This window comes from Geodermatophilus sabuli, from assembly GCF_010686765.1.
Lineage (GTDB): Bacteria > Actinomycetota > Actinomycetes > Mycobacteriales > Geodermatophilaceae > Geodermatophilus > Geodermatophilus sabuli_A.
Genome location: NZ_JAAGWF010000008.1, coordinates 56,614 through 113,124, shown reverse-complemented (window position 1 = coordinate 113,124; position 56,511 = coordinate 56,614). Strand labels below are relative to the sequence as shown.

Below are 56,511 nucleotides of genomic sequence, written 5' to 3'. Positions count from 1 at the left end.
CTGGGCGCCGACCAGCGCCGGGATGACCGCGCTGCGGGTGGGCTGGTTGACCGCGGTGAAGCCGGAGACGCACGCGGTGAGCACCCACAGCACCACCAGGTTGCCGCCGCCGGGGAGCAGCGCCTGGCCGGCCAGCAGCGCGCTGGTCACCGCCGACCCCATGCCGGTCACCAGCATCAGCCGACGGCGGTCCATGGAGTCGGCGATCGCACCGCCCAGCAGGCCGAAGACGATCAGCGGCACCAGCGCCACCATCGACGTGACGCCGACCAGCAGCGAGGAGCCGGTGAGCGCGAAGACCTGGTACGGGACGGCGACCAGCGTCATCTGCTGGCCGAGCATCGTCGCCGCGACGCCCCAGAACAGCCGCCGGTAGTGCGGGTTGCGCAGCGGCGTGGTGTCGATCGCCCACGCCCGGCGCGGTCGCTCGAGGCCCTGCTGCAGGGACCCGGGCCGAGCGTGCGAGGTCTGGGGGGCAGCGGGGTCCTCCATCGGCTCCTCGACGGGACCGGCGCCCTCGACCGGGTCGACCGGCGAGGTCACGACGTCCCCGGCCGGCGGCCCGACGGACAGGACCCGGCAGTGCTCGCGCGGGGCGCTCCGCTGCTCGCTCGCCGGCGCTCGCCGCGATGCTCACCCCCCTGCTCGCTCACGGCGCGAGCCGCTGCACGATCCAGCCGCCGCCCTCCTGGTCGTCGCGGAGGAACCGGATGCGGTCGTGCAGCCGGTCGGTGCCGCCCTGCCAGAACTCCACCCGCTCGGGGACGACCCGGTACCCGCCCCACACCGGCGGCCGGGGCAGCCGGCCCTCGGGGGTCTCGGCGTCCAGCCGGCGCAGCCGGTCCTCCAGCTCCTCCCGGGAGTCGACGACGGTCGACTGCACCGAGGCCGCGGCGGCCAGCTGCGCGCCGCGGGGGCGGGGGTCCCACAGCCCGTCGGAGGCGGTGGCGCCGACGCGCTCGACCGTCCCCGCCACCCGCACCTGACGCTGGATGGCCTGCCAGGGGAACACCAGCGCCGCCCGCGGGTTGACCGCGAGCTGCGCGCCCTTCGCCGAGGCGTAGCTGGTGCCGAAGACGAACCCGTACTCGTCGTACCCCTTCACCAGGACGAGGCGGGCGTCCGGAGCGCCGTCGGCGTCGGCGGTGGCCACCACGGCGGCGTTGGGCTCGGGCAGCTCGGCTGCGACGGCGTCCCCGAACCAGCGGTCGAACTGCTCGACCCAGGTGGGCGCCAGGTCGGACTCGCGGAGCCCCGGACGGTCGTAGTCCCTGCGCATGCGGGAGAGGTCGGGCACGGCCTCCATGCTGTCACCGGCGGACGGCGACGGCGCGCGGCCCTCGTGCTCGGCGCCCCGCGCCCCGCCTGTGCTGGCCCGGTACGCACCGCCTAGGGTCGAGCCGCAGTCGTGCGCCGTCTCGGTGACGCACGAGTCCCGCGCGCAGAGGAGCATGCGAGATGGCCGACGACTTCGTACCCGGCCTGGAGGGCGTGATCGCCTTCGAGACGGAGATCGCCGAACCGGACAAGGACGGCGGGGCGCTGCGGTACCGGGGCGTCGACATCGAGGACCTGGTCGGCAAGGTCACCTTCGGCAACGTCTGGGCCCTGCTGGTCGACGGCAAGTTCGGCCCGGGTCTGCCGCCCGCCGAGCCGTTCCCCATCCCGGTGCACACCGGTGACGTCCGGGTCGACGTCCAGGCGGCGCTGGCGATGCTGACCCCGATCTGGGGCTACCGCCCGCTGCTGGACATCGACGCCGAGGAGGCGCGCGAGGAGCTCGCCCGCGCCGCCGTGATGGCGCTGTCCTACGTGGCCCAGTCCGCCCGCGGCATCGGCATCCCCGCGGTGCCGCAGCGGCGGATCGACGAGGCGTCCACGATCGTCGAGCGGTTCATGGTCCGCTGGCGGGGCGAGCCCGACCCCCGCCACGTCGCCGCCGTCGACGCGTACTGGACGTCGGCCGCCGAGCACGGCATGAACGCCTCCACCTTCACCGCCCGCGTCATCGCCTCCACCGGCGCGGACGTCGCGGCCTCCCTCTCCGGCGCCATCGGCGCGATGTCCGGCCCGCTGCACGGTGGCGCGCCCTCCCGCGTGCTGCACATGCTCGACGGCGTCGAGGAGACCGGGGACGCGGAGAAGTACGTCAAGGACCTGCTGGACCGCAAGGAACGGCTGATGGGCTTCGGCCACCGCGTCTACCGGGCGGAGGACCCCCGCGCCCGCGTGCTGCGACGGGCCGCCGAGGAGCTGGGCGCCCCCCGCTTCGAGGCCGCGCTGGCGCTGGAGAACGCCGCACTCGCCGAGCTGCGCGAGCGGCGGCCCGACCGGCCGATCGAGACCAACGTGGAGTTCTGGGCGGCGATCGTCCTCGACTTCGCCGAGGTGCCGAGCCACATGTTCACCTCGATGTTCACCTGTGCGCGCACCGCAGGCTGGTGCGCGCACGTCCTCGAGCAGAAGAACACCGGCCGGCTGGTGCGCCCCTCGGCGCGCTACATCGGCCCGGCGCCCCGCAAGCCGGAAGAGGTCGACGGCTTCGACACGATCACCGTCACGTCGATCACCGACTCGGCGCCGGCTCCGGCCTGAAAGAGGACCCCGTCCTCCCCACCCCTCTGAGAGGCAACGACCCCCGGATGAGCATCACCATCCCCGCCGACCTCCTGCCCGCCGACGGACGCTTCGGCTGCGGCCCGTCGAAGGTCCGCCCCGAGGCGCTCGAGGCGCTGGCCGGCAGCGGCGCCTCCCTCATGGGCACCTCGCACCGCCAGGCCCCCGTCAAGGGACTGGTCCGGCAGGTGCGGGAGGGGCTGACCCAGCTGTTCGACCTGCCCGACGGGTACGAGGTGGTGCTGGGCAACGGGGGGACGACGGCCTTCTGGGACGCCGCGATCCTCGGGCTGATCCGCGATCGCAGCGCCCACGGCACCTACGGCGAGTTCTCCGCGAAGTTCGCCTCCGGGGTGGCCGAGGCACCGTTCCTGGCCGACCCCGTGGTCACCACGGCGGAGCCCGGTGGCCTCGCCCTGCCCAAGGCCCAGGACGGCGTCGACGTCTACGCGTGGGCGCACAACGAGACCTCGACCGGCGTGATGGCGCCGGTGGCGCGACCGGCGGGCACCGACGACGCACTGGTGCTCATCGACGCGACCAGTGGCGCGGGCGGGCTGCCGGTGGACGTCTCGCAGACCGACGTCTACTACTTCGCGCCGCAGAAGTCCTTCGCCGCCGACGGCGGACTGTGGGTGGCGCTCATGTCGGCCGACGCGCTGCAGCGGGTGGCCGAGATCAAGGCCTCGGACCGCTGGATCCCCGGCTTCCTGGACCTGTCGATCGCCGTCGACAACTCCGCGAAGGACCAGACGTACAACACCCCGGCCGTCGCGACGCTGTTCCTGCTGGCCGACCAGATCCGCTGGCTGCTCTCCCTCGGTGGGCTCTCCGGCGCGGTCCAGCGGACCGAGACCTCATCCACCCGGCTGTACTCGTGGGCGGAGGAGTCGCCGTTCGCGACGCCGTTCGTCGCCGACCCGGACCAGCGCTCCTACGTCGTCGGCACCGTCGACTTCGACCCGTCGGTGGACGCCGCCGAGGTGGCCACGGTGCTGCGGGCGAACGGGGTGGTCGACGTGGAGCCCTACCGCAAGCTGGGGCGCAACCAGTTGCGCGTGGGCATGTTCCCGGCCGTCGACCCGGACGACGTGAGCGCCCTGACCGCCTGCATCGACTTCGTCGTCGAGAAGCTCTAGAAGGACCCCCGTGCCCCCCACCGCTCGCACGCTCGCGGCGGGACCCCGACGAGGGCCACCCACGTTCGCAGACTGCGGCGGGACCCTCTCGGGTAGGGCCCAGGCCGGGCGCGCCACGCCGGGCGTGCCTGCCACCCCGCTCCCGGCGACGCGGATAACCTCGGGCACCGGCTGTCTCTCCCGAGCCGGCCGTGCAGCACGGACGCGTGCAGTTCACAGGAGGTCGCCCATGCGCACTCTGCGCCTCGTGGCGCTCTCCGACGACGGGAGCAGCCTCATCCTCGCCCTCGACGGCGCCGAGCCGGGCGAGGAGGGCGAGCGCTTCGAGCTGCCCGTCGACGACCGCCTCCGCGCCGCCGCCCGCGGGGACACCCGCCGGCTGGGTCAGATCGACGTCGAGATCGGCACGACGCTGCCACCCCGGGTCATCCAGGCGCGCATCCGGGCCGGGGAGACCCCCGAGCAGGTGGCCTCCTCCTCCGGCATCCCGGTCGAGCGGATCCTGCGGTTCGCCCACCCGGTGCTGCAGGAACGGGAACGGGTCGCCGAGCAGGCCCGCGAGGCCCGGGTCCGACTCTCCGAGGGCCCGCCCGCCGTCCCGCTGCAGCAGTTCATGTCCGAGCGGCTGCGGCTGCTCGGGGCCGACCTCGACGCCGTCCGCTGGGACGCCCACCGTTCCGCCGACGGCACCTGGCAGGTCACGGCCGCGTGGCAGGCCGGCGCCAAGTCCGGTGTCACGCGCTGGGTCTACGACATCCCGGCCCGCACCGTGAGCCCGGTGGACGCCGCCACCACCGACTTCGCGGAGGGCACCCGGCTGGTCCGGGTGGTCCCCCACGTGCCCAGCGGCCTGCCCGCGCCGCCGCTGCACCGCGGCCGGCCGGTCGCCGTGGTCCCCGACGACGACGGGGTCGCGGCCCCGGCCTCCTCCCGGCTGGCGGCCGACGAGGACGGCGCCGCGGGAAGCGAACTGGACGGCCGCTCCGGCGCCCCGTCCGCCGGGTCGACCGGTGAGCGCCGGACCGACCCGGACTTCGACGACGACATCGCCGAGCACGACACCGTCGTGCTCGGCCGCCCCGGCGGCGACGGGGACGGCGACGACGAGGACCCCCGCGCCCGCATCCCGGCCTGGGAGGACATCGTCTTCGGGGTCCGCCGGCACCGCTGAGCTGCCCCTGTGACGGGGGCGACGTGTCCGGCAGGATGGTCCGGGTAGGGGGTGCTCATGTCAGCGTCGGTGTCCATGCCGCTCGGCGGCGTGCAGGTCGGGTCCTACGACAGCTACGCGCAGGCCCAGGCCGCCGTCGACTACCTGTCGGACGAGCGGTTCCCGGTCGAGAACGTCACGATCATCGGCTCGGACCTCAAGCAGGTGGAGCGGGTGACCGGGCGGCTCAGCTGGGGCCGGGCGATCGCCGCAGGTGCGGCCGGCGGCGCCTGGTGGGGCCTGTTCGTGGGGCTGCTGCTGGGCATCTTCGCCGGCGACGGCGGCAGCTGGCTCGGCTCGGTGCTCACCGGCCTGCTCGTCGGACTGCTCTTCGGTGCCCTGTTCGGCGCCATGGGGTACGCGGCCACCCGCGGCAAGCGGGACTTCACCAGCACCAGCGCGATCATCGCCGGTCGCTACGACGTCATGTGCAACCCGGCACGCGCCGAGGACGCCCGCACCCTGCTCGCCCGCTTCTCGCTGCGCGGCTGACTCCGGCGTCCCCCAAACGGTGGGGGAAGACCGGATCGCGCGGCACTGACCCTGTTGTGGGTACGGCGCGTACCGATATCTTCCCGTCCCACCTTTCTGGGAGGCGAGATGGACGACGTCGAGTCCGAGCACCGTGCGACCGCGGCCCCGACGCGCCCGCGCCCCCGGTGGTCGGCGCCCGGGCCGGGGTCGTGGGTGCTCGACTCCAGTCACGTCCCCCGGCCGCTGTGCCACTTCACCGCCGCTGTGTACCCCGACGCGTTCATGCGTGGCCTCCGCGAGAGCCACGAGCGGTACGGCAGCCTGATCGAGAGCAACGACGTCGCCCTCGTCGGCGGCTTCCTCTACCAGCGGCTCCGGACCGTCGGTCAGGGCCCCGAGGACGGCGGCCCGCCGCCGGAGCAGGAGTTCCGCCGGCTGCTCGCCGAGGACCCGGCCCTGCGGGAGCGGATGGCCACCGCCGAGACCGCCCTCGCCGAGCGCCGCTGGCGGGCCGACCTGGCGGAGTGGGACACCGTCGTCGCCCCGGCACTGCGGGCGCTGCACCGCGCGCTCGCCGAGGTGAACGTGCGGACGGTCGACGACCCGGGGCTCGCCGCCCACCTGGACCGGTGCGCGCAGGCGCTGACCGAGGGCTTCTTCCAGCACCACCGCTACGACGCCGCCGCGTTGCTGCCGGTCGGTGACCTCGTCGTGCACGCGGTGCGCTGGACGGGCCTGTCCCCGGCCGAGGTGCTCGCCTGCCTGGCCGGGAGCAGCCCGGTGACCGAGGGCGCCCCCGACGAGCTGGCCGACCTGGTCGCCGCCCTCCAGGACGACGCCGACTCGCTGGCGCCCGTCCTCGACGAGTGGCTGCCGCCCGAGGAGACGCTGAGCCGCCTGCTCGGCTCGCCGGAGCCGGTGGGGACCCACGCCGGCCGCTACCTGACGGCCCTGGCGGCCCTGCCCGTGGACGGGCAGGACGTCGTCGCCGAGCCCGGCTCGCTCGAGGCACCCGGGCTGGTGCTGGCGCGGCTGCGTGCGGCGCTGCGATCCGGGGACGCAGGCGCCACCGACGCCGCCGACGCCGCGGCGGCGGCGACCGCGCGGGTCCGGGCGGCCGTGCCCCCGGGGGCGCGAGCCGAGTTCGACGACCTGCTGGCCGAGGCCCGGCTGGTCTACCGGCTGCGGGAGGAGCGCAGCGTCCACGCCGACCGGCTGCTGGGCAGCGTCACGCGGACGGCGGTCCTGGAGGCCGGCCACCGGCTGCACCAGCACGGCGTGCTCGAGGACCCGGAGGACGCGGTCGACCTCGCGCCGGACGAACTGCGGCTGCTGCTCCTGGACGCCGAGGGCCCCACGCGGGACGAAGTCGCCCGGCGGGCCCACTGGCGGCGGACGGCGACCTACCGGGACATGCCGGCCGCGTTCGGGGCGCCGTCCCACCACACGCCCGCCAGCTGGCTCCCGCCCGCGGCGGCGCGGGTCCACGAGGCCATGGGGTTCGCGATCACCGCGATGCTGCGGGACGCCGGCCGGCCCCCGGGAGACCGGACCCTGCACGGCCTGGGTGTCAGCGCGGGCAGCTACGAGGGGACCGCCCGCGTGCTGGCCGGCAGCTCGGAGCTCGGCCGCGTCCAGCCCGGCGACGTCCTGGTCACCACGGTCACCGGCCCGGCGTTCAACCTGGTGCTCCCCCGCCTCGGCGCGATCGTGACCGACCGCGGGGGGCTGCTCTCCCACGCCGCCATCGTGGCCCGGGAGTTCGGCGTCCCCGCGGTCGTCGGGTGCCAGGACGCGACCCTGCTCGTCCCCGACGGCGCGTGGGTGCGCGTCGACGGGGCCACCGGCGCCGTCACGCTGCTGTGAGCCGGGGCCCGTGCCCCCTCGCCGACGTGCACGACGCGGAGGAGTACGGCGGCAAGGCGGTGGCACTCGGCATCGCGGCCCGCCACTCCCTCCCCGTGCCCGCCGGGATGGCGCTGCCGGCCGAGCTGGTGGCCGGCACCATGCGGGACGGTGACGCCCCGGCCGCCGTGGAGGCGGTCCGCGCCCTCGCCCGCGCGCTGCCCGCGCCGCTGGCGGTGCGCTCGTCGGTGGTCGGCGAGGACGGCGCCCGCACGAGCTTCGCCGGGCAGCACCTCACCGTCCTCAACGTCACCGAGCCCGACGCCGTGGCGCAGGCGGTCGCCCGGGTCGGTGCCTCGGCGCACTCGCCGTCGGCGCTGGCCTACCGCCGGTCCTGGGGCGTCTCCCGCCCACCGAGGTGCGGCGTGGTGCTGCAGCACCTGGTGGACCCCGTCGCGGCCGGCGTGCTGTTCTCGCGGCACCCGGTCAGCGGCGCCGACGAGCTGGTGGTCGAGGCCGCCTGGGGCCTGGGCACGGTCGTCGGCGAGGGGCTCGTCGTCCCGGACCGGTTCCGGCTGGACCCCGACGGCCGGCTGCTGGACCGGGTGGTCGGACGCAAGGACCGCGCCGTCGTGGCGCGGCCCGGGGGCGGCACCCTGGTGGTCGAGGTCGCGGCGGAGCGGGCCGGCCGCCCCTGCCTGGGGACGGCGGAGCTGACCGCCCTGGCCGACCTCGCGCGCCGGTGCGACGAGGTCTTCGGCGGCCCGTCGGACGTGGAGTGGGCCTGGACCCCGGACGGGCTGTCCCTCCTGCAGCGCCGGCCGGTCCGGCTGCCGGCCCGTTGAGGCCGGGGCCGGGTCAGCGCAGGGTCGCGAAGGCCACTGCAGCTGCGGCCGCGACGCCGAGGGAGTCCACCCCGTCGCGCATGGGGATCCGGGCCCGCACCCGGGCCGCCTGCTGCGCCTCCCGGGTGAGTCCCGGCCCCTCCGCGCCGAGCAGCACCGCGGTGCGCGGGTGGCTCCGGGCGTCGACGTCGGCCAGGTCGACCGCGTCCGGCGCGGGGGTGAGGGCGACGGTCAGGTAGCCGGCCTGGCGCAGTCGCTCGAGCCCCGCCGGCCAGTCGGGGAGGACGGCGAACGGCAGGGACAGCACGTGCCCCATCGAGACCCGCACCGAGCGCCGGTAGAGCGGATCGGCGCACCGGGGGTCCAGGAGCAGCCCGTCGACCCCGAGGGCGACCGCGGACCGGGCGATCGACCCGAGGTTCTCCGCGTCGTTGAGCCCCTCGAGCACCGCCAGCCGCCGGGGCGCGGCCCGGTCCGGTCCGGCCAGCAGGGCGTCGACGTCCTCGGGGGGACGGCGGTCGGCCGACGCCAGCACCCCGCGGGTCAGGCGGAAGCCGATGACCTCCGAGAGCACCCACTTGTCCGCCTCGTAGGCCGGGACCCCGTCGGGCAGGTCCAGGGCCGCCACCCGGCCCGGCACCCCGAACACCGCCCGCACCCGGTATCCGGAGGCCAGCAGCCGCTCGACCGCCGGCGCCCCCTCGACGATCACCGGGCCGGTCCCCCGCTCGGTCCCCGGGCGGCGGTCGCCGGCCTTGAGGTCGCGGAAGTCGGCCACCCGCTCGTCGTCCGGGTCGGTGATCGTCGCAGACGGCACGCCGGAGATCCTCCCAGCGGCCGCGGTCCCGGTCCCGGGCCGCCCACCGCGTGACCCGCCGCCCGGGGTCGGCGTTGACGGCGGGTGGCGGACTGATCCAGCATCGGGTGCACCCGGCGCGGACCTCCCCGGGACGGGGGTCGCCGCCGCGCCGCTCGTCCTCGCCCCGGCGGTGGCGACCCCTGCCGAGGAGGACCAGCTGATCGAACCCCGCCGCCCGCCCGGCCGTCGACCCGGGAACCCGGGCACCCGGGACGCCGTCCTCGCCGCGGCGCGGGCCGCGTTCGCCGAGCGGGGCTTCGACGGCGCCTCCGTCCGCGGCATCGCCGCTGCGGCCGGCGTCGACCCGGCGTTGGTGCACCACTACTTCGGCACCAAGGACAAGCTGTTCCTGGCAGCCGTCGAGGCGCCGGTCGACCCTGCCGACCTGCTGCCCGAGGTGCTCACCGCGGCACCCGAGGACCGGGGCGCGGCCGTCGTGCGCGTGGTGCTCCGGCTGTGGGACGGCCCGGCCCGTCCCGGCATCCTCGCGCTGGTCCGGTCGGCGGTGAACCACGAGTGGTCGGCCAGGCTGCTGCGGGAGTTCGTCCTCACGAAGGTCATCCGCCGGGTCGTCGGCTCGATCGACATGCCGGTCGAGGAGCGCCAGGCCCGCGGCGCGCTCCTGGCCTCCCAGGTGGTCGGCCTGGTCGTGACCCGCTACGTCATCCAGCTGGAGCCGATCGCCTCGGCGTCGCGGGAGGACCTGGCCGCGGCCATCGGGCCGACGCTGCAGCGGTACCTGACCGGCGAGGTCGACCTGCCCGGTGCCCGCTGAGCACCGGGCGGGGCGACGTCAGCGCTGCAGCCGCGGGTCGAAGAAGTCGCGCAGCGCGTCCCCGAGCAGGTTGAAGGCGAAGACCGCGACGGACAGGATGAGCCCCGGCGCGATGATCATCCACGGCGCGAGCTCCACGTAGCGGGCGCCGCTGGAGAGCATGCCGCCCCACGAGGGGGTCGGCGGCGGCGTCCCGATGCCCAGGAAGCTCAGCGCCGACTCCGCGATGATCACGCCGGCGAACAGCAGCGAGGCCATCGTCATCATCGGTGCGGCCATGTTGGGCAGCACGTGCTTGACCATGGTCCGCAGCGAGGAGGAGCCGGTGGCACGGGCGGCCTCGATGTAGGTCTCCTCGCGGATCCGCATCGTCTCGGCGCGGGCCACCCGGTTGAACGACGGGGTGATCACGATCGTGAGGGCGATGATCGTGCTGGACATCGACGGGGTGAGCACCACCGCGAGGAAGAGCAGCAGCACCAGCGGCGGCACGGACTGGATGGCGTCCATGAGCCGCTGGATGACCATGTCCTTGCGCTTGCCGAGGAAACCCGACGTGACGCCGATGAGGGTGCCGAGCACGAGGCTGACGACCGTGGTGACGACGCTGACGATCATCGACGACCGTGCGCCGTAGATGAGCCGGCTCAGCACGTCGCGGCCGAGGTCGTCGGTGCCCAGCCAGAAGGTGCCCGAGGGCGCCTCGGTCAGGTTGCGCCGGAACTGCTGCAGCGGGTCGTAGGGCGCCAGCAGCGGCGCGAACACCGCCATGACCACGAAGACCGTGATGAGCGCCAGGCTGACCGCGCCGAGCTTCTCGGTGCGGATGAACCGCTTGAGGCCGGCCCAGGCGGCGGCCGCCCCGCGCCGGCGCGGAGGCGCCTCCGAGCTGCTCGGGGTCGGCGGGGTGCGGTCGCCGGACCGCGGCTGGTCCGGGACGACCGGTGCGAGCGGGCTGCCCGCCACGTCGCTGCTCATCTGCCGGCCTCCCTGGCCGCTCGGATCCGGGGATCGATGAAGGCGTACAGCAGGTCGATGATGATCATCGTGACGATGAACAGGCCCGCGTAGAAGATCGTGCAGGCGATCACGACCGGGTAGTCGCGGTCGAGCACGGCCTGGTAGACGAGCTGGCCGGTGCCCGGCAGCGAGAACATCTGCTCGAGGATCACGGTCCCGCCGAGGACGGTGGCCAGGTCCACCCCGATCAGGGTCAGCACGGCGATCACCGAGTTGCGCATCGCGTGCTTGAACAGCACCAGCCGTTCGCCGGCGCCCTTGGCGCGGACGGTCCGGATGTACTGGGAGCCGAGGTTCTCCAGCAGCGAGGACCGGGTCATCCGGGTGATGCCGGCCATGGACGCCGTCCCCAGGGCGATCGCGGGGATCGCCATGTGCTGCGCCCAGGACACGAAGTCCTCGGTCGGCCCCCGGTAGACGAACGGCGGGGACCAGGCGAACCAGAGCCCGAGCGCGGTGAGGATGAGCAGTCCGAGGACGAAGTTCGGTACCGACAGGAACGTCACCGCGGTGACCCGGACGGCGCCGTCGGTCGCCGTCCCCCGCCGGACGGCGGCGATGATGCCCAGCACCAGCCCGAGGACGGTGCCGATGACCAGCGCCAGGCCACCCAGCTGCAAGGTGATCGGTATCCGGTCGAGGAACAGGTCGACGACCGGCTCGTCGGTGTAGAACGAGCGGCCGAAGTCCCCCTGCACGGCGTTGCCGAGGAAGCTGCCGAGCTGCTCCCATACCGGGCGGTCCAGACCGAGCTCCGACCGCATGGCCGCGGCCTGCTCCTCGGTGGCGCCGGTGTCGGCGAGCATGACGTCGACGGCGTCACTGGGGATGAAGGTGATCGCGACGAACACGAAGACGGTGACGAGGGCGAGGACCACCAGGCCGTAGACGAGGCGGCCGAGGACGTAGCGGATCATGCGCGCTGCACCTGCCGGGGTTCGTCGAGGAGGTGACACGCCGCCACCCGGCCGGGCTGGCCCGCGTCGTAGAGCGGCGGGTGCTCGGTGGGGCACCGGTCGAAGACGGCCGGGCACCGGGTGTGGAAGCGGCAACCGCTGGGCGGGGCGCTGGCGCTGGGCACCTCGCCGGTGGCCACGCCGCGTTCCTGGGCGCGGGCGGTGACCGGGTCGTGGCCGGGGATCGCCGCGAGCAGCATCTGGGTGTACGGGTGCTGGGGATCGGCGAAGACCGCGTCACCGTCGCCGCGCTCGACGATCTCGCCCATGTACATGACGCACAGCTCGTCGGCCATGTACCGCACCACGTTGAGGTCGTGCGCGATGAACAGGTAGGACAGGCCCAGCTCGCGCTGCAGGCGCTTGAGCAGGTTGAGCACCTGCGCCTGCACGGACACGTCGAGGGCCGACACGGCCTCGTCGCAGATGATCAGGTCGGGGTTGGTCGCCAGTGCCCGCGCGATGCCGATCCGCTGCGCCTGACCGCCGGAGAACTGGTGCGGGAACTTGTGCAGGTCCCGGCCGGACAGGCCGACGGTCTCCAGCACCTCCACCACCCGATCGGTCCGCGCCCGCCCCGAGGCGACGCGGTGCACCTCCAGCGGCTCCCCGACGATGTCGCCCACGGTGAGCCGCGGGTTCAGCGACCCGAACGGGTCCTGGAACACCATCTGCATGCGGCGGCGCAGCGCCTTGACCTCCTTGCCGCGCATGGCCAGCACGTCCTGGCCGTCGAAGCGGACCTCGCCCGACGTCGGCTCGATCAGCCGGGAGACCAGCCGGGCCGCGGTCGACTTCCCCGAGCCGGACTCCCCGACCAGGCCCACGGTCTTCCCCCGCGGGATGGCGAAGGAGATGCCGTCGACGGCGTGCACCGTGCCCACCGGTCGGCCGAGCACGCCCTTGCGGATCTGGTAGTGCTTCACCAGGTCCCGCGCCTCGAGCAGCGGCGTCCCAGCGTCCGCCACGCGGTCGGGGTCTCGGACCGCCGGGTCAGCCTGCACGTCCGACCCCCAGTGCGCTCGCGCCCTCACCGGAGGGGCCGGCGGCCCTGCCCCGGACGGCCCCGGCAGGCGTCCGGTCGTGCAGCCAGCAGCGGCTGTCCCGGCCGGCTGCGATGTCGAACAGGGGTGGCTCCTCGGTCGGGCACCGGTCGAAGGCCTCGGGGCACCGCGGGTGGAAGCGGCAGCCCGACGGCGTCTCGAGCAGGCTCGGCACCGCACCGCGGATCGCCGGCATGAGCGCGTCGCGGCTGATCGTCGGGCTGGGGATGGAGGCGAGCAGTGCCCGTGTGTAGGGGTTCTGCGGGTCGTTCAGCACGTCCTCGACCCGGCCCTGCTCGACCACCTTGCCCGCGTACATGACCACCACCCGGTCGGCCATCTCCGCCACCACGCCCATGTCGTGGGTGATGAAGAGCATCGCGGTGCCGTGGTCACGCTGCAGCGTGCGCATCAGCCGCAGGATCTGGGCCTCGACCGTGACGTCGAGGGCGGTGGTGGGCTCGTCCGCGATGAGCAGCGAGGGGTTGCAGGCCAGCGCGATCGCGATCATCACCCGCTGCTGCTGCCCGCCGGAGAGCTCGTGCGGGTAGGAGCGGGCCCGCCGCTCCGGGTCGGGCAGGCCGACCTCCCGCAGCAGGTCCACCGCCCGTTGCTGCGCCTCCTTGCGGCCGGTCTCCCGGTGCAGCCGGATCGCCTCGACGATCTGGTTGCCGACGGTGTAGAGCGGGTCCAGGGCCGTCATCGGGTTCTGGAAGACCATGGCGATCTCCTCGCCCCGGATCTCCCGCATCCGCTTGGTCCCCACCGAGGCGAGGTCCTCGTCGCGGTAGCGGATCGAGCCGCCCTCGACCCGGCCGGAGTCCAGCAGGCCCATCACCGCCAGCGCGGTCACGCTCTTCCCCGACCCCGACTCCCCCACGACCGCCACGGTCTCGCCGGGGTGGACGTCGAAGGACACGTCGCTCACCGCCTCCACCGGCCCCTGCCGGGTGGGGAAGCGGACGCGGAGGTTGGTCACCTCGAGCAGGGGAACGGTCCCGGTCACCGCGCCGACCCCATCGAGCGGGTCGTCGTCGACCCGCCGTCGACGGCCAGCACCTGGCCGGTGACCATGCGGGCCTCGTCGGAGGCCAGGAACAACGCGGCGTTGGCGATGTCGGACGGCTGCCCGATCACGGGGATGCCCGGCCCGCCGGTGGGCAGCTCGCGGCCGGTCCGGGCGAACGCGTCCTTGATCCGGTCGGTCGCCGTCCCGCCGGGGGCGATCGCGTTCACCCGGATGCCGTGCTTGGCGTAGGAGGCGGCCATCGCGCGGGTGAGGGCGATGACCCCGCCCTTGGCGGCCGAGTAGGCCGAGCGACCCGGGTCCACGCCCATCAGGCCGGCCGCCGACGAGGTGTTGATGACGCTGCCGCCGCGGTCGAGCAGGTGCGGGATGGCGAACCGGGACACCAGGAAGGTGCCGTACAGGTCGACGTTGAGCGCCCGCCACCACTCGTCGATGGGCACCTCGTGCACGGCGCCGTCGTTGGCGGTCGAGCCCCCGGCGTTGTTGTAGACGACGTCGAGCTGCCCGAACCGCTCGACGCCGGTGGCCACCGTGGCGGCCACCGAATCGGGGTCGGTCACGTCGCAGGGCACGAAGAGGGCGGCACCGCCCTCGCCCGTCACCTGCTCCTCGGTCGCCTTGCCGAGGTCCTCGGCGCGGTCGGCGACGATCACCGAGGCACCCGCACGGGCGAACCGCACCGACGCCTCCCGGCCGATGCCCGACCCGGCGCCGGTGATGACGGCGACCTTCCCAGCCAGTCGCAGGCCCGGCGCGGTCACTCGCAGACCCACATGTCGGCGTAGAGGCTGCCCTGGTAGATCGGCGACTGCTGGTAGTTCGCCACCCGGCTGCTCGCCACCCAGAACTGGTAGTACTGCACCGGCAGGAACGACGCGGCGACCTCGGTCTCCATGTAGCGCTGGAACTCTCGGTACATCTCGTTGCGTGCCTCCTCGTCGAGCTCGGCCCGCGACTCGGCGATCATCCGGTCGACCTCGGGGTCGCTGATCGCGGCGTAGTTCTCCCGCGAGCCGGTCCGGTAGTCCTGGATCGTCTGGTCGGGGAAGATCACCGACCGCGCGGCCTTGCTCAGGTCGTACTGCTGCTCGCGCCGCCGGCCGACCGCCGTCGCGGGGTCCTGGATCTGGATCTCCACCTCGATGCCGACCTCGGCCAGGTCGGCGACGATCCACTCGCCCTCCCGCACGTCGGACTCGCTGAGCTGCTGCACCAGCAGGGTGGTGGAGAACCCGTCCGGGTAGCCGGCCTCGGCGAGCAGCTCGCGGGCCTGCTCCGGGTCGTACGGACGCACCTCCGCGAGCTCCTCCTCGGTCAGCGCCGCCGGCGAGATGTCGGGCCGCAGCAGCGAGGTCGCGTTGTACCGGCCGCGGATGCTCTCGCCCATGCCCTCCCAGTCGATGGCCATCGCGATGGCGCGCCGCACGCGGACGTCGGTGAACGGCTCGGCCGTCGTGTTGATGTCGAAGCTGACCAGGTTCGAGGGCTGCTCGATGAGCTGGAAGTCGGGGGTGTCGGCGAAGGTGTTCTCGGCGACGTCGAAGGGGACCGTGGCGATGTCCAGCCGGCCGCTGCGCAGCGCCGCGGTGACCGCCGCGGTGTCGCTGATGACGGGCAGCCGGATCTCGTCGAGGAAGGCCTCGCCGAAGTAGTCGGGGTTGCGCTCGAGCACCCACTCCACGTCCGGGGTGTGCTCGGCGACCATGTAGGGCCCGGTGCCGATCGCCGTCGTCCCCATGTCGAACTGACCCTCCACGCCCTCGCGCGGCAGGATGACGTTGAAGTGGTGCGCCATGTAGTCCAGGAACGGCGCGTAGGGCTGGCTGAGCTGGAAGACGACGGTGGAGTCACCCTCGGCGGTCACGCTGGCGATCGGCTCGGCCATCCACTTGTGCGGCGACTGGCTGGCCTTGAGGCCCTCGAAGGTGGCGACCACGTCGTCGGCGGTGAAGGGGCGGCCGCTGACGGGGGCGATGTCCTGCCAGACGACGTCGTCCCGGAGCTGGAAGGTGTAGGTCAGGCCGTCCTCGGAGACCTCCCACTCGGTGGCCAGGTCGCCGGTGAGCGCGTACTCCTCGGACTCCGGGTCGACCTCCAGCAGCTTGCTGTAGACGGTCCCGGACATGATCTGCATGAGCGAGGGGTCGTCGGTCACCAGGAAGTTGAGCCCGCGGCCCGGCTCGAACGGCTGCTGCACCGTCAGCGTGCCGCCCTGCTGGGCCTCGCAGCCGGCGCCCCCGGCCGCCGCCGCGTCGTCCCCCGAGTCACTGCCACTCCCGCACCCGGCCACCAGCAGTGCGGCGCACGCCAGGGTGGTCAGCCGCGGCAACGTCCTCTTCGACATGGGCTCGCTTCCTCGTCGTGGGTTCTCGCTCGTCGGGCCGCCCCTCCGACCCGGCGGCTCCGGGTGGGGTGAGCCACGGCACAGCCGGAGGAACTCATTCCTACGGCAGCCCCGGGCGGGGCCAAGCCCCTTTCCCGCGGCACGGAACAACCCGCCGTCGCCCGTCGCGGCGGCGGGCGACGGCCGGTTCAGGGACGGCTCGGACGCCGCCCTCGGGACGGCGTCAGAGCCACGGCTGGACCGACACCGCGACGGCCCGCTCCCCCGGGACCTCGCCGGCCAGCGTCTCGAGGGCGAGCGCCGCGTCGTCGAGTCCGAACGCGTGGGTGTGCAGCCTCTCCAGCGGGTGGCGGCCGGACTCGATGATCCGGATGGCGTCCTCGTAGCCCTGCGAGTCGACCCCGTAGGCGCCGACGACGGTGGCCGCCCGCTGGATGACCAGGTCGCTCACGAACGGGATCTCACGCCCGCCCTTGAGCCCGGCGAGCACCACCCGGCCCCCGTGCCGCACGCTCCTGAGCGCGTCGGTCACCGGCCCGGCGGCCATCGGGGTCAGCTCGAGGACGACGTCGGCCATCTCGCCGTCGGTGATCTCGGTGACCCGGGCGACGGTGTCCTCCTCGTCGACCACGATCGTGTGGTCGGCGCCGAGCTCCCGGGCGAGGGCCAGCTTGTGCGCGTCCGCGGCCAGGCCCGTGACGATCACCGTCTCCGCGCCGACCGCCTTCGCCGCGATGACCGAGGCCAGGCCGCGCTGGCCGGCACCGAGCACGAGCACGGTGTCGCCGAGCTGCGTCCCGCCCAGCCGGTAGCACCAGCGGATGCCGGCGGCCAGGGGGTTGAAGGTGGCCGCGAGATCGATCGGCACGTCGTTGCGCATCCGGTGCACCATCGAGCCCGGCGACAGGTACAGGTACTCGGCCAGCCCACCCCACAGGCTGGGCGCGTGGCTGACCGGGGAGACCCCGTGCGTGCCGTAGCGGTTCTGGCAGGACTGGGCCTTGCCCGACAGGCAGCGCCGGCAGGACCGGCAGGCGGCGATGATCTCCACGACGACCCGGTCGCCGACCTGCACGCCCAGCCGCTCGGCGGCCCGCTCGCCGATCTCCTCGACCACGCCGATCGGCTCGTGCCCGGGGATCGTCGGGTACTCGCGGTTGCCGAGCGCGCCCTTGTACTGCTCGACGTCGCTGCCGCACACGCCGTTGGCCTCGATCCGCACCAGACCCTCGTCCGGTCCGATCACCGGCCTCGGGAACTCCTGGACCTCGATCCGCCGCGGGCCGAGCTGGACCGCGGCCCGCACCGTGTCAGCCACGGCGTGACCCCTCCGTCGCCGGCGCGGTCACTCGCAGACCCACATGTCCGCGTAGAGGCTGCCCTGGTAGATCGGCGACTGCTGGTAGTTCTGCACCCGGCTGCCGGCCACCCAGAACTGGTAGTACTGCACCGGCAGCACGGCCCCCGCCACCTCGGTCTCCATGTACTCCTGGAACTCGCGGTAGGCGGCGTTGCGCTCGTCCTCGTCGAGGATGGTCCGGCTCTCGGCGATCATCTGGTCGACCTGCGGGTCGTTGATGGCGGCGTAGTTGTCGATCGACTGCGAGTGGAAGTCCTGGATCGTCTGGTCCGGGAAGATGACCGACCGCACCGCCTTGGTGATGTCGAACTCGTGGGCCCGCCGGCGGGTGATGCCGGTGGCCGGGTCGACGACGGCGATCTCCGCGGTGATGCCGACGTCGGCGAGGTCGGCGGCCATCCACTCCGCCTCGCGGACGTCGGCCTCGCTGAGCTGCTGGACCAGCAGCTCGAGCGTGAAGCCCTCCGGGACGCCGGCCTCGTCGAGCAGCTCGCGGGCCTGCTCCTGGTCGAAGGGACGCACCTCGGCGAGCTCGTCCTCGGTCAGGGCGGCCGCGGAGATGTCGGGGCGCACCAGGGACGTCGGGTTGTACCGGCCCCGCACGCTCTCGCCCATGCCCTGCCAGTCGATGGCCATCATGATGGCCCGGCGCACCCGGACGTCGTCGAACGGCGCCTTGGTCGTGTTGATGTAGAAGCTGACCTGGTTGGACGGCTGCTCGACGACCTGGAAGTCGGCGTTGTCGGCGAAGGAGCTCTCGGCGATGTCGAAGGGCACGGTGCCGATGTCGAGCCGGCCGCTGCGCAGGGCCGCCTGGACCGCCGCGGTGTCGCTGATGATCGGCAGCCGGATCTCGTCGACGTAGGCGTCCCCGAAGTAGTCCGGGTTGCGCTCGAGGACCCACTCCACGTCGGGGTCGTGCTCGGCGACCGTGTACGGCCCGGTGCCGATGTAGGTCTCGGCCATGTCGTACGTGCCCTCGACGCCCTCGCGGGGCAGGACGACGTTGAAGTGGTGGGCCAGGTACTCGAGGAAGGGCGCGTAGGGCCGCGACAGCGTGAAGACCACGGTGGTGTCGCCCTCGGCGGTCACGTTCTCCACCGGCTCGACCATCCACTTGTGCGCCGCGTTGCTGGCCTTGAGCCCCATGAACGTGGCCACGACGTCGTCGGCGGTGAACGCCCGCCCGTTGACCGGCGCGATGTCCTGCCAGACGACGTCGTCGCGCAGCTGGAAGGTGTAGGTCAGGCCGTCCTCGGAGACCTCCCACTCGGTGGCCAGGTCACCCTTCAGCGCGAATCCCTCGGCCTCGGGGTCCACCTCGAGCAGCTTGCTGTAGACGGTGCCCGACATGATCTGCATGAGCGACGGGTCGATGCTCTCGAAGAAGTTCGCGGTCGTCGCGAGCTCGAAGGGCTGCTGCACCGTGAGCGTGCCGCCCTGGCGCGGGTCGCAGCCGGCCGCCGTCCCGCTCCCGGCGGTGTCCCCACCACCCCCTCCACACCCGGAGAGGACGAGCGCGGCCGCACAGGTGGCGGCCGCCGCGCGGGGCAGGGTCTTCCTCGACATCAGCTGACTCCTTGCCGGCGGCCGCAGACGGCCGCGCAGACGACGTGGTCCCGCGAACGTGGCACACACCACACGGCGGGGGAACGCGACTCCCACGACGCGGAACCGCACCGGCGCCGCACCGGTGCGCCGGTCAGGCGCGGGGGGTGCGGGCCAGCTGACGGCTCTGGGCGACCAGGCGCCCGGTGGCGTCCCAGATGCGGTAGTCCTCGTCCAGCCACCCTCCGGCGACCTCGCCGGCCCGGGCCTCCACGAGGCACCAGCCCGGCGCCGGGACCGCCCGGACCAGCGCCTGCAGCTGCACCGTCGGCGCCCAGCCGAACCGGCCGGTGGCCCAGCCGGTCGGCGGCAGGACGTCGGCGAAGAGCAGCAACGCCAGCGGGTCGGGCTCGCGGCCGTCGGCGAGCCGCACCCACGCCCGCACCACCGGGTCGCTCGACGGCTCCCCCCGCACCCAGCCGGCGGTCTCGGGATCCAGCCGCGTGTGCACCCGGGTGCGCAGGCCCACCTCGGGCATCGGGTGCGCGTGCGTCCCGTCGTCGGTCGCGGGGAGGCAGTGCTCCACCGGCGTGGCCGCGGGGGGTGGGCACGCGGAGTACAGCGGCCGCTCGTCGGTCAGCGCCGCGGTCGTGACCTGCGCGGTCAGCGTCGGACCGGCCGCCCCGGCGAGGACGACGGAGGAGTGCGCCACCGTGCGCCCGGCCGTCCCCGGCAGCACGGTCAGCGTGACCGGACCGGGTGCGGTGGCCCGCAGGAAGCTCGCCGAGACCGCGACCGGATGGGGGTGCGGGCTGCCGGCCAGGGCCGCGCGGGCGGTGACCGCGAGCAGGTACCCGCCGTTGAGGATGCCCGGGCCGACGTCCCAGCCCGGGTCCAGGTCGGCGGTCAGTCCGCCGTCGGCCGCCGGGCGGACCGCCGTCGCGGCGTCGAACACGGACGCTCGGGGATCGATCTGCGGCACGGACCCGAGACTGCCAGGGTGGCTGTCCATGGAGTACACGCACCTGGGGCGCAGCGGCCTCTCGGTCTCGCGCCTCTGCCTGGGCACGATGAACTTCGGCTGGAAGACGCCGGAGGACGACGCCCACGCGATCCTGGACCGCGCGCAGGCCGAAGGGGTCAACTTCGTCGACACCGCCAACACCTACGGCTTCGACGCCGGCAAGGGGCGGACCGAGGAGGTGCTCGGCACCTGGTTCGCCCAGGGTGGGCAGCGCCGGGAGAAGACCGTGCTGGCCACCAAGGTGTACGGCTCCATGACCGAGTGGCCCAACGACACCTTCCTGTCCGCGCGCAACCTGGTCCGCTCCTGCGAGGCCTCGCTGTGCCGGCTGCAGACCGACTGGATCGACCTCTACCAGTTCCACCACGTCGACCCGGCCACGCCGTGGGACGAGATCTGGCAGGCCTGCGAGACGCTGGTCGCCCAGGGCAAGGTGCTCTACGTCGGGTCGTCCAACCACGCCGCCTGGCAGCTCGCCGCCGCCAACGAGGCGGCCGCCCGCCGGCACTTCCTCGGCCTGGTCAGCGAGCAGTCCCACTACAACCTGCTCACCCGGCACGTGGAGCTGGAGGTGCTCCCGGCGGCCCGGCACTACGGCGTCGGCATCGTGCCGTGGAGCCCGCTGGCCGGCGGACTGCTGGCCGGCGTCCTCGGTGAGGGCTCGGGCGAGCGGCGGCGGGCCGCCGGGGAGCGGGTGGAGCGGCACCGCCCGGCCCTGCAGGCCTACGAGGACGCCTGCCGGGAGTGGGGACTCCCGCCCGCAGACGTCGGCGTCGCCTGGCTGCTGCACCAGCCGGTGGTGACCGCACCGATCGTCGGCCCGCGCACGATGGAGCAGCTGGAGGGAGCCCTCGGCGCCCTGGCCGTCAGCCTGGACGACGACCAGCTGGCCCGGCTGGACGAGATCTGGCCCGGCTATCGAGAGGCGCCGATGGAGTACGCCTGGTAGCCGAGCCGCTCCCTCACGGGGCCGTCAGCCGACGGGCCAGGCCGCCACCCGTTCGTAGCGGACGGGGGTGCCGAGGTGGCTCTCCAGCAGTTCCACCTCGGTCACCGGCCAGCTCGGCCCGCGATAGCCGACCAGCCGGTCGGGCAGGGCGCCGTCGGCGGGCCGGCCGGGCCGCCAGCGACCCAGCGTGAGGTGCGCGCGGAAGGGCCGGTCCTCGACGGGCAGGCGGAGCTCGCGGGCGACGCCGGCCAGCCGGCCGGCCAGGCCGCCGAGCACGTCCGCGTCGCCGGTCACCCCGGCCCAGCACACCTGCGGGCGGCGCCGGGAGCCGAACCGCCCGCCGCCGGCCAGCCGCAGCGACAACGGCGGGGTGGCCGCCACCGCCGGCCCGGCGCCCGCGACGAGGGCGGGCACGTCCCCGGCCGGGACCCCACCGAGGAACAGCAGGGTGAGGTGCCAGCGCTCCGGCGGGGTCCACCCGGGCGCACCCGGAGCCACGCGCAGCGGGGCCAGTGCCCGGTCCAGGTCGGCCCGGGCGCCCGGTGGTGGGGTCACCGCGAAGAACAGCCGCCGTCTCCGCGGGCCGGTGGGCGGCGCGCTCAGCCGTGCACCGTCAGGCCCGCGTCGGCCAGCGCGGTCTGGACCCGCAGCCGCTCGACCTCGCGGGCCATGCCCTCCGGCGTCCCGGGCAGGGTGTGCGGCACCTCCAGCAGCAGCGCCGCCTCGACCAGCACGTCGTCGTAGGCGGCCTGCAGTCCGCGGCGGCGGGCCATGGGTGCGCCGGCGGGTACGTGCGCCAACTGCCGGGCGAGGCGGCGGAGGTCGGCCGCGACGGCCTCGAGCGGACGGCGAGGTGCGGGCGCGACCGGCTCCGGGTCGCGACGACGACGCGGCAGCTGCACGCGGAACGACCCGCAGAACCACCGGGCGAGCAGCCCCAGCAGGGCCACCGCCCCGATGAAGCCCACCGTGATGGCCAGGTACTGCAGCAGTGGGACGGCCATGTCGCCTCCGCGGAGCACTGGACGGGAGTCCCTCGCAACGGTACGTCGATCGGCGGCCGGGTGGACCCCCGTCAGCGGCGGGTGACCTGCTGGTCCGGCGCGGGTCCGGCCGTGGCGACCTCCGCCGTCCGGATCGGGACCGACGGCACCGCCCGCGCGCCGACGTGCAGGTGCAGCGAGGGCGGCGCCACGTGCGCCTCCAGACGGACCCGGCGGCCGCGGGCCAGCCAGGCCGCCGCACCGCAGCCGGCCAGCACGGCGACCGCCCCACCCAGGATCAGTCCCCAGGGCGCGCCCAGGTGCTCGGCCACCCAGCCGATGACCGGCGCACCGACCGGGGTGCCGCCCATGAAGCACATGAAGTACAGCGCCATGACCCGGCCGCGCATCTGCGGCTCGACACCCAGTTGGACGAAGCTGTTGTTGGCCACGCTGAACACCAGGCCGGCCGCTCCGGCGGGCACCAGGAGCACCGCGAAGGAGACGTAGCCCGGCATGAGCCCGCAGGCGATGGTGAGCAGCCCGAAGGCGATCGCCGCCAGCACCAGGAACCGCTGCCGCGGCCGCGCGCTGCGCCGGGTGGACAGCAGCGCACCGGACAGCGAGCCCACCGCGAAGCAGGTGGAGAGCAGCCCGAACGCCTCCGCGCCGAGGTCGAACGTCTCGCGGGCCATCAGCGCGATGGTGACCTGGTAGTTGAAGGCGAAGCTGCCCAGCACGAAGGCCAGCGCCATCGCCAGCACGAGGTCCGGATGGGCCCAGGTGTAGGCCAGCCCCTCCCGCAGTTGTCCCTTGGCCCGCGCGACCGGTGGGCTCGGGCGCAACTCCCCCGGCCGCATGCTCAGCAGGGCGCCGATGGTGAACGCGAAGCTGGCGGCGTTGACGAAGAACGCGGGTGCGGTGTCGCCGGACGCCGCCCCGATCAGGAGTCCGGCCATCGAGGGACCGACCAGCCGGGCCCCGTTGAAGACGGTGGAGTTCAGGCTGACCGCGTTGGTCAGCAACTCCGGACCGACCATCTCGGAGACGAAGGCCTGCCGCACCGGCGCGTCGATCGCGGACACCGCGCCGAGCAGGCCCGCGAGCACGAACACGTGCCACAGCGCGATGCCGTCCAGGGCGACGAGCACGCCCAGGACCAGCGCCAGCAGACCGAGCAGGGTCTGGGTCACGACCAGCATCCGGCGCTTGGCGTAGCGGTCGGCGAGCACCCCGCCGTACATGCTGAAGACCAGCGTGGGCCCGAACTGCAGCGCGGTGACCGCCCCGAGGGCCACGCCGCTGTCACCGGAGATCTGCAGCACCAGCCAGTCCTGGCCGATCCGCTGCATCCAGGTGCCGGTGAGACTGACCAGGTTGGCCGAGGCGTAGATGCGGTAGTTGCGCACCCGCAACGCCCGGAAGGAGCCGGCGCTACCGGTCACCCACTCGCCAGCTTGTCCATGATGGCCGCCGCCTCGCGGAGCACGGCCCGTTCCTCCGCGGTGAGCTCCTGCAACCGGCCGGAGAGCCACGCCTCGCGGGCGCGGGCCTCGGCGTTCAGCAGGTCCTCAGCGGCCCCGGTCAGGTCGATGACCACCTGCCGCCCGTCGGTGGGGTGCGGGCTCCGGGTGACCAGCCCCATGCCCTCCAGCGCGACGACCACGCGGGTCATCGACGGCGGCTGCACCCGCTCGTGCGAGGCCAGCTCCCCCGGGCTCATCGACCCGTGCCGCTTGAGCGTGGACAGCGCGGCCAGGTGGGTGAGGGTCACCGACTGGTCGACCCGCTGGTTGCGCAGCCGCCGGGAGAACCGCATGACCGCCAGCCGCAGGTCGTGGGCCAGCGCCGCGGTGTCCAGCGTCGTCCGGCTCACGATCGTTAGCCTAGCTGACAAGTGTGCCGGTCGCCCTCAGAAGAGCTGCTGCAGGGGCTCCAGCGCGAAGTACACGACGAACAACACCGCGATGACCCACATGAGCGGGTGCACGTCGCGCCGCCGGCCGACCGCCGTGCGCAGGAGCACGTAGCTGACGACACCGGCGCCGATGCCGTTGGTGATCGAGTACGTGAACGGCATCAGCGCGATCGTGAGGAAGGCGGGGATGACCAGGGACATGTCGTCCCAGACGAGGTCCTTGATCTGGCTGATCAGCAGCGCGCCGACGATGACCAGCACGGGCGCCGCCGCCTCGGAGGGCACGACCTGCACGAGCGGGCTGAACAGGGTCGCCACCAGGAAGAGCACCCCGGTCACCACGCTGGCCAGCCCGGTGCGGGCACCGTCGGCCACACCCGACGCGCTCTCGATGTAGGTCGTGTTGGAGGACACGCTGCCCGCGCCGCCGGCCGCGGCGGCCAGCGAGTCGATCAGCAGCACCGGCTGCGACTTCGGCAGGTTGCGGTCCTGGTCCAGGAGGCCGCCCTCGGCACCGACGGCGGTCACCGTCCCGACGGTGTCGAAGAAGTCCGCGATCATGATCGAGAAGACGATGAGCACGGCGGCGATGACGCCGATCCGCTCGAAGCCGCCGACGAGCGAGAAGTTCCCGATCAGCGAGAGGTCCGGGGCGCTGACGACGTCCTCGGGGAGCGTCGGCACCTGCAGCGCCCACCCGCGCGGGTTCTCGGCGCCGTCGGCGCCGAACCGGGGCCCGATCTCGGCGATCGCCTCGACGATGATCGCGATCACCGTCGTGACGACGATGCCGATGAGGAGCGCACCCTTGACCCGGCGGACGACGAGCACGCTGGTCAGCAGCAGCCCGATGACGAAGACCAGCAGCGGCCAGCCGGCCAGCTGACCCTCGACGCCGAAGCTGATCAGCGGGTTGCCCGGACGGATGAAGCCGGCGTCGGCCAGGCCGATGATGGTGAGGAAGAAGCCGATGCCCACGGCGATCGCCGTCTTGAGCTGCGGCGGGATCGCCTCGAAGACGGCCCTCCGGAAGCCGGTGAGCACCAGCACGGTGATCAGCAGGCCCTCGAGGACGACCAGCCCCATGACCTCGGGCCAGGACAGCTGGGTGGCGGCGTAGACCGCGACGATCGCGTTGATGCCCAGGCCCGTGGCCAGCGCGAAGGGGTACCGCCCGACGACGCCCATGAGGATGGTCATGACGCCGGCGATCAGCGCGGTGACGGCGGCGACGGAGGCGAAGGGCAGCGTCGCGCCGGTGATGTCGGCGCCCGACAGGATGATCGGGTTGAGCACCACGATGTAGGCCATCGTGAAGAAGGTGGTCAGGCCACCGCGCAGCTCGCGACCGACCGTCGAGCGGCGGCCGCTGATGTCGAAGTACCGGTCCAGGCCGTTCTTGGGTCGGACCCGCGGGCCGTCACTGCGGCGGGGACCCGTGACCGCCGCCGCGACGTCGGCCGGCGTGTCGCCGGCCCCGCCGACGGGGCTGCTGCCGGTGGACGGGCGGGACTTCTCGGGCATGGCGTCTCCCCGGGCGGATGGCCGGTGCGGGCGGGCGGCGGGGGAGCGCGCGCCGGCCGACCGGTGCGGACGGCAACGAGCGGCGACAGAGTGCCACACGGGTGTTGCGGCTGGATGGAGGGCTCGGGACCCCGAGGACCTAGGCTCGGTACGTGCCCGGTCCGACGAAGCAGGCCCCTCCCCCGCTGCGGGTGGACACCGCCCGGGTGGTGCTGGCCGGGACGGCGCTCTGGGTGGTCGCCCTGGTCGTCCTGCTGCTGCTCGGGGACAGGGTGGACCGGGTCTGGACCTGGACGTGCGTCGCGGCGATCACCCTCGCCGCCCTCGGCCTGGCCCTCATGCGCTGGCAGGGGCAGCTCGGCCGCAAGGACTGACGCGGGACCTCCTCGCCGCTCGCCGCCCGCTCGCGACGGGACCCGGCGAGCGGGCCACCGTCCTCAGTCGGTCAGCACGTCGTAGGTGCCGGTGTCGTAGCGCGCCGACGTCACGACCTCGGTCGCGTCGTCGGCGACCAGGGTGGCCTGGCTGTGCGCACCGCAGCCGTAGTCGACGGTGACGACGTGGCCGTCGGCCGGGGAGTAGGCGTTCCCGCAGGCCCCGAGGGCGTGCCGCAGGGAGCCGGCCAACGGCAGGAAGAACCCGCAGGTCACGCACGGTCCGGGCGCGTGCCGGGCCATGGACGAGCGCGGGCCGAAGTCGCCGGCGCCCCAGCGGGCCACCGCGTCGCCGCGGCCCTGCTGCGACATCACCCGTTCCCGGCCCAGCCCGAGCTCGGCGGCGACCGCCGCGGCCTCCGGGTCGTCGGCGGCGTCGTCGTCCACGGTGTAGGTCGGGACCAGCCGCGGGTCGTCCTCGGTCGAGGGCAGCACGTCGCCGACCGACAGGTCACCCGGCCGCAGTCGCTCGTGCCACGGCACCCAGGCCGGGGCCAGCAGCGCCTGGTCGCCGGGCAGCAGCACCACCTCGTCGACGGTCACCTGCTCGTCCCCGGCGACGCGGGCCAGGGTGACCGCCCAGTGCCAGCCGACGTAGCCGGGCAGCCGGCTGGCGAAGGAGTGCGTGACCACCTCACCCAGCAGCGCCGTGGCGTCGGGGCCCACGGCCCCCTCGGGCTGCTCGGCGGTGACGCCGAGGTGGTCGCCGACCAGGTCGGCCGACCCGGCGGTCTCCACCGCCGCGGCCCGGGCCAGGTCGACAGCAGCGGACAGCACGTCGCTCCCCGCCGCGGCGGGGTCGGAGGAGTCGGCCACGACGTCATTGTCCCTGACGCCGGACTCGCCCGGTCGGCGCGGGGGCACGGTGCCCGGCGGGCGCACCTCCCGGACCCGGAGCGGTTGCCAGCACCCGGTCAGGACGGTGCGGCACGATGGGCCGGTGTCCAGCTCCCGCCCGCCCGGCGCCCGCCGGGGTGCCCTGCGCCGGCGGACGTCGTCGTCCCCGGCGGTGGACGGGATGGACACCACACCGCTCGGCGTCCCACGGCCGGCGACCCGCCCGCAGCCGGCCGTGCCACCGCCGGCCGCCGGTGGTGGCGCCCCGCCGGGCGAGCCGCCGCCCGGCGGACCGGCACCGGGGTGGTCACCCCCCGGCGGACCCCCGCCGGGGTGGCCGCCCGGCGGGTCTCCGCCGACCGGTCCACTGCCCCCCGGCACCCCGCTGCCCCGGCCGCAGAAGCTGACCGTCACCCGGGTGGCTGCCGCGCGGTCCCGGGAGCTGACCGGCGCTGCCGTCCGCCGGGTGCGGACCGCCAGCCGGGCCGACGGAGCCGCCGAGAGCGGGCTGACCCAGCTGCTGTGGGTCAACGCCCTGCACATGGCCGGGGACGCGATGATCGCCGTGTCACTGGCCGGCACGCTGTTCTTCGCCGCGGCCAGCGACGCGCAGCGCAGCAACGTGGCCCTCTACCTGCTGGTGACCATGGCGCCCTTCGCCGTCGTCGCCCCCGTCATCGGGCCGCTGCTGGACAAGCTGCAACGCGGTCGGCGCTGGGCCATGGGCGCGAGCCTGCTCGGGCGTGCGGTGCTCGCCGTCGTCATGGCCTCCCACTACGACGACCTCGCGCTCTATCCGGCGGCGCTGGGCGTGCTGGTGCTGTCGAAGGCGCACAACGTGCTGCGGGCCGCGGTGATCCCGCGGGTGCTGCCCGGGGCGATGTCCCTCACGTCGGCGAACGCCCGCACGTCGGTGTTCGGGCTGCTCACCGCGGCCGTGTTCGGCGGCATCGGCGCCGGCCTGGCGTGGGGTCTCGGCTTCCCCTGGCTGCTGGGCGCGACCGCCGCGGTGTTCGTCTGCGGCGCCGTCCTCGCCGTGCGGCTGCCCCGCCACGTCGACGTCCCGACCGGGGAGCTGCCCGCCGACGTCCTCACCACCGCACCGCAGCCGGCGACCACCGGCCGCCGGCGCCGGACGGTCAGCCCGCACGTGGTCGTGGCCCTGCGGGCCAACGCGGCGCTGCGCGGGCTGGGTGGCTTCCTCACCATCTTCTCGGCCTTCCTCGTCGAGGCCACGATCGAGGGCGGCTGGCAGGGCACGCTGGCACTGGGGGCGATCGCCGGCGCGGCCGGCGTCGGCAGCGTGCTGGGCACCGCCGTCGGTTCCCGGCTGCACCGGGTGAGCCCCGATCCGATCGTGCTGTGGTCGGCCGGCAGCGCCGCGGCGATCACCGTCCTGGCGGCGGTGTTCTACAGCTTCGCGATGGCCGCGGTGGTCGCCGGTGTGTCGGCGGTGGCCAACGCCCTGGGCAAGGTCGCCCTCGACGCCATCATCCAGCGGGAGGTGCCCGAGAGCCTGCGCGCCTCGGCGTTCGCCCGCTCGGAGACGATGCTGCAGCTCGCCTGGGTCGTCGGCGGCGCGATCGGCATCGCGCTGCCGCCCACCGGCTGGCTCGGTTTCACCGTCGCCGCCGGCCTGCTGGTGCTCGCGGTGGGCCTGGTGCTGGGGGGTCCCCGCCGCCGCGTCGCGGCTGCGCCGACGGACCCGCTCGACGGCGCGTGGCCGTGAGGCGGGTCGCGGCGCTGGGTGCGGTGGTGGTGCTGGCCGGCTGCGGCTCCGGCGAACCGTCCGGTCCGCAGGAGGTCACGGTCGAGGCCGGTCCGCAGGAGGTGGCCGTGTCGCCCACCCAGTACTGCGTGGACGGCGAGGGACAGCGCTACGACGCCCGGCCGCCGGTCATCGAGGTCTCCCCCGACACCACCATCCGGCTGTCCGTGCCCGACCCGGTGGCCGAGCGCGGGTGGAGCGTCCAGGTGTTCGACGAGCAGTTGCAGGAGCAGCTCGGCGAGGTCGACGTGGACGCGGGGGTCGCCGTGTTCGACGAGATCAACACGTCCGACGTCGTCCCCCCGACCTTCTACCTGGTGGTGGTGGAGGACAAGGGCGGCGAGTGCGGGGAGTTCAGCGCGGCGTGGCCGATCGGCTTCGTCCGTGCGGGCGGCGCCGGGGGCGGGACCGCCACGGCACCGCCCCCCGGCTGAGTCGCCCCTGCTGCAGGGTCCCGCCGTGAGCGTGCCAGCGGTGGGGGGCAGGTGGCCCTCCTGCAGGGTCCCGCCGTGAGCGTGCCAGCGGTGGGGGGCAGGTGGCCCTCCTGCAGGGTCCCGCCGTGAGCGTGCCAGCGGTGGGGGCAGGTGGCCCTCCTGCAGGGTCCCGCCGCGAGCGTGCGAGCGGTGGGGGGCAGGCGGCCCTCCTGCAGGGTCCCGCCGCGAGCGTGCGAGCGGTGGGGGGCAGGAGGGTCCTTCTAGTGCTCGAGGTCGGTGGCCACCGCCCGCAGCACCGAGCCGACCTTGCGGGCCATCGCGCGGTCGGGGTGCCGGCCGTGCCGCAGCCCCTCGGAGACGTCGTCGAGCAGCTTGATGAGGTCCTCGATGATCGGGACCAGCTCGTCGGGCTTCTTGCGGGACCGCTCGGCGTGCGCGGCCGTGACCGACGGCAGCGGGTCGAGCACCCGCACCTGCAGCGCCTGGTCGCCGCGGCGGCCGGCGACGATGCCGAACTCGACCCGCTGGCCGGGCTTGAGTTCGTTGGTGCCGGCCGGCAGGGCGTCCTTGTGCACGAAGACGTCGGGCCCGTCCTCGCGGGAGAGGAAGCCGAAGCCCTTCTCCGGGTTGAACCACTTGACTCTGCCGGTGGGCACGTTGATCCCTCAGTCGGTCGGGGGCGGTCCGGCACCGTGGCCGGGAGGACGGCGACACGGCACGGTGGCCGCTCCCCGCCAGGTTAGTCGCCGTGCCCACCGCCCCCGACGACGTCCTCGGCGCTCGCTCCGCCCCAGCCTGGCCGGGTGCCTCCCTCGGGGCTCGCTCCGCCCTAGCCTGGCCGGGTGCCTCCCGCGCCGGAACTCCCCGGACATCCCGACTACCGGTTCACCCTGGCCAACGAGCGCACCCTGCTGGCGTGGTTGCGGACGGGCCTGGCGCTGGTCGCCGGCGGGGTCGGCGTCGCCCAGTTCGCCCCCGACCTCGGCGTCCGCTGGGGTAGCGCGGCGGTGGCCGTGGCGCTGGTCCTCACGGGGGTGGGGACGTCCCTGGGCGGCTACCGGCGGTGGCGGCGCAACGAGCAGGCGATCGGCCAGGACGAACCGCTGCCCGCGAGCCGGCTCGCACCGACGGTGGTGGCCGCGGTGGGCGCCGTCCTGGTCGTGGTGGCGGTGCTCGTCGGCGTCCAGGTACTGAGCCGGTGAGCCGACCCCGCGACACGTGGCGGGAGCGCACCGACCTCGCCTGGCAGCGCACCGGCCTCGGGGTGTTGGCGCTGGCCGCCCTGACGGCCGCCCACGCGGTGCGAGGGCGCATCCCGGTGCTTCTCGCGGTGGCGGGCGTGGTCGCGCTGCTGGGCCTGGGCGTGCTCGGCGTGTTGGCCCCGCTTCGGGCGCGGCAGGTGCAGCGCGCCGTCGAACGGGACGAGGGGGTGACCGCGCCACGGCTGGTCCTCGTCGCCACCGGCGTCGTGGTGCTGGCCGGCTGCGCCGCACTCCTGGGCGTGCTCAGCCCGCGCTGACCGCTCCCTCGACGACGCCGAGCCGGTCGAGCAGGACGAGGAAGACCACCGCGAAGTCGTTGTCGTCGACCTCCACCCGGACCCGGCCCCAGTCGACCTGCTCGCGCAGCGCCCGGGCCACGGGCAGCAGCCGGGAGAAGTCGCAGTAGTGCTCGTCGAGGGCCATGAGCTTGGTGACGAGGATGTCGGTCGCCTGGAGCACCGGCATCTGCACCGACAGCACCGGGAGCACCTCGGCGCGGTCGATGAGGTCCTGCTCCACCGGGTGCCCGCAGGTCCGCCACAGGACGTCGACGAACGAGTTGCCCTGGACCACCTTGGTCAGCCAGTCCTCCGCCGGGGGCACGACCTCGAGCCCCGCGTCGGCCAGCACCTTGGCCGCGCGCTCGGACTCCGCCTCGGGGACCAGGAAGTCCGCGTCGTGGTCGGGCTCCGGCGCACCCCGCATCCAGGCGGCGTAGCCACCGCAGAGGGCGAAGGGCACGTCCCCCTGCTTGAGGGCGACGGCGGTGCGCTTGAGCAGGTCGCGGATCTCGTCGCGGTCGGATGGCAGCACGCGCGTGCAGCTACCCGGACGCGGGCACTGCACTCCTCGTGCGCATCGCGACCTTCAACATCCTGCACGGCCGCTCCCCCGACGACGACCGGGTGGACGTCGACCGGCTGGCCGCCGCCGTGAAGACCCTCGATGCCGACGTGCTCGGGCTGCAGGAGGTGGACCGCGACCAGCCGCGCTCGCTGGGCGCGGACCTGACCGCGGTGGCCGCTGAGGCGATGGGCGCGGTCGACTCCCAGTTCGTGGCGGCGCTGGCCGGCACCCCCGGTGGCACCTGGATGGCCGCCACCGGTGACGAGCAGCCGGGGTCGGCGAGCTACGGGATCGCGCTGCTGTCGCGCTACCCGGTGGTGTCGTGGCGGGTGGTGCGGCTGCCGGCGCTGCGCAAGCGGGTGCCGGTCTGGTTCCGCGGTGCGGCGCGGCCGAAGCTGGTCGGCGACGAGCCACGGGTGGCCGTCGCCGCCGTCATCGACGGTCCGCACGGCCAGTTCACCGTGGCCAACACCCACCTCTCGTTCATCGCCGGCTGGAACAGCCTGCAGCTGAGCCGCCTGGTGCGCTCGCTGACCGGCACCCGCGAGCCCCTGGTGGTCATGGGCGACCTGAACATGGCCGGTCGCCAGGCCGTCCGGGTGAGCGGTCTGACGCCCCTGGCCACGGCGGACACCTTCCCGCTCGACGAGCCGACCCGGCAGCTGGACCACGTGCTGGCCCGCGGTCCCCTGACGGCGACCGGTCCGGCCGAGGCGGTGCGGCTGCCGTTGTCGGACCACCGCGCCCTGGTCGTCCCCTGCGGCGCCGCCTGAGCGAGCGACGGGCCGGGGGCGGTGACCCCGGTCGCCGCCCGCGGCGGACCATGCGACGTCGTGGTCGTCAGCGGCCGATCGCCACGAGTGCGCAGGGTCCGGCGCCCGCCGAGGGGGTCGAGCGGCCCGGCGGTGCCCCGGCCCGACGCACGGTCCTCTGTCAGGCGTTGCGGACGGCGGCCGCCGACTGCAGGCCGAGCTCCTCGACCGAGACCTCCCGCATCTCCACCTTGCGCACCTTCCCGGTCACCGTCATCGGGAAGGAGTCGACGATCTTCACGTACCGCGGGATCTTGTAGTGGGCGAGCTTCCCGGTGCAGAACGCGCGCAGGGACTCGGCGGTCATCGGCTCGGCCCCCTCCCGGAGCCGGACCCAGGCCATGAGCTCCTCACCGAAACGCTCGTCCGGGACGCCGATGACCTGCGCGTCGATGACGTCGGGATGGGTGTAGAGGAACTCCTCGATCTCCCGCGGGTACACGTTCTCGCCGCCGCGGATGACCATGTCCTTGATCCGGCCGACGATGTTGAGGTAGCCCTCGGCGTCCATCACCGCGAGGTCGCCGGTGTGCATCCAGCGGGCGCGGTCGATGACCTCCGCGGTCTTCTCCGGCTCCTCCCAGTAGCCGAGCATCACCGAGTAACCCCGGGTGCAGAACTCCCCCGGCGTCCCTCGCGGCACGGTCAGCCCGGTCTCCGGGTCGACCACCTTGACCTCCAGGTGCGGGTGCACCCGGCCGACGGTCGACGTCCGCCGGTCGAGGTCGTCGTCGGCGCCGGTCTGCGTGGACACCGGGGAGGTCTCGGTCATGCCGTAGCAGATGGTCACCTCCTCCATGTGCATCTCGGCGACCACCCGCTTCATCACCTCCACCGGGCACGGGGAGCCGGCCATGATCCCGGTCCGCAGGGTGGACAGGTCGTAGGAGGCGAAGTCGGGCAGCGCGAGCTCGGCGATGAACATCGTCGGGACGCCGTACAGCGAGGTGCAGCGCTCGTCCTGGACCGCGCGGAGGGTCAGCGCGGGGTCGAAGCCGGGCGCCGGGATGACCATCGTCGCGCCGTGCGAGGTGCAGGCCAGGTTGCCCATGCCCATGCCGAAGCAGTGGTAGTAGGGCACCGGGATGCAGACGCGGTCGGCCTCGGTGTAGCCGCAGCCCTCGCCGACCGAGAACCCGTTGTTGAGCAGGTTGTGGTGGGTGAGCGTGGCGCCCTTCGGGAACCCGGTCGTCCCGGAGGTGTACTGGATGTTGATCGGGTCGTCGGCCGACAGCTGCGTCTCCCGCTCGGCCAGCAGCCCGCGGTCCCCGGCCCGGCCGTCGGCGACGAGCTGCTCCCACTCCGGGGAGCCGAGGAAGACGACCTCCCGCAGGTCGGCGCAGTCGCCGCGCACCTCCTCGACCATCGCCCGGTAGTCGCTGGTCTTGAACTCCGGGGCGCTGACCAGCACCGAGATGCCGGCCTGCTGCAGCACGTACCGCAGCTCGTGGGTCCGGTAGGCCGGGTTGATGTTGACCAGGATCGCGCCCAGCTTGGCGGTCGCGTACTGGACGAAGGCCCACTCCGCACAGTTGGGCGCCCAGATGCCCACCCGGTCGCCCTGGGCGACGCCGCGGGCGTCGAGGCCGAGGGCGACCGCGTCCACCTCGGCGACGAACTGCGGATAGCTGAACCGGCGTCCCGTGGCGCACTCGACCAGCGCCTCGTGGTCGCCCACCCGCGCCGCCGTCCGGTCCAGGTTGGCCCCGATGGTGTCTCCCAGCAGGGGGACCGTCGAGGTCCCGCTGCTGTAGGACGGCAGCGCGGGAGTGGTCACCGGCCGTCCACCGCCTGCACGCCGGCCCGGTTGGGCTTGTCGGTGGGGTGGGCGTAGCGGATGCGGCTGGCGGGCAGCGGGAAGTCGTGGTCCTCGCCGAAGGGGTTGAGCGGACCGGCCGGCTCCGCGAGGAGTTCGGTCAGGGGCGGGCCGCCGCTGTCGGACTGCCCCCAGGTGGGCTCGACCAGGTGGGCGTTCTTGGTCTTCCGCTTCGCCATGTCGCTGTCGCCTCCGTGTCGCTCGTGCCGTCGGGGTGCATCTTCGCCGACGGCATACCCCGAACGCACGCAGTACGCCCCCGCGCCGGTCATCGGCGTCCGGTGACACGGGCGCCGTAGACGGTCGGCACGCCGTCGGCGGCGAGGACCCACTCCCGCCCGCCGACCGGCGCGGCCCGCACCGTCGCGTCGTGCAGGTGCTGGACCGCGCGGGTCCGCCAGACCGAGGTGCTGGCCAGCCGCAGCCGGACCGGCTCGGCCAGCGGGTCGGTCTCGTCGTACCCCTCGGGCTCGAAGGCCAGCACCGCCGGCCCGGCGACGCGCAGGACGCCGATCTGCCAGGGGACGGTGCGCAGCGCCCTCCGCCAGCGCCGGTGCCGCAGCAGCGCACCGCCGCCGGCGACGGTGGCCGCGACCCCACCGACGACCAGCACGACGACGAACAGCCCGGCACCGGGCAGCCGACGGCCGGAGCTCTCGGCGATGACCACGGCGGCCGCGCCGAGCAGCACGCCGAGGACGACGGCCATCAGCCCGCCGGCCAGCCAGCGCACCGCCCCCGCGTGGTAGCCGGTGAGCGCGCTGCTGGTCTGCGGATCGTCGGCGGCCGGGTGCACCCGGCCATGCTGGCGCACCCGCCGGACACGCGCGGGTGGCGGGTGGCGCGGGTGACGCCCGGCGGGACCGCTCGGGACGACCCCGGCAGGACTCGGCGGGAACGACGTAGCGTGGACCGGATGTCTGCCGACCGTCCCGCCACGCTGGCCGCGTGGCTGCGCACCCGCAGCGACGCCCAGCTCGGCGCGCTTCTGGCAGCCCGGCCCGACGTCGCCCGGCCGGCCCCCTCCGACGTCGTCGCCCTGGCCAGCCGGCTGGCGGTGCCGGTGTCGGTGGACCGGGCCCTGGACGAGCTGGACGCCGCCACGCTGCAGGTGCTCGACGTGGTGCTGCTCGCCGGGACCGACGGGGTGGACGCCGCCGACCTGCCCGCCGCGCTGCCCGAGGTGCCCGACGAGGTGCTCGCCGGCGCCGTCGAACGGCTGACCACTCGGGCGCTGCTGTGGGGCGACGAGGTGCTGCACGCCCCGGACCCGGTGCGTCGCTCGGTGCGCCACCCGGCGGGTCTGGGCCGGCGGGCAGCCGAGCTGCGGGTGCCCCTGCCGGCCGACCTCCCGGCGGCACTGGCCGAGCTGGGCGCCGAGGAGCGGGACGTGCTCGAGCGGCTGGCCGGCGACCGGCCGGTCGGGCACCTGCCCGACACCGGGAGCGAGGCGGCCTCACCCGCCCGCCGGCTGCTGCAGCGGGGACTGCTGGCCCGCATCGACGCGCTCAACGTCGAGCTGCCGCGCGAGATCGCGCTGCTCCTGCGGGGCGCACAGCCCTACGGTCCGCCGCGGTCGCGCCCGGAGCCCGACGTCGTCCGGCGCGACCCCGCGGTCGTCGACCGGCAGGCGGCGGGGGCGGCGATGGAGTCGGTCGGCCGGATCGGCGAGCTGCTGTCGCTCCTCGAGGAGGAACCGGCCGGCCTGCTGCGCAGCGGCGGGGTCGGGGTGCGCGACCAGAAGCGGCTCGCCCGCGCCCTGCACGTGACCGAGCCCGAGGCCGCGTGGCTGCTGGAACTGGCGTTCGCCGCCGGCCTGCTCGACGTCGGCGGGCCGCACCGCGACGAGTGGCTCCCCACCCGTGCGTTCGACCTGTGGCGCGAGCAGGACCTGCCCGACCGGTGGGCCACGCTGGCCGGCGGCTGGCTGGCCACCGTCCGACTGCCCGCGCTCGCCGGGCAGCGCGACGTCGCCGGGAAGGCGGTCAACGCGTTGTCCCCCGACCTGGTCCGGCACACCGCTCCGGCCATCCGGCGGTCGGCTCTGGCCGCCCTCGCGGAGTACCCCGCCGGGTCAGGGGTCGGCGCCGAGGACCTGGTGGCGGTGCTGCGCTGGCGCACGCCGCGGCGGGCCGACCGGCTGGCCCCGGTGCCCGATCTGCTCGCCGAGGGCGCCCGGCTCGGGGTGCTGGTCGGCGGGGTCCTGTCCACCGGCGGCCGTGGGTTGCTCACCGCCGGGGAGGACGGCGCCGCCGACGCCATGCGCGGCCTGTTGCCCGAGCCGGTCGACCACGTGCTCGCCCAGCCCGACCTCTCGCTGATCGCCCCCGGCCCGCTGGTCGCCGAGCTCGCCGACACCCTCACCGTCGTGGCCGACGTCGAGTCCTCGGGCGGGGCCACGGTGTTCCGGGTGTCGGAGGCCAGCGTCCGCCGCGCCCTGGACTCCGGCTGGTCGGCCACCGACCTGCACGACTTCTTCGCCCGCGCCTCCCGCACGCCGGTGCCGCAGGCACTGGACTTCCTGGTGGACGACGTCGCCCGCCAGCACGGCCGGCTCCGGGTCGGGGCGATCGAGAGCTACGTGCGCTCCGACGACCACGGGTTGCTGTCCCAGGTCCTCAACGACCGGCGGACCGCCGGCGCGGAGCTGCGCCGGCTGGCACCGGGGGTGCTGGTCAGCGGGCTGGGCGCCGACGAGGTGCTCGACGTGCTCCGCGAGGCGGGCTACGCCCCCGCGGGCGAGTCCTCGGGTGGCGCCGTCCTCACCCGGCCCCCGGCCCGCCCGCGCGCCGCCGGACGCCGGCCGGGCGGGACCGGCCCGCAGGCCCCCCGCCCGCTGACCGAGGCGGAGCTGGCCGCCACCGTGCGGGAGGTCCGTGCCGGGGACGCCGCGCTGGCCGCCCGCCGGGGCGAGGCGGTGCGCCAGGTGCCCGGGGTGACCACCGCAGGCACCCTCGAGCTGCTGTCCCGCGCCGTCCGCGAGGGCGTCCCGGTGTGGCTGGGGTACGTCGACGCCCAGGGCAGTGGCAGCCAGCGCATCGTCGCGCCGGTGTCACTGGCCGGTGGGTTCCTCCAGGGGTACGACGAGCGACGCGGGGAGAGCCGGACGTTCGCCGTGCACCGGATCACCTCCGTGGCGCTGGTCGAGGAGGGGGACGCGGCCCCGCCGCTCTGACGCCGCACCCGTCCGCACGCCGATCGTGAGCCCCCCGTCAGGCGGAACGACCTTGCGCGCAGCGGTTGGGCCGTGCAACAACTGTTCCGTCGTGTCGGACGTGAGGACGCACATCCGACGGCGGGAGGCGGGAGATGGCTGGGAGACGGACGGTCGCTGACCGGTTGGCCGCGGCGTTGGGTGCAGTCCTGGGCACCCCCCGGCTGCCGGTCCGGCTACGCGGGTGGGACGGCTCCCTGAGCGGGCCCGACGGCGCGCCCGTGGTCGCGGTGCACTCGCGGCGGGCGCTGCGCCGGATGCTCTGGTCGCCTGGCCAGCTGGGACTCGGCCGCGCCTACGTCGCCGGCGAGATCGACATGGAGGACGACGTCTTCGCGACCGTCGCCGCACTGCGCACGGCCGGCCGGCTGACGCAGGACGAGCCGGCGTCCGGGGTCACCTGGCGGGAGCGGCTGGCGCTCCTGGGCACGGCGCTGCGGCTGGGCGCGATCGGTCCCGAGCCCGCGCCCCCGCCCGAGGAGGCCCGGCCCGAGCGGGCCGGCCGCCGGCACTCCCGGACCCGGGACGCCGCCGCGATCGCCCACCACTACGACGTCGGCAACGACTTCTACGAGCTGGTCCTCGGGCCCTCGATGGTCTACTCCTGCGCCGTCTGGGCCACGCCCGAGACCGGGCTCGACGCCGCCCAGGAGGCCAAGCTGGACCTGGCGTGCCGGAAGCTGGGGCTCGGCCCGGGCTCGCACCTGCTGGACGTCGGCTGCGGCTGGGGCAGCCTGGCGATCCACGCGGCGCGGCGCCACGGCGCGACCGTCGTGGGCATCACCCTGTCCGAGGAGCAGGCGCGGATGGCCCGCAAGCGGGTCGCCGAGGCCGGCCTGACCGACCGGATCGACATCCGGGTCCAGGACTACCGGGCGGTGGACGACGGCCCGTTCGACGCGATCAGCTCCATCGGCATGGCCGAGCACGTCGGCCGCGCCCAGATGCCCGGGTACGCCGCACACCTGTCGGCGCTGCTGCGCCCGGGCGGGCGGCTGCTCAACCACGCGATCTCCTGGAACGCCGGCACCTCCACCTGGGACCCGGACAGCTTCATCGCCCGCTACGTCTTCCCCGACGGCGAGCTGCTGGGGCTCGGCGAGCTGGTCGCCGTCCTCGAGTCCGGTGATCTCGAGGTCCTCGACGTCGAGGCCCTGCGTCGGCACTACGCGCTGACCCTGCGGGCGTGGGTGCGGCGCCTCGAGCAGGACTGGGACGCCGCCGTCGCCGCGAGCAGTGAGGGGCGGGCCCGGGTGTGGCGGCTCTACATGGCCGCCAGCGCGCTGACGTTCGAGGCCGGCGACATGGGCGTGAACCAGGTACTGCTGCAGAAGGCCGGCGGTGCGCCGCCCCCGCTGCGCCGCACCGCCTGGCTGTAGGTCCCGCGACCCACCGCACACCTGCGAGCCGGAAGGGCGTGTCCGTCCCCGGCGTTACCGTGGAGGATCCGGCGCGCTCTCTGCGCCGACACCCCCGAGCAGAGGATGCGAACGCGTGAGCGACGGCCCCCTGATCGTCCAGTCGGACAAGACCCTCCTGCTGGAGGTCGACCACCCGCTGGCCCGCGACTGCCGCGCGGCGATCGCGCCGTTCGCGGAACTGGAGCGCTCCCCCGAGCACGTGCACACCTACCGGGTCACCCCGCTCGCACTGTGGAACGCCCGCGCCGCGGGGCACGACGCCGAGCAGGTGGTCGACGCCCTGGTCCGCTACTCGCGCTACCCGGTGCCGCACGCGCTGCTGGTCGACGTCGCCGACACGATGGACCGCTTCGGCCGGCTGACCCTGGCCAACGACCCGGTGCACGGGCTGGTGCTCACCACCTCCGACCGCGCGGTGCTCGAGGAGGTCATCCGGAGCAAGCGGGTCGCGCCCATGGTCGGCGCCCGGATCGACGCCGACACCGTCGTCGTCCACCCCTCGGAGCGCGGCCGGCTCAAGCAGGCGCTGCTCAAGGTCGGCTGGCCGGCCGAGGACCTCGCCGGTTACGTCGACGGCCAGGCCCACCCCATCGCGCTCGACCAGTCCAGCTGGCACCTGCGCGACTACCAGCAGGAGGCCGTCGAGGGCTTCTGGGCCGGCGGCTCGGGCGTCGTCGTCCTGCCCTGCGGCGCCGGCAAGACGCTGGTCGGCGCGGCCGCCATGGCCGAGGCGAAGGCGACCACGCTGATCCTGGTGACCAACACCGTCGCCGGCCGGCAGTGGAAGCGCGAGCTGATCGCCCGCACCTCCCTCACCGAGGAGGAGATCGGCGAGTACTCCGGCGAGCGCAAGGAGATCCGGCCGGTCACCATCGCCACCTACCAGGTGATCACCACCCGCCGGAAGGGCGAGTACCGGCACCTGGACCTCTTCGACGCCCAGGACTGGGGCCTGATCGTCTACGACGAGGTGCACCTGCTGCCGGCGCCGATCTTCCGGCTCACCGCCGACCTGCAGTCCCGCCGCCGGCTGGGCCTCACCGCCACGCTGGTCCGCGAGGACGGCCGCGAGGACGACGTCTTCTCCCTCATCGGTCCCAAGCGCTACGACGCCCCCTGGCGGGACATCGAGGCGCAGGGCTACATCGCGCCGGCGGAGTGCATCGAGGTGCGGGTGGCGCTCGACGACGAGGAGCGGATGACCTACGCGGTCGCCGAGCCCGAGGAGCGGTACCGCATCGCGGCGACCGCCCAGTCGAAGCTGCCGGTCATCCGCCGGGTGCTCGAGCGGCACCCGGACGAGCCGTCGCTGGTCATCGGGGCCTACCTGGACCAGCTCGAGGAACTGGGGACGGCGCTCGACGCCCCGGTGATCCAGGGGTCGACGACCAACAAGGAGCGGGAGCGGCTGTTCGACGCCTTCCGCACCGGGGAGATCAAGACCCTCGTCGTCTCCAAGGTCGCCAACTTCTCCATCGACCTGCCCGAGGCCGCGGTCGCCGTCCAGGTGTCGGGGACGTTCGGGTCACGGCAGGAGGAGGCCCAGCGACTGGGCCGGGTGCTGCGTCCCAAGGCCGACGGCCGGCAGGCGCACTTCTACACGGTGGTCAGCCGCGACACCCTCGACAGCGAGTACGCCGCCCACCGGCAGCGGTTCCTCGCCGAGCAGGGCTACGCGTACACGATCGTCGACGCCGCGGACCTCGCCGGACCGGGCGAGGTCAACGGCCCCGACTGGGTCGACGAGCCCGCCGACTGACGAAGGACCCCTCTGCCCCCTCCCCTCGCACGCTCGGGACGGGACCCTGCAGAGGGGCCGCTCGCCCTCCCCAGCCCTCGCTCCGCTCGGGCCCCTGCAGAGGGGGCTACGTCGGTCGGGGTTCGGCCACGCCGCCGGGTCCTCCGCTCACGCGCGCAGGGCGCGGCCGAGCCGGGCCATGCCCTCGACGATCCGCTCCGGGGGGTGCGTGGTGAACGACAACCGCAGCGTGGCCCGGTCCGGGATCCCCGCGAAGAACGGGGCTCCCGGGACGAACGCCACGTCGTGGCGCAACGCCCCGGCCAGGAGACCGGCAGCGTCGACGTCCCCGGGCAGGCGGGCCCACACGAACATGCCGCCGTCCGGTTCGGTCCACGTACTGCCCGGCGGCAGCGCGGACGGGAGCGCCTCGACCATGGCGTCGCGCCGCTCCCGGTAGGCCGAGCAGAGCCGCAGGACGTGCGACTCGACGTCGGTCGCGGCGAACCAGGCGGCGGCCGCCGCCTGGTCGACCGTGGAGGTGTGCAGGTCGGCGGCCTGCTTGGCCACGGTCAGGGCCGGCAGCAGCCTGGACGGCGCCCGCAGCCATCCCAGTCGCAGCCCCGGTGCCGCGACCTTGGAGAAGCTGCCCAGGTGGACGACGTGTTCGTCGGCGCCGGGCTGGGCGGCCAGCGGCGTCACCGGGGCCCCGCGGTAGCGCAGCTCCCCGTAGGGGTCGTCCTCGACCACCCACACGCCGTGCCGCGCGGTGAGCTCGGCGACCTCGGCCCGTCGGTGCTCCGGCATCGTCCGCCCGGTCGGGTTGGCGAAGGTCGGGACCAGGTAGAGCAGGGCCGGTCGCTCGCTCCGGATCGCCTCGCCGAGCGCCACCGGGTCGATGCCGTCCTCGTCGGTGCGGACCGGCACGACGCGGGCCCCGGCGAGCTGGAAGCACTGCAGCGCCGCCAGGTACGTCGGGTCCTCGACCAGCACGACCGCGCCCGGGTCGAGCAGGGCCGTGGCGAGGAGGCTGAGCGCCTGCTGCGAACCCGACGTGACCAGGAGGTCGTCCACGCAGGTGGACAGTCCGCGCCCGGTCATCCGGGCGGCGACCCGCGCACGCAGCGCACGATCGCCCTCGGTGGGGGCGTACTGGAGCGCGCGCCGTGCGTGCGGGCCCCACAGCACCTGGTCGAAGGCGGCACGCACGCCGTCGAGGTCGAACAGCTCGGGGGCGGGCAGGCCACCGGCGAAGGAGATGACCTCCGGACGGTCGAGCAGGGCGAGCAGCTCGCGCACCGGCGAGCTGGCCACGCCGGCGAGGCGGGAGGCGAGGGCGGGGACGGGACCGGAGAGGACGGCAGAGGACACGGGTGCTCCAGGACGGACTGCACGGAGGGAGGTGGACGGCGCTGGAGTGCGGGTGGTGTGCCGCTGCGATCCGCGCCGGTCGGGCCGCCTGGTCGAGGTGCCACGCCCAGCGTACGGCCGGACAGCCGCCGCGGCGCCCCGCACGGACCTGTGGCGCCCGGCGACCGGTGGTGTGAGCGGGTCCGGCGGTACGTGACGTGCTGGTCCGCCACGGGCATGACGTGGACCACAGCTGCGCCCGCCCGGCGCGTCCCCGCAGGTCAGCGGCGAGCCGCGGCGCGCCATACGTCGTCGGCGCGGGGGCGCGCCGGAGGTGGCCGGTTGGGCGTGTTGCCCCCCGCCGGGCGAGGATGGACCCCGACATGGGGAGTGCAGCACGAGCGGAGGCCCTGGGCCCGCAGACGACCAGCCGACCGCTCCGGGCGTGGCAGCAGGAGGCCCTCGGCAGGTACGAGGAGTCCTCGCCCAAGGACTTCCTCGTCACCGCGACCCCCGGCGCCGGGAAGACCACCTTCGCGCTGACCCTCGCCGCGCGGTTGCTCACCCGGCGGGAGGTGGCGCGGGTCATCGTCGTCTGCCCGACCGACCACCTGCGGCTGCAGTGGGCCGACGCCGCGGACGCGATGGGGATCGTGCTCGACCCGGGGCTGACCAACGCCGTCGGCCCGGTGCGGGCCGGCACGCAGGGCTACGTCACCACCTACGCCCAGGTGGCCGGCAAGCCGATGCTGCACGCCGCCCGTGCGACCACCGTGAAGACGCTGGTCATCCTGGACGAGGTGCACCACGCCGGTGACGGCCTGTCCTGGGGCGAGGCGGTCGAGGAGGCCTACGGCCGCGCGGCCCGCCGGGTGTGCCTGACCGGGACGCCGTTCCGCACCAAGCCCGACGAGCGCATCCCCTTCGTCCGCTACGAGGAGGACGGCTTCGAGGGGCAGGGTGGCCTGGTCAGCCGCGCCGACTACACCTACGGGTACAAGGAGGCGCTGGCCGACAACGTCGTCCGGCCGGTCGTGTTCGCCGCCTACACCGGGACGTCGCGCTGGCGGAACTCCGCCGGCGAGGTGGTCGCCGCCTCGCTGTCGGAGGCCGGCACCCGATCGGTGGAGATGCAGGCCTGGCGAACCGCCCTGGACCCCAAGGGCCAGTGGGTGCCGCACGTCATCGCCGCGATGGACGACCGGATCACCCACCTGCGCGAGCGCGGCATGCCCGACGCCGCGGGCCTGGTGCTGGCCAGCGACCAGGACGACGCCCGCGCGTACGCCAAGATCGTCCGCCGGGTGACCGGCAAGGCCCCCGAGCTGATCCTCTCCGACGACCCCAAGGCGTCGAAGAAGATCGAGCGGTTCGCCGGGGGCTCGGCGCGGATCGCGGTCTGCGTCCGGATGGTCTCCGAGGGCGTCGACGTCCCCCGGGCCGCCGTCCTGGCCTGGATGACCTCCTACCGGACGCCGCTGTTCTTCGCCCAGGCCGTCGGCCGCGTCGTCCGTGCGCGCGGCGCGCACGAGTCGGCCACCGTTTTCCTCCCCGCCGTCCGGCCGCTGCTGACCCTGGCCGCGTCGATGGAGGAGCAGCGCAACCACGTCATGCCCCCACCCAAGACCGAGCAGGGCGACGAACTCGACCTCGAGCCGCTGCCGCCCAAGGAGAAGGACCCCGACGGCCCGAAGCAGTGGGAGGCCCTGGAGGCCGACGCCCGCTTCGCCCACGTGCTGCACGGCGGGACGGCGCACACCGGCTCGGGCTCGGGAGTCGTCGTCGCCCCCGAGGACGAGGAGTTCCTCGGGATCCCGGGCCTGCTGACCGCCGAGCAGACCGCCGAACTGCTGTCCAAGCGGGACGACGAGCTGCGGGTGCGGATCGCCGCGCGCCCGCACGTCGACGACGAGGACGGGCTGTTCCCGGTCGAGGACCACCCCGAGGAGCACGAGGCCGGCCGGTCGTGGCGGGATGCCGCGGAGCTGCGCCGGGAGATCAACCGGCTGGTCAGCCGGGTGTCGGCCAAGACCTCCACGCCGCACGCGGTGGTGCACACCCAGCTGCGGCAGACGGTGCCCGGGCCGCCCTCGGCCTCGGCGTCGGTGGACGTGCTGCGCGCCCGGCGGGAGCGCCTGCGCACGATGCTGTGACCTGGTGGTCCTCCGGGCCCGCTCCTCCCGGGCGGCCCGGGCTGACTCAGGCGGAGAAGCGGGCGCCCTGACCACCGTTCGTGCGCCGCGGCGCCGGCGCCCCGAGCGCCCGGGAGATGCCGCGGGCCGAGGCCATGAGGACCGGCACGAGCGTCCGGACGTTGACGTCCTCGACGTTGACCACGGCCCCCAGTGCGGCGACCACGTTGCCGTCGCCGTCGCGCACGGGCGCGGCGCAGGACGCCGAGGTCAGGCTCATGGCGCCGTCGCTCACCGAGTGCCCGCACCGGCGGATCTCCGCGAGCACCGACCGGAGAGCGTGCGGATCGGTCACGGTCTTGGCGGTGAACCGGGGCAGCGGCCCGCTGAGGACCTCCTCCTGGACCTCCGTCGGGCTGTGCGCGAGCAGCACCAGGCCGGCGCTCGTGGTGGTCAGGTTGCGGCGGCGGCCGAGGTAGCAGAACACCGGCATCGACTCGCGGCCGGACAGCCGGGCCAGGAACACGGTGTCCAGCCCGTCGCGCACCGCCAGCAGCACCGTCTCGCGGGTGGCCTCGAACACGTCCTCGAGGAACGGCCAGGCGATCTCCCGCAGACCGGCAGCCGACGGCGAGGAGGCGGCGACCTCGCAGAGGCGGACGCCGACGTGGTACCGCCCGTTCTGGCCCCGTACCAGCGCCTCCCACTGCACCAGCTCGCCGACCACCCGGTGGGTGGTCGACATCGGCAGGCCGGTCCCGCGGCTCAGCTCGGTCAGGGTCAGCTCGGGCCGTGCGGTCGAGAAGCAGCCCAGCACCCGCAGCGCCCGCTGGGTCGGGGACAGCCGCCGCACGTGGCCCGGCCCGGCGGGCGCCTGCGCTGCGAGGCCGGGTACGCGCACGTCGTCGTCGATCGTCACCGCTGCCTCCCGCTGGAGATGCCGATTCCCCCTGCCGGCCGCCGCCGTCGGCTCAGGGGCGGCCCTCGTGCACACCGACGGTAGGAAGTCCTCGGCGAGGTCTCCACCACGGTTCCGTGACGTGGAACACAGCGCGACAGGTCGGCCGCCGCCTCATCCGGCGGCGGGGAGCAGGCCGCGGGAGGCCGCGAGCGCCACGGCCTCCGTGCGGCCGCCGGCGCCGAGCTTGGCCAGGATGTTGCTGACGTGCACGCTCGCCGTCTTCTCGCTGATGTAGAGCTCCGCGCCGATCTGCCGGTTGGTCCGGCCCTTCGCCAGCAGGCGCAGGACCTCGGTCTCCCGGGGGGTGAACACCGTCGCGGGGTCGGCCACCCGCCCGGCACCGGGGAGGTCCAGTGGCAGCCGGGCCCGTCGGGCGAGCGCGACCAGCGCGGCGCGCAGCGGCGCGGCGCCCAGGCGCTCGGCGACCTCGGCGGCAGCGCGCAGCTCCGTGGCCGCACCCTCGCGGTCGTCGACCGCCAGCAGCGCCTCGGCCAGCCTCCACCGGGACCGCGCCTGCTCGTAGACGTGGCCGTAGCCGAAGCCGTCGACCGCCTCCCGCCACAGGTCCGGCGCCGGCCGCCCGTCCAGCCGCGCGGCCTCCGCCTCCAGCCGCGCCACCCAGGCAGCCGCCTCGGCGCCGTAGCCGCCGACTCCGGCGAGGTGGTCCGCCACCGCCGACCGAGCCAGGGCCGCGAGGTCCTCCCCGGCCGCCGTCCACCGCGCCAGGGACGCGTCGTCCCGCTGCAGCCGCGCCGTCGCGGCCGCGTCGGCGACCGGCGCGAGCGCCGTCGCCGCCAGCCGCACCACCGCCAGCCGGTCGACGCCCCAGTGCCTGTGCACCTGGCGCACCGCCTCCTGCGCCAGGTGCGCGGCCGTCCCGGGGTCCCCCGCCCACGCGGCCAGGTCGATCTCGGCAGCGGAGGTGGCCAGCAGCAAGAGGACGTGCGCCCCCAGCCGGCCGGCCAGACCCCGAGCCCAGACCACGCGCTCGGCCGCCGCCGGGTCGCCGCGCCCGACCTGCACGAGCAGGCCGTCGGCCCGCACGTGCCCGGCCATCTCCGGGACCCTCGACAGCCCCTCGGCCAGCGCCAGGCTGCCGTCCCAGTCGCCGGCGACGTAGCGGGCGACCACCCCGAGATGGCGCAGCTCGGCTCCGTAGAACGACCACTGGGTGCCACACTCGCGCGCCCGGTCCAGCGCGATCCCGATCCAGTGCAGCGCCGCCGGCAGCTGCCCGGCCTCGTAGGGCACCACGGCGAGGTTGAACAGCACCCGCAGCTCGACGTCGGTGTCCCCGGAGCGGCGGGCGCGGACCAGCGCCTCCTCCAGCCGGGCGGTCACCTCGGCCGGGGTGGTCGCGCCGGGCTCCCGGGCGCTGGAGCGGGCGAGCGACACCGCTGTGTCGGCCCAGGCGCTGTCCAGGCCCAGCACGTCGGCGGCGGCGAGTGCCTCCCGGGCGGCCGCGTCGCCCTCCTCCCAGCGGCTGAGCGCGTAGCAGGTGCGGGCGTGCGTGGCCGCCGCCCAGGTGCGCACCGACGACGGCGGCTGCGCGGGCACCAGTGCCATCGCGGCGCTGCTCTCCCGATGGGCGGCCGACTCGTCCTCGATGCGGGCCAGCGCCTGCGCGAGCCGGTAGTGCACCTGGGCGCGCGCCCCCGGGTCGCCGCCGTCACCCAGGAGCTCGAGCGCCGTCCGCATGAGGCCCACCGCCCGGTGCAGCTCGCCCGCCGTCCGGGCGGCCGCGGCACTGTCGAGCAGCAGCCGCGCCTGGTCCCGCCCGGCCCGCTCGGCCGCGTCGGGGACCGCCGGCCACAGGGCGAGTGCGGACTCCAGGTGCTGCAGCTGCTCGGCCGGGGCGCCGGCGCGGCCCGCCTCCTCCGCGGCCTCCACGGAGGCGGCGAGTGCGGCCGGCAGGTCGTTGCTGCCCCGCGCGTGGTGCGCCCGCTCGGCGGCCGTGCCGGCCCCCGGCGTCGCGGCCAGGTGCGCGGCGATCGAGGCGTGCAGCCGGACCCGTTCCCCGGGCAGCAGGTCGGCCAGCACCGCCTCGCGCAGCAGCGCGTGGCGGAACCGGTAGCGACCGTCGTCGGAGACGACGAGCAGGTGGTGGTGCACCGCCTCGGTCAGCGCCGCCTCCAGCTCCACCGGGGCCAGGCCCGCGACGGCGGCCACGAGGTCGTGCCGCACCCGCCGTCCGGCGACCGCGGCGACACGCAGCACCCGCTGCGCCGCCTCCCCCAGCTGCTCCACCCGGGCCAGCAGGACGTCGGTCAGCGCGAGCGGGAGCGTCTCGCCGGCCAGCCCGGCGGCCAGCAGCTCCTCGGCGTAGAACGCGTTCCCCTCCGCCCGGGCGACGACGTCCTCGACGGTGGACTCCGGCGCTCCGGCGGCCAGCCCGCGCACCAGCTCACCGACGGCGGCGTCGGGCAGCGGACCGAGCTCCAGTCGCTCCACGCCGGGCAGCCGCACCAGCTCGGCCAGCAGCGGCCGCAGCGGGTGCCGGCGGTGCAGGTCGTCGGCACGGTAGGAGACGACCAGCACCACCGGCTCCTCGGCCAGCCGCGACAGCAGGTAGCGCAGCAGGTCGCGGCTGGAGCTGTCGGCCCAGTGCACGTCCTCCAGGACGACCAGCAGCGGGGTTCCCGAGCCCAGCTCGGCGAGCACCGTCGCCACCGCCTCGAACAGCTGCAGCCGCCCGTCGTCGAGCAGCGGGCGGGAACCCAGGTGTCGCAGCGGCCGGCCGAGGTCGGCCGCGTCACCGGCCGGCAGCTCCGGGGACACCAGAGCCGACCGCCCCTCGAGCATCGCGGCCAACGCCGGCTGGCCCACCGGGGACACCCCGGCGGGCTCGGCGGTCACCGGCCGCAGCAGGTCGACGAAGGGCAGGTAGGGCAGCCCGACGTCACCGAGGTCGACGCAGTGCCCGGTGAGCACGCGGATCCCGCGGCCGGCCGCCCGTGCGCTCAGCTCGTCCAGCAGCCGGGTCTTGCCCACCCCGGCATCACCCGCGAGCAGCACGCCGCCGGCGCGACCCTCCAGCGCGCGGTCGACGGCGGCGAGCAGGCGGGTCAGCTCCTCGGCCCGGCCCACGAGCGGTCGGTCGTCCCACTGCGGCACGCCCTCGATCGTGGCAGAGGGCCCCGCCCGCCCTCGACCACGCCCAGGCGGGCCCTCCGTCAGCGGGCCTGCCGGCTGCGGCGGGGAAACCACCGGCGGGTCCTGGTCCCCTGCCCGAGCTGCTGCAGCACCTCGCGCCGGTAGGCCAGCTCGGCCTCGAGTCCGGGGTTGGGATAGTGCGCCATGACCGTCTCCCTGCTCGTCATCGGATGCGATGACGCCGACGGTCGTGCTGAGGGGGGTGGCCCGGCATCGGCCGGTCGGGTGGTCCTGGACGGGCCGGGCCCGTCTGAGGCCCCTCAGACGGGTCTCAGCGCAGCTCGGTGCCCTTGGTCTCGCGCAGCGTCAGGATGACCGCGAACGCGACCGCGGCCGCGATGGCGACGTACCAGAAGAACCACAGCGGGTGGCCGGCGTCCGAGAGCGCCGTGATGACCAGCGGCGCCGTCCCGCCGAAGAGGGCGACGGTCAGGTTGTACCAGGCACCGATGCCCGTGGCGCGCAGCTCCGTGGGGAACAGCTCGCTCATGATCGCCGGCGCGATCGAGGCCATGAGGGCGTACAGCCCCAGCCCGACGCAGAAGACCACGATCAGCGAGAACAGGTTGTCCCGCACCAGGAAGGACAGCGGCACGATCAGCACCGCCATCGCGCCGGACCAGAACAGGAGCTGCGGTTTGCGCCCGATGCGGTCCGACAGCTTCCCGAACGGGTAGCAGAGTGCGACGAACAGCGCGGTGCCGATGGAGAGGGCGATGAAGACGTCGGTCTCGTCGGCGTCGCGGAAGCTGATCGCGAACGGCGTCAGGGCGCTGAAGAACGTGTAGTACGACAGCGTCGACAGCAGCGTGAAGGCGCACAGCTGGACGACGGCCCTGGGGTGGTGCTTGATCGTCTGCAGCAGCGGGTTCCTGGTCGCCCGGGCCTTCTCCGCGTTCTCCTCGAACTGCTCGGTCTCCACCAGGGAGCGGCGCAGCCACATGCCGATGAAGCCGAGCAGGCCACCGATGAAGAACGCGATCCGCCAGCCGTAGGACTCCAGCTGCGCGTCGCTCAGGACGCTGGTGAGCAGCACGCCCATGAGCGACGCCGCCAGCAGGGCCGAGCCGGTCGAGATGTAGAAGAAGGCCGAGTACCGCCCGCGGTGGGCCGGGGGCGCGATCTCGCCGAGGTAGGCCGAGGCGTTGGAGACCTCGCCGCCCAGCGACATGCCCTGCGCGATGCGGGCCAGCAGCAGGAGGATCGGGGCCAGCCAGCCGACCTGGTCGTAGGTCGGCAGGACAGCGATCACCATCGACCCGCCGGCCATCAGCAGGATGGTGAGCAGCATCCCGGCCTTGCGGCCGCGCAGATCGGCGAAGCGGCCGAGCAGCAGGCCGCCGAGCGGGCGGAAGAAGAACGCCAGGGCGTACGTCGACGTCGCCCCGATGAGGGCCAGCGCCTCGTTCTCCGAGGGGAAGAACTGACCGGCGAAGAAGACGACGAACGTCGCGTAGACCGTCCAGTCGAACCACTCGACGGCGTTGCCGATGCTCGCCGAGACGAGGGTCTTCACGGGGAGCTTGTGCGACTCCCCGCCGGTCGTCGTCCGCCCCTGCACCGTGCCGGCCATGGTGTCTCCTCGGCGTCCGGTCCGTGTCCCACGTCACGGTAAGCGGGCTGCCGGACGGAGGCACCTCGGGGACACAGCAGCACCCGCCGGCGGGGCGGGGGGCTGCGAGTGGGGTCCGGACCGGGCTCTGGTCGCCTCGCGGCGAGTTGCACGACGCGGCTCCAGGCCCCCGACCGAGATCGGGGCGGTGGTCCGCGAAGGCGGTATCCAAATGGCACCCGGGGACACAGATCGCCCGGTCCGGACACCTCCGAGGCTACCCCCGGTCGTCGTCGGTCACACCGGCCAGGACCGATCAGTTGAAGCCGCGGTCGTCCTGCTTGAGGGCGGTGTCCACGGTCAGTGCCGAGGCGATGACCATGCTGGCCAGCGGCTCGGGCAACCGGGAGTGGACGAGGACGACGTACCGGTCGGAGGTGGTGAACAGCGTCCGCGCGAGGCCCTCCCACTCCTTGGTGATCCGGGCCACCTCCGTGCCCGCCGCATCGGTGATCGCGAAGTCCCAGGCCCGCCAGTTCTCGGCCTGGATCGCGCCGACGACGTGACCGCCCACCACCAGGTCGAACCGGATCTTGCCGAACACGGTGGCCTGCACGATCTCGCCCAGCGGCTGCCCGTTGGGCCGCTCGACCACCACCCGGGACTTGACCAGCTTCGCCGGCCGGGTCAGCACCAGGACGGGGCCGGAGGCGTCCCGGACCTCCAACCGGTGGGTGAGGAACTGGTCCAGGTTCGACACGAACCGGACGGCCTTCTTCAGCCCGCTCTGCCCGACCTGGACGACGGCACCGATCTGCTGGCCCTGCCCGTCGGACACGGCGTACTCGTTGGTCAGCTCGATCAGCTTGGTCTTCTGGCTCACCACGAGCACGGGCTGGTCGTAGAGCGAGGGGCCCGGACGCCCGGCGACCGCCGGCGCCGGCGACGGGGCGGCCTGCTGGACGTGCTGCGTCCAGCCCTGGCCGTCCCACCAGCGGGTACCGCCGCCGCTCCCGGCCGGATCGGGGTACCAGCCGGGCGGTGGAGGCGGTGCGGTCACGGCGCCGGAGCCAACCACACCGGGACGGCCGCCGGGCCCGGGCTCGCCGCGGGGGCCGATCGTGGCCTGCGTGCCAGACTCCGCGGGTGCCCGACCTCACCGATGCCGAGGCCCGTGTCCTCGCCGCCGTGGACGAGCAGTGGTCGGTCGACCGGTTGCGCGAGCTGGTCGCCGTCCCGTCGGTCGGCGGGACGGCGGCCGAGAGCGAGGTCCAGCACCTGGTCGCCGACTGGCTGGAGGAGCTCGGCTGCGACGTCGACCGCTGGCCGGTCGACCTCACCGCCGCCGCCACCGATGCCGGCGCGCCGGGTCAGGAGGTCCGCCGCACCGAGGCGTGGGGCGTGGTGGGCACCCTCCCCGCCGCCGAGGAAGGCCGGCCGGCGCTCGTGCTCTCCGGCCACACCGACGTCGTCCCGGCCGGGGACCGGTCGCTGTGGCGCGGTGACCCGTTCGACCCGCGCATCGCCGACGGCGCGGTGCACGGCCGCGGGGCGTGCGACATGAAGGCCGGGGTCGTCGCCTCGCTCGCCGCCCTGGCCGCGGTCCGGACGGCGGGGGTACGGCTGGTCCGGCCGGTCGCGGTGCACGCCGTCGTCGGCGAGGAGGACGGCGGTCTGGGCGCCTGGGCGACGCTGCAGCGGGGGCACCGCGGCGACCTGTGCGTCATCCCCGAGCCGACGGCGGGTGCCGTGGTCACGGCCAACGCCGGTGCGCTCACCTTCCGGCTGGAGGTGACCGGGCACGCGGCCCACGCCGCCCACCGCGACCAGGGCGTGAGCGCGGTCGAGCTGTTCCAGGTGGTGCACGACGCGCTGCGGGAGTTCGAGGCGCAGCGCCAGCTCGACGCAGATCCCCGGTTCGGCGGAGCCCGGTACCCGTACGGCATCAGCATCGGCCGGGTGCAGGCCGGCGACTGGGCCAGCTCGGTGCCCGACCGGCTGGTCGCCGACGGGCGCTACGGCGTCCGGCTGGGCGAGCCCGTCGCGCAGGCTCGGGCGGCGTTCGAGGAGCGGCTGGCCGCGGTCTGCACCGGCCATCCCTGGCTGGCCGCGCACCCGGTGCGGCTCACCTGGACCGGGGGGAGCTTCGCCAGCGGCTCGCTGCCGACCGGCCACCCCCTGCTTCCCGCGGTGCAGCGGGCGGTCGCCGACACCGGCGCGACGTCCCCGCCCGAGCGGGCCATCGCCGCCGGCAGCGACCTGCGGCAGTACGCCGCCGCGGGGGTGCCGACGCTGCACTACGGGCCCGGCGACCTGCAGCTCGCGCACGGTCCCCTCGAACGGGTGCCGATCGCCGAGCTGGTCACCGCCGCGCGCGCCCTCGCGCTGCTGACCCTGCGCTCCTGCGGTGTCCGATGAGCGGGCCGGTGGACTTCGAGGCCTGGGCGGAGCTGGCCGGGGACTCCCCCACCTCGCGCACCGAGTGGGCGGCGGTGGTGGCGGCGTGGAGCGAGCCGCACCGCCGCTACCACGACCTCGCGCACCTGGCCGCGGTGCTCGGGCTGGTCGGTGAACTCGCCTCCGCCGCGACCGACCCGTCCGCCGTCCTGCTGGCCGCGTGGTACCACGACGTGGTCTACGACCCGCGCCGCGCGGACAACGAGCAGGTCAGCGCCGAGCGGGCGCGGGCCGGGCTGCGCGGGCTGGTCCCCGACGCGCGGCTCGACGAGGTGGTCCGCCTCGTGCTGCTGACCGCCGGTCACGACCCGGCGGAGGACGACGCGGACGGCGCGGTGCTCTGCGACGCCGACCTCGCCGTGCTGGCCGGCCCGCCGGACGCCTACGCCGGCTACGCCTCCGCCATCAGGGAGGAGTACGCGCACCTGTCCGACGAGGAGTTCACCGCGGGCCGGATCGCCGTCCTGGAGCACCTGCTCGGCCTGCCGGCCTTGTACCGGACCGCGGCGGCCCAGCCGTGGACGGAGACCGCGCGCGCCAACCTGGCGGCCGAGCTGGTGCTGCTCAGGCGCCGCGCCGCGCCTTCTTGAGCCGCAGCCCGGCGGCCGTCAGCCGGCCGAGCAGCTCCCGGGCCCCGACCGGGACCGCCCCGGCGGCGACCGCGACGTCGTAGAGGTCCTCCGGGACGTCGTAGTGGTCGCCCTGGAACGCCCGGCGCGGGATGCCGAGCTCCGCGGCGACGAAGGCGTGCAGCTCGTCGTAGGAGACGTCGCTGACCAGGTGCGACCACCGTCGCCCGCGCCAGGGCCAGACGGGGGTGTCGATCAGCACGGCCACGGCGCCTCCTCGCTGCGGTCCGCCGGTCCCGCGGCCGGCGGCACTGCCTCCATCGGTGACCCCGCACGCGCGGTCACGTGGGAGTGTGCCCGCCATGACCCACTAGCACCCGGAGGTGCGGGCGTCCCCGGTCCTCCCGGTGACCGACCTGGTCCGCGCCCTGCGGTACTGCGCGGAACTCGGGTTCCTCGTCTCGGCGCACGACGAGAGCCACGGCTTCGCCGCCTGGGAGGGGCTCGAGCTGCACGTGGCCGTCGTGCCGGGGCACGACCCGCTGCGCACCGCGTCCACCGTCCACCTGCACGTGCCCGACGCGGACGCCGTCTCCGCCGCCTGGGCCGACGTCGCGCACACCACGGCCGCCGAGGAGAAGCCGTGGGGAGTGCGCGAGGGGGCGCACGTCGACCCGGACGGCGACCTGCTGCGTCTCGGGTCCCCGCTAGCGTCGGACGGGTGACTGCAGAGATCCGCTGGGGCGTCGTCGGGCCGGGCCGCATCGCGGAGAGCGTGATGGGCGACTTCGCGCACGTGCCGGGCGCCCGGCCGGTGGCGGTCGCGTCCCGCTCCGCCGAGCGCGCCCACGCGTTCGCGCAGCGGCACGGGCTGGAGCGGGCGCACGGCTCCTACGCGGAGGTCATCGCCGATCCCGACGTCGACGTGCTCTACGTGGCGACGCCGCATCCCCAGCACGCGGCGATCGCGCTGGCCGCGATCGAGGCGGGCAAGGCGCTCCTGGTGGAGAAGGCGTTCACCGCGACCACGGCCGGGGCGGCGGAGGTGATCGACCGTGCGCGGGACCGCGGGGTCTTCGTCATGGAGGCGATGTGGACCCGCTTCCAGCCGGTCGTCGGAGCGCTGCGTCACCTGGTGGCCGACGGCGCCATCGGCGAGGTGCGCTCGGTGCAGGCCGACCTGGGCGTGGCCCGCGACTACGACCCCGACGACCGGTTGTTCGCCCTTGAGCTCGGCGGTGGTGCGCTGCTGGACCTCGGCGTGTACGTCGTGTCGTTCGCGCAGATGCTGCTCGGTCCGCCGGACACCGTCACCGTGGCCGGGTCGCTGTTCCCGACCGGCGCAGACGCCGAGGCCGGCCTGCTGCTGGGGTACGGGGACGGGCGGTCGGCCACCCTCACGACCTCGCTGCGCTACGCGCTCCCCGGCCAGGCGCGCGTCTTCGGGACGACGGGCTGGATCGACGTCCTCCCCCGGTTCCACCACCCGCAGACGATCGTCCTGCACCGGTCCGGGGCGGAGCCGGAGACGATCACCCGCCCTCAGGCGGGCACCGGATACGCGCACGAGCTCGCCGAGGTGACCGAGTGCCTGCGGGCGGGACGCACGGAGAGCACGGTCATGCCGCTGGCCGACACCCTCGCCGTGCAGGCGGTGCTGGGCCAGGCGGCCGACCAGCTGGGCATCCGGCACGCCGAGGACACCGCCGTCCTCGACTGACCCGGGCGGTGCACATCCACCGTCGGGCTGCCGATGAGTGGAGTGACACCACCCATCCGGTCGCCGGGAGTTCCCGTGTTGCTGCTCCAGGGCCTCGCCGCCCTCGCCGCCAAGGTCACCGCAGCGTCCACCGTCACCCTGGCCGCTGCCGGCCTGGGTGCCGCCGTCGTCGGGGTGACCGGGGCGGGCGCGGCCGGGGTCCTCCCCGGCGGCGTCCAGGACGGCGTGGCCGTGGCCATCGAGGCCGTCACCCCCTTCGACGCGCCGGACTCGACCGACGGCCGGCTCCCCGTCCCGGTCGCGGTCCAGCACTCCGCCGTGGCCGGCCCGGACGACGGTCCCGGTGCCGACCCCTCCGCCGTCCCGGAGACGATCGCCCCGCCGTCGGTCACGACGACGGCCGTGCCGACCGGCATCATCGACCCCCGGGACGACGCGGGCGTCCACCAGCACCGCGGCGGTCGCCTCTCGACGGCCCCGGAGACGGCTTCGGAGACGACCCCGGCCACGCCGACCGGCTCCCCGGCCGGCACCACCGGCGAGCCGGACGACTCGGCCGGGCGTGACGACTCCAGCGGCCGGGACCACCCCGAGGACGACGGCCCGGTCGCCTCCCCGACGCCGTCCGCGGCGACGCCCAGCACCTCCGGCCACACGTCCGGCCGGCACGGCGGGGACGACCGGTCGGGTCCCGGCCGGGGCGGCGACGACCACGCCGCCGATGACCGGTCCGGCAGCCACTCCGCCGACGACCGCCCGGACGACGACTCCGCCGACGGCTGACCGCGCTGACCGGGGCCGCCGCGGACCCACGGCTCCCACCTACCGCGGCACGGTGAGGACTTCGGCTCCGTCGTCGGTGATGGCGATCGTGTGCTCGCTGTGTGCGGTCCGGCAGCCCGTCGCGCTCCGGAGGGTCCAGCCGTCGGCATCGGTGACGAGCTCGTCGGTGTCCGCCATGACCCACGGCTCCAGAGCCAGCAGGAGTCCCGGGCGCAGTCGGTAGCCACGACCGGGTCGCCCCGAGTTCGGGACGTGCGGGTCCTGGTGCATCGTCGAGCCGACGCCGTGACCGCCGAACTCGGTGTTGACCCGGTACCCCGCCTCGCCGAGGACCGCCCCGATGGCATGGGAGAGGTCCCCGATCCGGGCTCCGGGGCGGGCCGCGGCGATCCCCGCGTCCAGTGCGCGCTCGGTCGCACTGATCAACGCCACGCTCTCCGCGGACGCCGAGCGGCCCACGACGAAGCTGATGGCGGAGTCCGCGACGACGCCACCCGTGGAGACGGCGAGGTCGAGCGTCAGCAGGTCGCCGTCGGACAGCGCGCGGTCGTGGGGCAGCCCGTGGAGCACGGCGTCGTTGACCGACGTGCAGATGTAGTGGCCGAACGGCCCGCGCCCGAAGGACGGCTCGTAGTCGACGTAGCAGGACTGCGCGCCGGCCTCGGTGATCATGTCCCGCGTCCACCGGTCGACGTCCAGCAGGTTCGTGCCCACCGCGCACCGGCTCTTCAGCGTCTGCAGGATGCCGGCGACCAGCGCACCCGCCTCCCGGGCTCGTGGGAGCTCCGTCGGGTCCAGGAGCTCGATCATCCGACACCTCTCCGCGCACCGATGAGAATCCCGGTAAGAGTATCCCGGTATTAGAATGGGTGTCATGGTCAGGTTGCCGCTCACGCCGGCAGAGGTCGCCCGCGGACAGCGCCTCGGTGCCCTCCTGCGACGTGCCAGGGGGCAGGGCTCGATGCTCGGCACCGCACTGGCTGCCGGGGTCTCACCGGAGACCCTCCGCAAGATCGAGTCCGGCCGGGTGGCCACCCCCGCCTTCCCGACCATCGCTGCGATCGCCGACGTCCTCGGCCTCTCCCTCGACGCACTGTGGGCGGAGGTCAACCGGTCCGACGGCGCAGCCGGTCCGGCGGACGTGGAGCGCAACGCGGGCGGGCTCCTGGTCTCGTAGGTCGCCGTGACGTCGGTGCAGGTGCCGGCGACCGAGGGATGCGGCCTCCGGTCGACGTCCCCGCTCAGTGCGCCGGGGCCGCGTCCCAGGCGAGCCCGCTGGCCTGCTCGGCGGTCGGCACGCGGGTGTGCGCGCGCCCGGTGCGGCGCACCGCCTCGGCGAAGACGACCGCGTCGATCACCGCGGCTCCGCCGGGGTCGTTGTTGAAGTAGACGACGACGTCCGAGGACGGCTCCCAGGTCGCCGCCAGCCGGTCGGCCCACACCTGCAGGGTCTCCGGCCGGTAGCGCGGCCACGGCTCCGCGGCGCCGGTGTGCAGCCGCAGGTAACCCCAGTCGGTGGTGCGCCAGAGCGGAGCGATCGGCTGCTCGTCGCGGTCGGCCCAGCACAGCGCGGCGCCGTAGCGCTCCAGCAGCGCGCGGACCTCGTCGGTCCACCAGCTCTCGTGCCGCGGCTCGACGGCGACGCGCGTGCCGGCCGGGAACTGCGCCAGGCAGACGCGCAGCAGCTCGGCGTCGGCCCGCAGCGTGGGTGGCAACTGCAGCAGGACGACGTCGAGCCGCTCCTCCAGGCCGGCGGCGCGGGACATCAGCCTGGCCACAGGCTCCTCGGG

At 74.7% G+C, this 56,511-nt stretch carries 56 protein-coding genes (2 of these 56 cut by a window edge); 24 read left to right on the top strand and 32 right to left on the bottom strand.

Annotated elements, in window-relative coordinates:
* Together GCU56_RS07380 and pdxH are read right to left on the bottom strand one after the other, a co-directional pair.
* Positions 1-543, bottom strand: the 5' end (the start) of a protein-coding gene (locus GCU56_RS07380; RefSeq protein WP_163480879.1) for an MFS transporter. 846 nt of this gene lie to the left of the window's left edge; the window shows 543 of its 1,389 coding nt (coding positions 1-543); the start codon lies at positions 541-543; the stop codon falls past the left edge of the window.
* A 106-nt stretch (positions 544-649) separates the two neighbouring features.
* Positions 650-1,306 (bottom strand): pyridoxamine 5'-phosphate oxidase, encoded by a 657-nt coding sequence (pdxH, locus tag GCU56_RS07375; protein ID WP_163480878.1) that lies wholly within the window; start codon positions 1,304-1,306, stop codon positions 650-652.
* Positions 1,307-1,458: 152 nt separating this feature from the next.
* Here pdxH and GCU56_RS07370 point away from each other — a divergent pair, with 152 nt between their 5' ends.
* From GCU56_RS07370 to GCU56_RS07345, 6 genes are all read left to right on the top strand, one after another.
* Entirely contained in the window at positions 1,459-2,595 is a 1,137-nt protein-coding gene (locus GCU56_RS07370) for a citrate synthase 2 (RefSeq protein ID WP_163480877.1), read from the top strand.
* Positions 2,596-2,642: 47 nt separating this feature from the next.
* The gene (gene serC / locus GCU56_RS07365) at positions 2,643-3,755 is read left to right on the top strand and encodes a phosphoserine transaminase (protein WP_163480876.1); all 1,113 of its coding nucleotides are present in this window, start codon (positions 2,643-2,645) and stop codon (positions 3,753-3,755) included.
* Positions 3,756-3,984: 229 nt separating this feature from the next.
* On the top strand, positions 3,985-4,926 hold the full coding sequence (sepH, locus tag GCU56_RS07360; RefSeq protein WP_163480875.1) for a septation protein SepH: 942 nt from the start codon (positions 3,985-3,987) through the stop codon (positions 4,924-4,926).
* 57 nt (positions 4,927-4,983) lie between these two features.
* Positions 4,984-5,457 carry a general stress protein gene (locus GCU56_RS07355; protein WP_163480874.1) on the top strand — a complete coding sequence of 158 codons (474 nt, stop codon included), beginning with the start codon at positions 4,984-4,986 and terminating at the stop codon, positions 5,455-5,457.
* 108 nt (positions 5,458-5,565) lie between these two features.
* Positions 5,566-7,305: a PEP-utilizing enzyme gene (locus GCU56_RS07350; RefSeq protein WP_163480873.1), complete on the top strand. Its 1,740-nt coding sequence runs from the start codon at positions 5,566-5,568 to the stop codon at positions 7,303-7,305.
* Between the two features lie 26 nt (positions 7,306-7,331).
* Positions 7,332-8,129 carry a PEP/pyruvate-binding domain-containing protein gene (locus tag GCU56_RS07345; protein WP_163480872.1) on the top strand — a complete coding sequence of 266 codons (798 nt, stop codon included), beginning with the start codon at positions 7,332-7,334 and terminating at the stop codon, positions 8,127-8,129.
* Between the two features lie 13 nt (positions 8,130-8,142).
* Here GCU56_RS07345 and GCU56_RS25070 read toward each other — a convergent pair whose 3' ends face one another.
* Positions 8,143-8,946, bottom strand: coding sequence for a TrmH family RNA methyltransferase (locus tag GCU56_RS25070; RefSeq protein WP_163480871.1), 804 nt, complete (start codon positions 8,944-8,946; stop codon positions 8,143-8,145).
* A gap of 172 nt (positions 8,947-9,118) precedes the next feature.
* Between GCU56_RS25070 and GCU56_RS07335 the strand changes: the two genes are divergently transcribed.
* Positions 9,119-9,763: a TetR/AcrR family transcriptional regulator gene (locus GCU56_RS07335; RefSeq protein WP_204331645.1), complete on the top strand. Its 645-nt coding sequence runs from the start codon at positions 9,119-9,121 to the stop codon at positions 9,761-9,763.
* 18 nt (positions 9,764-9,781) lie between these two features.
* Here the strand turns inward: GCU56_RS07335 and GCU56_RS07330 are convergent, their stop codons facing one another.
* From GCU56_RS07330 to GCU56_RS07290, 9 genes are all read right to left on the bottom strand, one after another.
* The gene (locus GCU56_RS07330; protein WP_163480870.1) at positions 9,782-10,741 is read right to left on the bottom strand and encodes an ABC transporter permease; all 960 of its coding nucleotides are present in this window, start codon (positions 10,739-10,741) and stop codon (positions 9,782-9,784) included.
* Entirely contained in the window at positions 10,738-11,700 is a 963-nt protein-coding gene (locus GCU56_RS07325) for an ABC transporter permease (protein ID WP_163480869.1), read from the bottom strand. The genes GCU56_RS07330 and GCU56_RS07325 overlap by 4 nt, the downstream gene beginning before the upstream one ends.
* Entirely contained in the window at positions 11,697-12,707 is a 1,011-nt protein-coding gene (locus tag GCU56_RS07320) for an oligopeptide/dipeptide ABC transporter ATP-binding protein (RefSeq protein WP_163480868.1), read from the bottom strand. The genes GCU56_RS07325 and GCU56_RS07320 overlap by 4 nt, the downstream gene beginning before the upstream one ends.
* Before the next feature lie 25 nt (positions 12,708-12,732).
* Positions 12,733-13,788: an oligopeptide/dipeptide ABC transporter ATP-binding protein gene (locus GCU56_RS07315; protein ID WP_163480867.1), complete on the bottom strand. Its 1,056-nt coding sequence runs from the start codon at positions 13,786-13,788 to the stop codon at positions 12,733-12,735.
* The gene (locus GCU56_RS07310) at positions 13,785-14,573 is read right to left on the bottom strand and encodes a glucose 1-dehydrogenase (protein ID WP_204331644.1); all 789 of its coding nucleotides are present in this window, start codon (positions 14,571-14,573) and stop codon (positions 13,785-13,787) included. The genes GCU56_RS07315 and GCU56_RS07310 overlap by 4 nt, the downstream gene beginning before the upstream one ends.
* Positions 14,570-16,156 carry an ABC transporter substrate-binding protein gene (locus GCU56_RS07305; protein WP_163480866.1) on the bottom strand — a complete coding sequence of 529 codons (1,587 nt, stop codon included), beginning with the start codon at positions 16,154-16,156 and terminating at the stop codon, positions 14,570-14,572. Before GCU56_RS07305 ends, GCU56_RS07310 begins: the two co-directional genes overlap by 4 nt.
* A gap of 223 nt (positions 16,157-16,379) precedes the next feature.
* The gene (locus GCU56_RS07300; RefSeq protein ID WP_163480865.1) at positions 16,380-17,474 is read right to left on the bottom strand and encodes an alcohol dehydrogenase catalytic domain-containing protein; all 1,095 of its coding nucleotides are present in this window, start codon (positions 17,472-17,474) and stop codon (positions 16,380-16,382) included.
* Between the two features lie 27 nt (positions 17,475-17,501).
* On the bottom strand, positions 17,502-19,085 hold the full coding sequence (locus GCU56_RS07295) for an ABC transporter substrate-binding protein (RefSeq protein ID WP_163480864.1): 1,584 nt from the start codon (positions 19,083-19,085) through the stop codon (positions 17,502-17,504).
* A 133-nt stretch (positions 19,086-19,218) separates the two neighbouring features.
* Complete coding sequence (locus GCU56_RS07290; protein ID WP_345771701.1) at positions 19,219-20,046, bottom strand: thioesterase family protein; 828 nt, start codon at positions 20,044-20,046, stop codon at positions 19,219-19,221.
* 28 nt (positions 20,047-20,074) lie between these two features.
* Between GCU56_RS07290 and GCU56_RS07285 the strand changes: the two genes are divergently transcribed.
* Positions 20,075-21,037 (top strand): aldo/keto reductase, encoded by a 963-nt coding sequence (locus tag GCU56_RS07285; protein ID WP_163480862.1) that lies wholly within the window; start codon positions 20,075-20,077, stop codon positions 21,035-21,037.
* 24 nt (positions 21,038-21,061) lie between these two features.
* On the opposite strand, the gene thpR is transcribed toward GCU56_RS07285, so the two are convergent.
* The 5 genes from thpR to GCU56_RS07260 form a co-directional block, all read right to left on the bottom strand.
* Positions 21,062-21,604: an RNA 2',3'-cyclic phosphodiesterase gene (gene thpR / locus GCU56_RS07280; RefSeq protein WP_275585769.1), complete on the bottom strand. Its 543-nt coding sequence runs from the start codon at positions 21,602-21,604 to the stop codon at positions 21,062-21,064.
* A gap of 32 nt (positions 21,605-21,636) precedes the next feature.
* Positions 21,637-22,041 (bottom strand): hypothetical protein, encoded by a 405-nt coding sequence (locus GCU56_RS07275; protein WP_163480783.1) that lies wholly within the window; start codon positions 22,039-22,041, stop codon positions 21,637-21,639.
* A gap of 71 nt (positions 22,042-22,112) precedes the next feature.
* Entirely contained in the window at positions 22,113-23,465 is a 1,353-nt protein-coding gene (locus GCU56_RS07270; protein ID WP_163480861.1) for an MFS transporter, read from the bottom strand.
* On the bottom strand, positions 23,462-23,896 hold the full coding sequence (locus tag GCU56_RS07265) for a MarR family transcriptional regulator (RefSeq protein ID WP_163480860.1): 435 nt from the start codon (positions 23,894-23,896) through the stop codon (positions 23,462-23,464). The genes GCU56_RS07270 and GCU56_RS07265 overlap by 4 nt, the downstream gene beginning before the upstream one ends.
* Before the next feature lie 36 nt (positions 23,897-23,932).
* On the bottom strand, positions 23,933-25,462 hold the full coding sequence (locus tag GCU56_RS07260) for an NCS2 family permease (protein WP_163480859.1): 1,530 nt from the start codon (positions 25,460-25,462) through the stop codon (positions 23,933-23,935).
* Positions 25,463-25,614: 152 nt separating this feature from the next.
* Between GCU56_RS07260 and GCU56_RS07255 the strand changes: the two genes are divergently transcribed.
* A complete protein-coding gene (locus tag GCU56_RS07255) occupies positions 25,615-25,836 on the top strand; it encodes a DUF2530 domain-containing protein (protein ID WP_163480858.1) in 222 nt (73 codons plus the stop codon).
* 63 nt (positions 25,837-25,899) lie between these two features.
* Here GCU56_RS07255 and GCU56_RS07250 read toward each other — a convergent pair whose 3' ends face one another.
* Positions 25,900-26,712: a DUF3027 domain-containing protein gene (locus tag GCU56_RS07250; RefSeq protein ID WP_163480857.1), complete on the bottom strand. Its 813-nt coding sequence runs from the start codon at positions 26,710-26,712 to the stop codon at positions 25,900-25,902.
* A gap of 439 nt (positions 26,713-27,151) precedes the next feature.
* Here GCU56_RS07250 and GCU56_RS07245 point away from each other — a divergent pair, with 439 nt between their 5' ends.
* Positions 27,152-28,462: an MFS transporter gene (locus GCU56_RS07245; RefSeq protein ID WP_345771700.1), complete on the top strand. Its 1,311-nt coding sequence runs from the start codon at positions 27,152-27,154 to the stop codon at positions 28,460-28,462.
* Positions 28,459-28,935, top strand: a complete 477-nt coding sequence (locus GCU56_RS07240; protein ID WP_163480855.1) for a DUF2771 family protein — start codon at positions 28,459-28,461, stop codon at positions 28,933-28,935. The genes GCU56_RS07245 and GCU56_RS07240 overlap by 4 nt, the downstream gene beginning before the upstream one ends.
* Positions 28,936-29,195: 260 nt before the next feature.
* On the opposite strand, the gene GCU56_RS25850 is transcribed toward GCU56_RS07240, so the two are convergent.
* Entirely contained in the window at positions 29,196-29,591 is a 396-nt protein-coding gene (locus GCU56_RS25850; RefSeq protein ID WP_163480854.1) for a cold-shock protein, read from the bottom strand.
* A 186-nt stretch (positions 29,592-29,777) separates the two neighbouring features.
* Here GCU56_RS25850 and GCU56_RS07230 point away from each other — a divergent pair, with 186 nt between their 5' ends.
* Both GCU56_RS07230 and GCU56_RS07225 read left to right on the top strand, forming a co-directional pair.
* The gene (locus tag GCU56_RS07230; protein WP_163480853.1) at positions 29,778-30,137 is read left to right on the top strand and encodes a DUF202 domain-containing protein; all 360 of its coding nucleotides are present in this window, start codon (positions 29,778-29,780) and stop codon (positions 30,135-30,137) included.
* Complete coding sequence (locus GCU56_RS07225; RefSeq protein WP_163480852.1) at positions 30,134-30,454, top strand: DUF202 domain-containing protein; 321 nt, start codon at positions 30,134-30,136, stop codon at positions 30,452-30,454. Before GCU56_RS07230 ends, GCU56_RS07225 begins: the two co-directional genes overlap by 4 nt.
* Here the strand turns inward: GCU56_RS07225 and GCU56_RS07220 are convergent.
* A complete protein-coding gene (locus tag GCU56_RS07220; protein WP_163480851.1) occupies positions 30,441-31,010 on the bottom strand; it encodes a hypothetical protein in 570 nt (189 codons plus the stop codon). The two genes, GCU56_RS07225 and GCU56_RS07220, sit on opposite strands and share 14 nt — an antisense overlap.
* Before the next feature lie 38 nt (positions 31,011-31,048).
* Here GCU56_RS07220 and GCU56_RS07215 point away from each other — a divergent pair, with 38 nt between their 5' ends.
* A complete protein-coding gene (locus GCU56_RS07215) occupies positions 31,049-31,816 on the top strand; it encodes an endonuclease/exonuclease/phosphatase family protein (protein WP_163480850.1) in 768 nt (255 codons plus the stop codon).
* A gap of 160 nt (positions 31,817-31,976) precedes the next feature.
* Here GCU56_RS07215 and GCU56_RS07210 read toward each other — a convergent pair whose 3' ends face one another.
* The 3 genes from GCU56_RS07210 to GCU56_RS07200 form a co-directional block, all read right to left on the bottom strand.
* Positions 31,977-33,632, bottom strand: coding sequence for an AMP-binding protein (locus GCU56_RS07210; protein ID WP_163480849.1), 1,656 nt, complete (start codon positions 33,630-33,632; stop codon positions 31,977-31,979).
* A complete protein-coding gene (locus tag GCU56_RS07205) occupies positions 33,629-33,850 on the bottom strand; it encodes a hypothetical protein (RefSeq protein WP_163480848.1) in 222 nt (73 codons plus the stop codon). The genes GCU56_RS07210 and GCU56_RS07205 overlap by 4 nt, the downstream gene beginning before the upstream one ends.
* Before the next feature lie 89 nt (positions 33,851-33,939).
* Positions 33,940-34,467 carry a hypothetical protein gene (locus GCU56_RS07200; RefSeq protein ID WP_163480847.1) on the bottom strand — a complete coding sequence of 176 codons (528 nt, stop codon included), beginning with the start codon at positions 34,465-34,467 and terminating at the stop codon, positions 33,940-33,942.
* A gap of 120 nt (positions 34,468-34,587) precedes the next feature.
* On the opposite strand from GCU56_RS07200, the gene GCU56_RS07195 reads away from it, so the two are divergent.
* The 3 genes from GCU56_RS07195 (at position 34,588) to GCU56_RS07185 (ending at position 40,065) form a co-directional block, all read left to right on the top strand.
* Positions 34,588-36,846, top strand: a complete 2,259-nt coding sequence (locus tag GCU56_RS07195) for a helicase C-terminal domain-containing protein (protein WP_163480846.1) — start codon at positions 34,588-34,590, stop codon at positions 36,844-36,846.
* A gap of 134 nt (positions 36,847-36,980) precedes the next feature.
* Positions 36,981-38,264, top strand: a complete 1,284-nt coding sequence (locus GCU56_RS07190) for an SAM-dependent methyltransferase (RefSeq protein WP_163480845.1) — start codon at positions 36,981-36,983, stop codon at positions 38,262-38,264.
* 115 nt (positions 38,265-38,379) lie between these two features.
* On the top strand, positions 38,380-40,065 hold the full coding sequence (locus GCU56_RS07185; RefSeq protein ID WP_163480844.1) for a DNA repair helicase XPB: 1,686 nt from the start codon (positions 38,380-38,382) through the stop codon (positions 40,063-40,065).
* A gap of 147 nt (positions 40,066-40,212) precedes the next feature.
* On the opposite strand, the gene GCU56_RS07180 is transcribed toward GCU56_RS07185, so the two are convergent.
* Positions 40,213-41,415: an aminotransferase class I/II-fold pyridoxal phosphate-dependent enzyme gene (locus GCU56_RS07180; RefSeq protein ID WP_204331642.1), complete on the bottom strand. Its 1,203-nt coding sequence runs from the start codon at positions 41,413-41,415 to the stop codon at positions 40,213-40,215.
* 362 nt (positions 41,416-41,777) lie between these two features.
* Here GCU56_RS07180 and GCU56_RS07175 point away from each other — a divergent pair, with 362 nt between their 5' ends.
* Positions 41,778-43,547: a DEAD/DEAH box helicase gene (locus tag GCU56_RS07175; RefSeq protein ID WP_163480842.1), complete on the top strand. Its 1,770-nt coding sequence runs from the start codon at positions 41,778-41,780 to the stop codon at positions 43,545-43,547.
* A gap of 46 nt (positions 43,548-43,593) precedes the next feature.
* Here the strand turns inward: GCU56_RS07175 and GCU56_RS07170 are convergent, their stop codons facing one another.
* The 5 genes from GCU56_RS07170 to GCU56_RS07155 form a co-directional block, all read right to left on the bottom strand.
* Positions 43,594-44,445, bottom strand: a complete 852-nt coding sequence (locus GCU56_RS07170; RefSeq protein ID WP_204331641.1) for an IclR family transcriptional regulator domain-containing protein — start codon at positions 44,443-44,445, stop codon at positions 43,594-43,596.
* Positions 44,446-44,598: 153 nt separating this feature from the next.
* On the bottom strand, positions 44,599-47,601 hold the full coding sequence (locus GCU56_RS24495) for an AAA family ATPase (protein WP_163480841.1): 3,003 nt from the start codon (positions 47,599-47,601) through the stop codon (positions 44,599-44,601).
* Positions 47,602-47,660: 59 nt separating this feature from the next.
* Positions 47,661-47,786, bottom strand: a complete 126-nt coding sequence (locus tag GCU56_RS24490; protein ID WP_275585762.1) for a hypothetical protein — start codon at positions 47,784-47,786, stop codon at positions 47,661-47,663.
* A 125-nt stretch (positions 47,787-47,911) separates the two neighbouring features.
* Positions 47,912-49,213, bottom strand: coding sequence for an MFS transporter (locus GCU56_RS07160; protein WP_163480840.1), 1,302 nt, complete (start codon positions 49,211-49,213; stop codon positions 47,912-47,914).
* 295 nt (positions 49,214-49,508) lie between these two features.
* Positions 49,509-50,252 (bottom strand): phospholipid scramblase-related protein, encoded by a 744-nt coding sequence (locus GCU56_RS07155; RefSeq protein WP_163480839.1) that lies wholly within the window; start codon positions 50,250-50,252, stop codon positions 49,509-49,511.
* 86 nt (positions 50,253-50,338) lie between these two features.
* Between GCU56_RS07155 and GCU56_RS07150 the strand changes: the two genes are divergently transcribed.
* Positions 50,339-51,610: an ArgE/DapE family deacylase gene (locus GCU56_RS07150; RefSeq protein WP_163480838.1), complete on the top strand. Its 1,272-nt coding sequence runs from the start codon at positions 50,339-50,341 to the stop codon at positions 51,608-51,610.
* The gene (locus GCU56_RS07145; RefSeq protein WP_163480837.1) at positions 51,607-52,239 is read left to right on the top strand and encodes an HD domain-containing protein; all 633 of its coding nucleotides are present in this window, start codon (positions 51,607-51,609) and stop codon (positions 52,237-52,239) included. The genes GCU56_RS07150 and GCU56_RS07145 overlap by 4 nt, the downstream gene beginning before the upstream one ends.
* Here the strand turns inward: GCU56_RS07145 and GCU56_RS07140 are convergent.
* Positions 52,214-52,486 (bottom strand): DUF4031 domain-containing protein, encoded by a 273-nt coding sequence (locus GCU56_RS07140; RefSeq protein WP_163480836.1) that lies wholly within the window; start codon positions 52,484-52,486, stop codon positions 52,214-52,216. The genes GCU56_RS07145 and GCU56_RS07140 overlap by 26 nt on opposite strands.
* A gap of 139 nt (positions 52,487-52,625) precedes the next feature.
* Between GCU56_RS07140 and GCU56_RS07135 the strand changes: the two genes are divergently transcribed.
* The 3 genes from GCU56_RS07135 to GCU56_RS07125 all read left to right on the top strand — a co-directional run bounded on the left by GCU56_RS07135 (position 52,626) and on the right by GCU56_RS07125 (position 54,721).
* Entirely contained in the window at positions 52,626-52,943 is a 318-nt protein-coding gene (locus GCU56_RS07135; RefSeq protein WP_204331639.1) for a hypothetical protein, read from the top strand.
* Positions 52,940-53,938: a Gfo/Idh/MocA family protein gene (locus GCU56_RS07130; RefSeq protein WP_163480834.1), complete on the top strand. Its 999-nt coding sequence runs from the start codon at positions 52,940-52,942 to the stop codon at positions 53,936-53,938. Before GCU56_RS07135 ends, GCU56_RS07130 begins: the two co-directional genes overlap by 4 nt.
* Before the next feature lie 75 nt (positions 53,939-54,013).
* Positions 54,014-54,721 (top strand): hypothetical protein, encoded by a 708-nt coding sequence (locus tag GCU56_RS07125; protein WP_163480833.1) that lies wholly within the window; start codon positions 54,014-54,016, stop codon positions 54,719-54,721.
* 39 nt (positions 54,722-54,760) lie between these two features.
* Here GCU56_RS07125 and map read toward each other — a convergent pair whose 3' ends face one another.
* Positions 54,761-55,531 (bottom strand): type I methionyl aminopeptidase, encoded by a 771-nt coding sequence (gene map, locus GCU56_RS07120; protein WP_163480832.1) that lies wholly within the window; start codon positions 55,529-55,531, stop codon positions 54,761-54,763.
* A 64-nt stretch (positions 55,532-55,595) separates the two neighbouring features.
* On the opposite strand from map, the gene GCU56_RS07115 reads away from it, so the two are divergent.
* The gene (locus tag GCU56_RS07115; protein WP_163480831.1) at positions 55,596-55,898 is read left to right on the top strand and encodes a helix-turn-helix transcriptional regulator; all 303 of its coding nucleotides are present in this window, start codon (positions 55,596-55,598) and stop codon (positions 55,896-55,898) included.
* 64 nt (positions 55,899-55,962) lie between these two features.
* Here the strand turns inward: GCU56_RS07115 and GCU56_RS07110 are convergent, their stop codons facing one another.
* Positions 55,963-56,511: the 3' portion of a DUF72 domain-containing protein gene (locus tag GCU56_RS07110; RefSeq protein ID WP_163480830.1), read on the bottom strand. 252 nt of this gene lie beyond the right edge of the window; the window shows 549 of its 801 coding nt (coding positions 253-801); the start codon falls outside the window, past its right edge; its stop codon occupies positions 55,963-55,965.

Coding starts and splice junctions, on each gene's coding strand:
- GCU56_RS07260 (WP_163480859.1), bottom strand. CDS start 25,462: ATGCCCGAGAAGTCCCGCCCGTCCACCGGCAGCAGCCCCGTCGGCGGG.
- GCU56_RS07355 (WP_163480874.1), top strand. CDS start 4,984: ATGTCAGCGTCGGTGTCCATGCCGCTCGGCGGCGTGCAGGTCGGGTCC.
- GCU56_RS07305 (WP_163480866.1), bottom strand. CDS start 16,156: ATGTCGAAGAGGACGTTGCCGCGGCTGACCACCCTGGCGTGCGCCGCA.
- GCU56_RS07145 (WP_163480837.1), top strand. CDS start 51,607: ATGAGCGGGCCGGTGGACTTCGAGGCCTGGGCGGAGCTGGCCGGGGAC.
- GCU56_RS07370 (WP_163480877.1), top strand. CDS start 1,459: ATGGCCGACGACTTCGTACCCGGCCTGGAGGGCGTGATCGCCTTCGAG.
- GCU56_RS24490 (WP_275585762.1), bottom strand. CDS start 47,786: ATGGCGCACTATCCCAACCCCGGACTCGAGGCCGAGCTGGCCTACCGG.
- serC (WP_163480876.1), top strand. CDS start 2,643: ATGAGCATCACCATCCCCGCCGACCTCCTGCCCGCCGACGGACGCTTC.
- GCU56_RS07205 (WP_163480848.1), bottom strand. CDS start 33,850: ATGGCGAAGCGGAAGACCAAGAACGCCCACCTGGTCGAGCCCACCTGG.
- sepH (WP_163480875.1), top strand. CDS start 3,985: ATGCGCACTCTGCGCCTCGTGGCGCTCTCCGACGACGGGAGCAGCCTC.
- pdxH (WP_163480878.1), bottom strand. CDS start 1,306: ATGGAGGCCGTGCCCGACCTCTCCCGCATGCGCAGGGACTACGACCGT.
- GCU56_RS07330 (WP_163480870.1), bottom strand. CDS start 10,741: ATGAGCAGCGACGTGGCGGGCAGCCCGCTCGCACCGGTCGTCCCGGAC.
- GCU56_RS07175 (WP_163480842.1), top strand. CDS start 41,778: ATGGGGAGTGCAGCACGAGCGGAGGCCCTGGGCCCGCAGACGACCAGC.
- GCU56_RS07285 (WP_163480862.1), top strand. CDS start 20,075: ATGGAGTACACGCACCTGGGGCGCAGCGGCCTCTCGGTCTCGCGCCTC.
- GCU56_RS07160 (WP_163480840.1), bottom strand. CDS start 49,213: ATGGCCGGCACGGTGCAGGGGCGGACGACGACCGGCGGGGAGTCGCAC.
- GCU56_RS07195 (WP_163480846.1), top strand. CDS start 34,588: ATGTCTGCCGACCGTCCCGCCACGCTGGCCGCGTGGCTGCGCACCCGC.
- GCU56_RS07350 (WP_163480873.1), top strand. CDS start 5,566: ATGGACGACGTCGAGTCCGAGCACCGTGCGACCGCGGCCCCGACGCGC.
- GCU56_RS07275 (WP_163480783.1), bottom strand. CDS start 22,041: ATGGCCGTCCCACTGCTGCAGTACCTGGCCATCACGGTGGGCTTCATC.
- GCU56_RS07115 (WP_163480831.1), top strand. CDS start 55,596: ATGGTCAGGTTGCCGCTCACGCCGGCAGAGGTCGCCCGCGGACAGCGC.
- GCU56_RS07325 (WP_163480869.1), bottom strand. CDS start 11,700: ATGATCCGCTACGTCCTCGGCCGCCTCGTCTACGGCCTGGTGGTCCTC.
- GCU56_RS07190 (WP_163480845.1), top strand. CDS start 36,981: ATGGCTGGGAGACGGACGGTCGCTGACCGGTTGGCCGCGGCGTTGGGT.
- map (WP_163480832.1), bottom strand. CDS start 55,531: ATGATCGAGCTCCTGGACCCGACGGAGCTCCCACGAGCCCGGGAGGCG.
- GCU56_RS07295 (WP_163480864.1), bottom strand. CDS start 19,085: ATGTCGAGGAAGACCCTGCCCCGCGCGGCGGCCGCCACCTGTGCGGCC.